General features: G+C 49.2%; 36 protein-coding genes and 1 pseudogene. 27 read left to right on the top strand and 10 right to left on the bottom strand.

What is annotated here, in order from left to right; all coding sequences use genetic code 11:
* Positions 1–248 precede the first annotated feature (248 nt).
* Both SOI44_RS06100 and SOI44_RS06095 read left to right on the top strand, forming a co-directional pair.
* Positions 249–407, top strand: a complete 159-nt coding sequence (locus SOI44_RS06100; protein ID WP_331348337.1) for a hypothetical protein — start codon at positions 249–251, stop codon at positions 405–407.
* Between the two features lie 117 nt (positions 408–524).
* Positions 525–3050, top strand: a complete 2526-nt coding sequence (locus SOI44_RS06095; protein WP_331348336.1) for an MBL fold metallo-hydrolase — start codon at positions 525–527, stop codon at positions 3048–3050.
* 83 nt (positions 3051–3133) lie between these two features.
* On the opposite strand, the pseudogene SOI44_RS10405 reads toward SOI44_RS06095, so the two are convergent.
* Positions 3134–3517 (bottom strand): annotated as a pseudogene (locus SOI44_RS10405) (M15 family metallopeptidase); the annotation flags it as partial.
* A 450-nt stretch (positions 3518–3967) separates the two neighbouring features.
* Between SOI44_RS10405 and tmk the strand changes: the two are divergent.
* From tmk to SOI44_RS06055, 7 genes are all read left to right on the top strand, one after another.
* Positions 3968–4594, top strand: coding sequence for a dTMP kinase (gene tmk, locus SOI44_RS06085; protein WP_331348334.1), 627 nt, complete (start codon positions 3968–3970; stop codon positions 4592–4594).
* Positions 4587–5576, top strand: a complete 990-nt coding sequence (locus tag SOI44_RS06080; RefSeq protein WP_331348333.1) for a DNA polymerase III subunit — start codon at positions 4587–4589, stop codon at positions 5574–5576. Before tmk ends, SOI44_RS06080 begins: the two co-directional genes overlap by 8 nt.
* Positions 5560–6765: a regulatory iron-sulfur-containing complex subunit RicT gene (gene ricT, locus SOI44_RS06075; RefSeq protein WP_331348332.1), complete on the top strand. Its 1206-nt coding sequence runs from the start codon at positions 5560–5562 to the stop codon at positions 6763–6765. The genes SOI44_RS06080 and ricT overlap by 17 nt, the downstream gene beginning before the upstream one ends.
* On the top strand, positions 6762–7613 hold the full coding sequence (rsmI, locus tag SOI44_RS06070; protein ID WP_331348331.1) for a 16S rRNA (cytidine(1402)-2'-O)-methyltransferase: 852 nt from the start codon (positions 6762–6764) through the stop codon (positions 7611–7613). Before ricT ends, rsmI begins: the two co-directional genes overlap by 4 nt.
* Before the next feature lie 76 nt (positions 7614–7689).
* A complete protein-coding gene (locus tag SOI44_RS06065) occupies positions 7690–8412 on the top strand; it encodes an FHA domain-containing protein (protein ID WP_331348330.1) in 723 nt (240 codons plus the stop codon).
* A 48-nt stretch (positions 8413–8460) separates the two neighbouring features.
* Positions 8461–9780, top strand: a complete 1320-nt coding sequence (locus SOI44_RS06060; RefSeq protein ID WP_331348329.1) for a zinc ribbon domain-containing protein — start codon at positions 8461–8463, stop codon at positions 9778–9780.
* Positions 9767–10336, top strand: coding sequence for a hypothetical protein (locus tag SOI44_RS06055; protein ID WP_331348328.1), 570 nt, complete (start codon positions 9767–9769; stop codon positions 10334–10336). Before SOI44_RS06060 ends, SOI44_RS06055 begins: the two co-directional genes overlap by 14 nt.
* Positions 10337–10350: 14 nt before the next feature.
* Here SOI44_RS06055 and SOI44_RS06050 read toward each other — a convergent pair whose 3' ends face one another.
* The 5 genes from SOI44_RS06050 to SOI44_RS06030 form a co-directional block, all read right to left on the bottom strand.
* Positions 10351–11715 carry an MATE family efflux transporter gene (locus tag SOI44_RS06050; protein ID WP_331348327.1) on the bottom strand — a complete coding sequence of 455 codons (1365 nt, stop codon included), beginning with the start codon at positions 11713–11715 and terminating at the stop codon, positions 10351–10353.
* 11 nt (positions 11716–11726) lie between these two features.
* Positions 11727–12602 carry a histidinol-phosphatase HisJ family protein gene (locus SOI44_RS06045; RefSeq protein WP_331348326.1) on the bottom strand — a complete coding sequence of 292 codons (876 nt, stop codon included), beginning with the start codon at positions 12600–12602 and terminating at the stop codon, positions 11727–11729.
* Entirely contained in the window at positions 12599–13579 is a 981-nt protein-coding gene (locus SOI44_RS06040; protein ID WP_331348325.1) for a hypothetical protein, read from the bottom strand. The genes SOI44_RS06045 and SOI44_RS06040 overlap by 4 nt, the downstream gene beginning before the upstream one ends.
* A 78-nt stretch (positions 13580–13657) precedes the next feature.
* Positions 13658–16789: a UvrD-helicase domain-containing protein gene (locus SOI44_RS06035; protein ID WP_331348324.1), complete on the bottom strand. Its 3132-nt coding sequence runs from the start codon at positions 16787–16789 to the stop codon at positions 13658–13660.
* A 2-nt stretch (positions 16790–16791) separates the two neighbouring features.
* Entirely contained in the window at positions 16792–19356 is a 2565-nt protein-coding gene (locus tag SOI44_RS06030) for a PD-(D/E)XK nuclease family protein (protein ID WP_331348323.1), read from the bottom strand.
* A 127-nt stretch (positions 19357–19483) separates the two neighbouring features.
* Between SOI44_RS06030 and SOI44_RS06025 the strand changes: the two genes are divergently transcribed.
* Together SOI44_RS06025 and SOI44_RS06020 are read left to right on the top strand one after the other, a co-directional pair.
* Complete coding sequence (locus tag SOI44_RS06025) at positions 19484–20485, top strand: hypothetical protein (RefSeq protein ID WP_331348322.1); 1002 nt, start codon at positions 19484–19486, stop codon at positions 20483–20485.
* An 8-nt stretch (positions 20486–20493) separates the two neighbouring features.
* The gene (locus SOI44_RS06020; protein WP_331348321.1) at positions 20494–22551 is read left to right on the top strand and encodes an AAA family ATPase; all 2058 of its coding nucleotides are present in this window, start codon (positions 20494–20496) and stop codon (positions 22549–22551) included.
* A 35-nt stretch (positions 22552–22586) separates the two neighbouring features.
* On the opposite strand, the gene SOI44_RS06015 is transcribed toward SOI44_RS06020, so the two are convergent.
* Positions 22587–23159, bottom strand: coding sequence for a TetR/AcrR family transcriptional regulator (locus SOI44_RS06015; RefSeq protein ID WP_331348320.1), 573 nt, complete (start codon positions 23157–23159; stop codon positions 22587–22589).
* Between the two features lie 139 nt (positions 23160–23298).
* Between SOI44_RS06015 and baiCD the strand changes: the two genes are divergently transcribed.
* The 6 genes from baiCD to SOI44_RS05985 all read left to right on the top strand — a co-directional run bounded on the left by baiCD (position 23299) and on the right by SOI44_RS05985 (position 30648).
* Positions 23299–25212 (top strand): bile acid Fe-S flavoenzyme BaiCD, encoded by a 1914-nt coding sequence (gene baiCD, locus SOI44_RS06010; protein WP_331348319.1) that lies wholly within the window; start codon positions 23299–23301, stop codon positions 25210–25212.
* 177 nt (positions 25213–25389) lie between these two features.
* Positions 25390–25854 carry a GyrI-like domain-containing protein gene (locus SOI44_RS06005; RefSeq protein ID WP_331348318.1) on the top strand — a complete coding sequence of 155 codons (465 nt, stop codon included), beginning with the start codon at positions 25390–25392 and terminating at the stop codon, positions 25852–25854.
* 142 nt (positions 25855–25996) lie between these two features.
* Positions 25997–26572 (top strand): ferritin family protein, encoded by a 576-nt coding sequence (locus tag SOI44_RS06000; protein WP_108774772.1) that lies wholly within the window; start codon positions 25997–25999, stop codon positions 26570–26572.
* A 107-nt stretch (positions 26573–26679) separates the two neighbouring features.
* Entirely contained in the window at positions 26680–28497 is a 1818-nt protein-coding gene (locus SOI44_RS05995) for a hypothetical protein (protein WP_331348317.1), read from the top strand.
* Positions 28498–28541: 44 nt separating this feature from the next.
* Positions 28542–29699 (top strand): toxic anion resistance protein, encoded by a 1158-nt coding sequence (locus SOI44_RS05990; RefSeq protein WP_331348316.1) that lies wholly within the window; start codon positions 28542–28544, stop codon positions 29697–29699.
* Positions 29700–29763: 64 nt separating this feature from the next.
* Positions 29764–30648 (top strand): glycoside hydrolase family 25 protein, encoded by an 885-nt coding sequence (locus tag SOI44_RS05985; RefSeq protein WP_331348315.1) that lies wholly within the window; start codon positions 29764–29766, stop codon positions 30646–30648.
* Here SOI44_RS05985 and SOI44_RS05980 read toward each other — a convergent pair whose 3' ends face one another.
* Entirely contained in the window at positions 30649–31269 is a 621-nt protein-coding gene (locus SOI44_RS05980) for a YigZ family protein (RefSeq protein WP_331348314.1), read from the bottom strand.
* Positions 31270–31336: 67 nt separating this feature from the next.
* On the opposite strand from SOI44_RS05980, the gene mutL reads away from it, so the two are divergent.
* The 6 genes from mutL to SOI44_RS05950 all read left to right on the top strand — a co-directional run bounded on the left by mutL (position 31337) and on the right by SOI44_RS05950 (position 36936).
* The gene (gene mutL, locus SOI44_RS05975; RefSeq protein WP_331348313.1) at positions 31337–33199 is read left to right on the top strand and encodes a DNA mismatch repair endonuclease MutL; all 1863 of its coding nucleotides are present in this window, start codon (positions 31337–31339) and stop codon (positions 33197–33199) included.
* The gene (gene miaA / locus SOI44_RS05970; RefSeq protein WP_331348312.1) at positions 33196–34101 is read left to right on the top strand and encodes a tRNA (adenosine(37)-N6)-dimethylallyltransferase MiaA; all 906 of its coding nucleotides are present in this window, start codon (positions 33196–33198) and stop codon (positions 34099–34101) included. The genes mutL and miaA overlap by 4 nt, the downstream gene beginning before the upstream one ends.
* A gap of 2 nt (positions 34102–34103) precedes the next feature.
* On the top strand, positions 34104–34679 hold the full coding sequence (locus SOI44_RS05965) for a hypothetical protein (protein ID WP_331348311.1): 576 nt from the start codon (positions 34104–34106) through the stop codon (positions 34677–34679).
* A 125-nt stretch (positions 34680–34804) separates the two neighbouring features.
* Complete coding sequence (locus tag SOI44_RS05960; protein ID WP_331348310.1) at positions 34805–35530, top strand: Bax inhibitor-1/YccA family protein; 726 nt, start codon at positions 34805–34807, stop codon at positions 35528–35530.
* Between the two features lie 63 nt (positions 35531–35593).
* A complete protein-coding gene (locus SOI44_RS05955) occupies positions 35594–36289 on the top strand; it encodes a hypothetical protein (protein ID WP_331348309.1) in 696 nt (231 codons plus the stop codon).
* Complete coding sequence (locus tag SOI44_RS05950; protein ID WP_331348308.1) at positions 36289–36936, top strand: CpXC domain-containing protein; 648 nt, start codon at positions 36289–36291, stop codon at positions 36934–36936. Before SOI44_RS05955 ends, SOI44_RS05950 begins: the two co-directional genes overlap by 1 nt.
* A gap of 35 nt (positions 36937–36971) precedes the next feature.
* Here the strand turns inward: SOI44_RS05950 and SOI44_RS10400 are convergent, their stop codons facing one another.
* Positions 36972–37109: a LytTR family transcriptional regulator DNA-binding domain-containing protein gene (locus SOI44_RS10400; RefSeq protein WP_442914580.1), complete on the bottom strand. Its 138-nt coding sequence runs from the start codon at positions 37107–37109 to the stop codon at positions 36972–36974.
* A 68-nt stretch (positions 37110–37177) separates the two neighbouring features.
* Positions 37178–38365 (bottom strand): hypothetical protein, encoded by a 1188-nt coding sequence (locus SOI44_RS05945; RefSeq protein WP_331348307.1) that lies wholly within the window; start codon positions 38363–38365, stop codon positions 37178–37180.
* Between the two features lie 270 nt (positions 38366–38635).
* Here SOI44_RS05945 and SOI44_RS05940 point away from each other — a divergent pair, with 270 nt between their 5' ends.
* The 4 genes from SOI44_RS05940 (at position 38636) to SOI44_RS05925 (ending at position 43339) form a co-directional block, all read left to right on the top strand.
* Positions 38636–39193, top strand: coding sequence for a uridine kinase family protein (locus SOI44_RS05940; protein WP_331348306.1), 558 nt, complete (start codon positions 38636–38638; stop codon positions 39191–39193).
* A gap of 100 nt (positions 39194–39293) precedes the next feature.
* Positions 39294–40658 (top strand): Trk system potassium transporter TrkA, encoded by a 1365-nt coding sequence (trkA, locus tag SOI44_RS05935; protein ID WP_331348305.1) that lies wholly within the window; start codon positions 39294–39296, stop codon positions 40656–40658.
* A gap of 6 nt (positions 40659–40664) precedes the next feature.
* The gene (locus tag SOI44_RS05930; RefSeq protein WP_331348304.1) at positions 40665–42122 is read left to right on the top strand and encodes a TrkH family potassium uptake protein; all 1458 of its coding nucleotides are present in this window, start codon (positions 40665–40667) and stop codon (positions 42120–42122) included.
* An 80-nt stretch (positions 42123–42202) separates the two neighbouring features.
* Complete coding sequence (locus SOI44_RS05925) at positions 42203–43339, top strand: amidohydrolase (RefSeq protein WP_331348303.1); 1137 nt, start codon at positions 42203–42205, stop codon at positions 43337–43339.
* Positions 43340–43685: the final 346 nt, after the last annotated feature.

Raw genomic sequence — 43685 nt, 5'->3', positions numbered from 1 at the left:
GGCACATCCTTTCAGATACTATTCTATCTGAAAATATTATACTGTAGTGTCATGTATTAAGCTACTCATTAATGCTCAATTTAATTCGTGCGTTATCCTTATCTTTCTTATAGTTTTTCATCTGGATGCCTCCAGATGATGCTGTATCACTAATAGATGCTTGATCTCAATGGGACATTTTCATTAAACGATCGTGGGACATTTTCATTTGCTTATGACACCATGAACCTTCTGTGCTGGAAGTACAGATGGAGATGAAACCAGAAGATCAGCTGGCTGTCCGGAAACTTATTCAGCGTCCTGATTATCATTTTTATCCGGAAGTCAGAGTCATGCATTTCTACAAAACAGAATATGGTGTCATCTGGGGACTGACCGGTGAGATTCTTTACCGCATGACACATTGAAACATCTTTGCTTACAGAACAAGTGAAACAGTATGCGGAACTGCTGCGGTGTTCTCTCTGGATTTGAAAAACAGCAGCACGTCATCATGGTAGAATGAAACGCAGTGGAGGAAACACATGAAATTCGTATTTGCCGGAGGTGCCAGAGAAGTTGGCGGCAGTTGTATTTTTGTCAAACTGAAAGAGAAGGGAATCCTGTTGGATGCAGGCATTCATCAGTCTGCTTCAAAGGATCCGCTGCCTGATTTTCAGGCTGTCCAGGAAGCTGGCAGTGTGGATGCCATTCTTGTCTCTCATGCCCACATGGACCATACCGGATCCCTTCCAGTCATTTCCAAGGCATATCCGCTGGCAAAGATCTATATGACACCGATGACCATGGATCTCACCCGGATCTTACTGGCAGACAGTCTGAAACTCATGAACCGGGAACAGGGCAGTGTGCCTTTATACAGCCAGGAAGATGTCGATGCCATGATGGCAAGAGTTGTACCGGTTCCGTTTGAAACACCATGTGAGATAGAAGAAGACATCACTTTCACCTTCTATCCTGCCGGCCACATTGCCGGGGCGGCCTGCATTTATCTGACGACACCGGAAGGCTCTATCTTCTATTCAGGTGATGTTTCCGGCTTTGCACAGGAGACCATTGAAGGCATCCGGATTCCCAGGCTCCGTCCGGATATCGGCCTGTTTGAGTCAACCTATGGCAATAGACTGCATGCCAACCGGCAGGGTGAGGAGCAGAAACTGATTGATACCGTCAGTGAAGCAGTGACAGCTGGTAAGAAAGTGCTCATTCCTTCCTTTGCTTTAGGACGCGCCCAGGAAGTGCTGCTGATTTTAAGCCGGGCTATGACAAAGAAACAGATTCCCAGGGTGCCGGTCTATGTGGATGGCATGGTCAGGGACATGACAGCTGCCTATCTTTCTCATCCAACCGATCTGCGCGCCATCATTGCCCGCAAGATCATGAAGGGAAACAATCCTTTTTATCATGATGAAATCCAGCCCGTGGATCAAAGCATCAACAGAGAGGAACTTGTACATCAGAAAGGGCCTGCTGTCTTTGTGGCAAGCTCAGGCATGTTAACGGGCGGGCCAAGTGTCACTTATGCAAAGAGTCTTGTACCGGATGAAAATGCTGTCATTATCATTACCGGCTATCAGGATGAAGAAGCTCCCGGCCGCACCCTGCTGAATATGATGCATCAGGAGGATGAGAAAGAGAAAACAGCGGTGATTGATGGCACGCTGCTGCCGGTGAAGTGCAAGGTAGTGCAGGTTGGCCTGTCTGCACACTCTGACAAATCGGAACTGATGGCACTGATTGAAAGGCTTGGCTGCCATCAGATCATTCTGGTTCATGGTGATGAAGATGCCATGCAGGCATTAGGCACAGAACTTTCCAGTGATCTGCGCAATCATGTCTATCAGCCTTCAACCGGCACATCACTGGAGTTTACCCTGCACCATCCCCGCCATCAGGTATCTTTCCATCTGGAAACCATGCATGGCACAGATATTACAGATCCAGCGCAGCAGAAAGCACTCTATGATTTCTGGCAGGATAAATATCCCTTCCGTACATTTACGATCCAGGATCTGTATACACTGTACACAGGAACTGTCGTTTCGATCGAAAAGAGTACAGCAGAACAGAAAGAAGCACTGGATCATTTTAAGAAAGAGATTGAATCTTCTGTTTATTTCAGCCGGGATGCCAGAAGAATGTTTCTGTTCCGGCGCAATAATGAAGCTGAGATTGCAGAAATAACAAAGAAGAAAGAGCCTGCCATGCAGGATGTGCAGGCAGAAATAGCGGGACTGCTGCCTCAGGGCAGTTATCGAAAGCTTGGCTATTACCAGGATGAAAAGGTGGTGAAGATCATCTGCGACTATCCGGATGCCTTTGACAGGAAACTGCTGCAGAAAACAGACGATACCATCTTCCATGATACCGGCTGGCATGTTTCTTTGAATGAGGCCATGAATCATCAGGCAGCGGATATTCTGCTACACAATCTGTTTGCCGGCAATGTGAAGAAGATTTCCTACTATGAAGATAAGAAGGAATATGTGGTGAATCTGCTGGATGAATCAAAGGCCGATCCATCTCTTTCTGCCTTGTTTACAAAGACAACCGGCTGGAAGCTGTCATTCGGGGCTTCTTCTGCAGAGCCTGTTTCAGCAGAAAACAGACCAGCAGTGCAGGATGACATGATGATTCTAAGTGAAGGCAGAAAGCCTCTGGAACAGAATGCAGCTATCACGTTGATCAATGCTATGTTTGCAAATGAAAAAGCAAAGCCGTACAAGATCGGCATCAAGACCATTGCCGGTGTGCGCTGCTTTGAAACTGCCTTCCTGTCTCCTCAGCTTGGTCTGACCCAGAAGAATCTTTTGCAGAAGTGTGCCAATGATACGGGCTGGAATATTCATATTGCTCCAGGTGTGAATCAGAATGCCATTGCCATCCTGCTGGCACAGCTTTGTGCACAGTATGGCATTTCCCTGCAGAAGAATCCTTCGTATCTGGCAGCTGAAAAGACGATGGAAATCAGGACGGGGCAGGATATTCCTGAGGAAATGAAAGACCGGTTCCATCAGGAAACCGGTCTGTATCTGAGAAAGAAAATTTAGCTGTTGTAGTCACCGCCGGAGATGCCGAAATATTCTTCAAAGGAAAGATCGGGATCAATGTTATGCATGGCAGTGGCGGTATCGACACCGACATAGCGGTAATGCCATGGCTCATAGTCATAGCCCGTGATGTCGGTTTTTCCTTTGGGATAACGCATGATAAACCCATACTGATAGGCATTGTTATACAGCCATTTGCCGGCATCGGTATTGATGAAGCTCTTGTCACAATAGGTACTCTCATCATCCCCGTTGAGATCCGCTGCCAGACCGGTCTGATGATCAGAATAGCCCGGCCGGGAAGAAATGGAATCCGCATAGGCCGTACCATCCGCATCAACATACTGATTGTACAGGGTGACCTGCAGATCATAGGAGCGGTATCCCGATCCAAGTGTCAAGGTAATGCCATCCTGTGATGCCGCCGCAAACATGTTCTCCATAGCGGTGGCAGCTTCATCCCGCATCACAGCATTGTTATAGATCTGGGCTACATTGACATAGCGCACATCTTCAGGTGCATAGCCCGAAGGCAGAGGATGTTTCTTATTGGCACAAAACAGGATACTGGTGGGATCTGTCAGCCGGGTATCATTTTCCGGATCGGTGGATGCCGGTGTAAAGACAGCGGCAGGACTGGATGATGCATCAGTGGATGCGGAAGCTTCTGGTGTTTCTGATGTTTCTGCACTGGAAACAGCAGAAGCAGCACTCTGTTTATGATGCATTGTATCCACAAGGGAAACAATGCTGGCCAGGATCAAAGCTATCACGGCTATTACGACAACCAGGCGCTGATAGCGCAGATGTCTTTTCTTTCTACGGTATTTCATGCCCCGACATGATAGCACAGAAATGTTTGTCAATGCAGGCAGACAGTACAAAGATTGAAAACGGCATGTGGTATAATTTCTGCGATGAAAAAGGGACTGTTTATTACATTGGAAGGACCGGATGGCTCCGGCAAGACAACGGTATCCACAAAAGTTGTGGAATCTTTGCAGAAAAAGGGTTATCAGGTCATGTATACAAGAGAGCCGGGAGGCAGTGAGATTGCAGAGAAAATCCGCAGTATCATTCTGGATCCGGCCAATACGAAGATGGATGCCCGTACGGAGGCACTGCTGTATGCAGCCAGCCGCCGCCAGCACCTTGTTGAGATTGTTTTACCGGCATTGGAACAGGGCATTACCGTGATCTCTGACCGTTTTGTGGACTCTTCCCTGGCATATCAGGGCTGCGGCAGACAGATTGGCATTCAGGAAGTCTATGATATCAACCTGTTTGCGACCGGCGGCAGAATGCCGGACCGCACCTACTTTCTCAATGTGCCGGCTGAGGTAGGTCTTGCCCGCATTGCCAGCCGGACCTATCTTGACCGTCTCGATCAGGAGAACCAGGCTTTTCATCAGCGTGTCTATGAAGGCTATCAGAAAGTGATTGCCATGTACCATGACCGCATTGAAGTGGTGGATGCCACCCGTGATGCGGATACTGTCGCAGCAGATGTGGAGGCCCGCATACTGGGACTGCTCAATGGTTAAAGAGCTTTTGCGCAAGATGGAGCCGGTTGTGTATGAGGCATTGAACAATGCCTGTACCAGCGGCAGAATCTCACATGCATGGCTGTTTGCAGGCCCGCCCGGCACTCCTAAGAAAGAAGCTGCCATTCTGCTGGCCCAGAGTCTGTTCTGTGAGAAAAGCAATGGCCTTGCCTGTGAGCAGTGTGAAGAATGCCAGCGGATTGCCAGTAACAGCCACATGGACTTTGCTCTGCTGGATGGTGCAAAGAAGGCCATCAGTAAGAATGATATTGATGAATTGCAGAGGCGCTTCTCTTTGACAAGTGCAGAAAAGGGAAACGGAAACCGCTGCTATGTGATCCTGAATGCGGAAAACAGTTCATCTGCTGCCATGAACAGCATGCTTAAATTCCTGGAGGAGCCAGGTGAGGGCTTAACAGCAATACTGACAACCGATAACATCGGCAGATTGTTACCAACGATCATCAGCCGCTGTACGGTGCTCTCCTTCCGGCTTCCCGGTGCTGACTATTACCGGCAGATCGGGGAAGAACATGGCATGCAAAAGGATGATATTGCCCTGCTTTCCCGGCTTGTCAAAAGCCCGGAAGAGATGCTGGCAGCACCAGCCTCTGCCCCCTGGCAGAATGCGGTATCCATGTTTCAGCAGTATCTTGGCAAGAACGGACCTTTTTCAGAACTGCTGGTGGATTATGACATCAGCTATCGTCAGAGTGAGAAAGAGGATGGCATTGCCATGGTGCAGTATTTCCTTGGCCTGCTGGATCTGTATGCCCATGATGTGATTCTGAAAAATCATGAGGGCCCGAAGTGGTATACAGATGCCCTGGCAGCTGCCCGTGGCAGGCAGGATGACTATGGCCGGCTGATCATCATCTGCAATCAGCAGAAAGAGCGCTGCAATAAGTTCAATGATGTGAACTTACTGATGGCGCAGACATATGAAAGACTGGAGGATTTTAAACGTGAGTCAGGAACTTAAGGAAACCAAAGAACCTGCAGAATCGGTGAGCTATACATACACGGTGCCGGTGCGCTTTGAAGCATCGGGCAGGCCGTACTCCTTTGGCACAGAGAATGCCGAGATTCACAAGGGAGACAATGTTGTGGTGGAAACACAGCAGGGCCTGGAGCTTGGCACTGTTGAGGCAGATGCCGTGGCGGTATCGAAGTATGGCCTGCGTATGCCGACCCGCCCCATTATCCGGGTAGCAACATCACGCGATCTGCGCATCAATGAAGAAAACAAGCGGGAAAATGACCGTGCCTTTGCCATCTGCAAGCAGGAAATTGAATATCTCAAGCTGGATATGAATCTGCTCAGTGCCCAGTACACCCTGGACAGATCCAAGGTGCTGTTTGTCTATCTGTCTGAGCAGCGGGTGGATTTCCGCGAACTGCTGAAGAAGCTTGGCAGCCGGCTGCACTGCAGGATTGAGCTGCGCCAGATCGGTGAGCGTGATAAGGCCCGCATGGTCGGCGGCATCGGCATGTGCGGCATGGAATGCTGCTGCAGAAGATTCAAGAGCAGATTCGATGTCATCTCCATCAATATGGCCAAGAACCAGCTGCTGGCCTTGAACATTGATAAGCTTTCCGGCATGTGCGGCAAGCTGATGTGCTGTCTGAAGTATGAAGACAATGATTACAAGGAAATGACCGCCGGCCTGCCCAAGATGGGATCCCAGGTGGAATATGAGGGTGAGATTTACCGTATTACCAATATGAATGTGATGTCCAATGAGGCAAAGCTGGAAAATCATGAAAATACGGTCTTTCTGACTCTGGATGAGCTGCGGGAAAAGGCCATCCCGCGCAAGGGTGTGGTCATGCAGCACAAAAAGGATGATCCCAACCATCCTGTCCACAAGAATATCATTCATGTCGGTCAGCATCCTGAGCATAAGGAAGCACTGCATACAGAAGCCGCACATGAAAGACCATCACGCAATGGTGATGGCAGGATGGCATCCCGCCGCCGTGAGACCAGTGGCAGTGAACCAAGCAGAAACAATAATCGTACAGAAGTACGTACGTTTGGCCGCCGCAATAAGAATGAACAGGCAGGCAGACCTGCCGCCAAGGCAGCACCAAAGAATACAGAAAGAAAACCTGCTAAGAATGTGACGGTACGTACGTTTGGCCGCCGCAAGAAAGAGGAGAACGCGTGAAACGCCAGAAGTCGTTTGAGGAGGATGGCCCAAAGCTCTATCTGGTGCCGACTCCCATTGGCAATCTGAATGAGATGACGCCAAGGGCATTGGAAGTGCTGTCAAAGGCAGATGTGATTGCCTGTGAGGATACCCGGACAAGCGGGCAGCTGCTGCACCATTTTGGCATTCCCAGCCGCCTGATTGCCTATCAGAACTTCAATGAGGATACCAGTGCCAAAGGCATCATCAAGCTGCTGCAGGAAGGCAATACCGTTGCTTTGATCTCTGATGCCGGCTATCCATTGATCAATGATCCTGGACAGAGACTTGTCAATGAGGCAGTCAATGCCGGCTTTCCCGTCATTCCTGTTTCCGGCTGCTCGGCCTTTCTGGATGCCCTTGTCGCATCGGGATTAAAGGCACAGCCATTCTTGTTTGTCGGCTTTCTGCCGCCATCCCACAATGATCGAATCAAAGCCCTGCAGATGTATCAGAACTATCCGATGACATTGATCTTTTATGAAGCACCCCATCGGATTGAACGGATGTTAACGGATGTTCTTGCTGTGCTGGGAAACCGGCAGGCCGTGCTGGCCAGGGAACTGACCAAAGTGCATGAGGAATTCCTGAGAGGCACCATTGAAGAACTGCTGGAAGTCTGCCCCACGTTAAAGGGTGAGATGGTTCTGATGGTGGAAGGTGCAAAGCAGGAAGAAGTCCAGGTCAGTGATGAGGATGTTCGAAAGTATGCCAATGCGCTTGTGGAACAGGGCATCAGCCGCTCGGATGCGGTGAAACAGACAGCAAAGAAATTCAATCTGGCCAAGAACCGTGTCTATGAGCTTGTGCATGGTGATCCGCAGTAGAAGTAAGCAGAATAGTGAAATTGCGCCTGTTTGATGTAAAATAAGGAAGAATTTAGCAAGCGAAAGGAATAGATCTATGAGTGCTATACTGTCTGATCCGACCCTGGTCAAAGCATTGCTTGTTGTGCTGATTGGCATGATTGTGGTGCTGAGTGTGGCGGTGGTTGTTCTGGCCGTCAAGAAGAACCAGATCGTTTATGTAGAGAAGGAGACGCCGGCGTCACCTTCATTATCATCGTCTTCATCATCTTCACGTACAGTACGGCCTGTGCATGCCGCCGCAGCTGCACCAACCGCCACGGCTGCTCAGCCGCTGGTGCTGAACAAGGCACAGCCGAAGGATGACCTGGATCTGATGCAGTTCAAGAACCCGCATGCGGATGAGGATGAGGCAATGGAGACAAACGTTGTGCCTTCCATGCACAACCAGCCTTCCAGCCGTATCCCTCAGCAGCAGGACGAGGACCAGCCCGTCAGCCAGGCCATCACGGGTGTATCTTTGACCATCATGATCGGTCAGGCCAAGACAGAAGTTTCGGTAAGAAATTTCCCATGTCTGCTTGGCAGAGAAGCAGATGTCTGTGATGTCATCATCTCAGAACCGGCGGTATCCCGCCGTCATGCCAAGCTGCTGCTCGAACATGGCGAAGTCTTTGTCGAGGATGTATCGGAACATAATGGTACATTCCTGAATGATATGAAACTGCCGCCGCTTGGCAGAGCAAGACTGCATACGGGCGATCTGATCACCCTTGGCAGAGCCCATATCCGGGTCAATGCCTGGCTGTATAACGAATAACCCGGAATTCCGGGCTTTTTTGGATCATTGGGGAAAAGGAGATTAACCATGAAGAAGTGTATCAAGTGTCAGGAAGAAATTGCCGATGATGCGGCTTTCTGCCCGTTCTGTGGAACCAAACAGCCAGAGAAGGCAGAACCATCTGAAACAAAAGCAGATACAGAAGAGGTAACAGCAGAAGAAACGACAGAAACAAAGCCGGCAGAACCTGAAAAGACAGAGACTGCCACACAGGAAAACACTGCAGCTGAAGAAACAGCAAAGACAGCAAAACCGGATAATACTGCTGCAGAAGAAACAGCAGAAACGAAGGAAACAGAAGCTCCGGAAAAAGCTGCTGAAGAAAAGAAAGAAATAGAAAAGACGCCTGCAGAAGAGCCGGCAGAGACAAAGCCGGCAGAGCCTGAGAAAGAAGAGGCAGCAGAGACAGCCGCACAGGAAAACACTGCTACAGAAGAGACAGCAGTACCAACAGGTACAGAAGAAACTGTGGAAGCAGCAGAGCCAAAAGAAACAGAAGCAGCTGCTGAAGAAAAAACAGAGCCAGAAAAAAAGCCGGCAGAAGAAACTGCTGAGACAAAGCCTGCTGAAGAAAAAAAGCAGGAAGAAAGCAAGGAAACTGCTGAGGCACAAAAGAAAGATACAGAGCCTGCCGCAGATGATAATCCACAGGAAGAAAAGAAAGAAGCTTCGGCACCAAAGGAAAAAATCGAAGAGAAAAAAGAACAGGCAGAAGAAAAGATCAAGGAAACGGTTGAAAAAGTGAAGAAAGAACGTCCGAAGGCGGATGTTGACTGGAAGTCGTATCTGATGCCGTTCTGGGAAGTAATCAAGGATCCGTTTGCGGCTGTCTCTCTGCCATGGGTGGATGCTGGCATTGCCATTCTGCTTTCTTTGATTGTCAATACATGGCTGACCAGATCCTTTGCCGTTAGTGCTCTTGAGTTTGTGCTGCAGGCAGTAGGAAGAACGGATATCAATGTGTCCATTGCCATGAACAACATGGGCTATACCTTCTCTTCCTTCTTTCAGTGCGGCATGGTCATGACCGTGATTGTGATTGCCTTCTTGTTTCTGGCGCGCTTTATCAGTGAGCGCAAGACAGCTAATGCAGGGGCCATTCTACAGGAAATCTGCGGTTCCGTGTTCTTTACAAGCCTGCTGGCTCTGTTAACAATCATCTTCTCTGCTATCACACCAGTGCTTGGCACCTTCGGCGTGCTGTGCCTGCTTGTTTATGAAGTGCTGATCCTGCATCAGGATATGAAGAATACCAACGGCTGGCTGCAGCTGATTATCCTGACACTCTTCCTGATCCTGCAGGTTCTGGCTGTTTATCACATGATGCCGACCAATGCCTGGTTTTAAGATGCAGGAAGGAACGGGAATCCCGGTTGTCTGGATCGGCAAAGATCCAGAAGAAATACCCGTTTCCAATCCAATCCTGTTTGTCTATGACTTTGACTGGGATGCCTGTTTATCCCCATGGCCGTCACCCAAAGTGTTTAAAAAAGGCAATGACTTTGCCGGCGGCGCAGATGCATTTCTGGATGTGATCAAACCACATCTGCCAGAAAAGAGCATCATTGCCGGCTATTCTCTGGCTGGTTTGTTTGCCCTGTACGCTGCCACGAAAGAAAACTGCTTTGCCGGTGCTCTTTGTGCTTCTGGCTCCTTGTGGTATCCGGGCTGGATTGACTGGCTCAAAGCACACCCCATCCAGGCAGAGGCAGTATATCTTTCGTTAGGAGATACAGAAAAAAACAGCCGCAATCCGGTTCTTGCGTCTGTTGAAGAGAAAACAGTGGAAACACAGAAGTATCTGTCTATGACACATACCTTTGTGAAGGAGCCTGGCAGCCACTTTGCGGATGATACACCGCGTGTGGTACATGGTATTCAATGGCTGAACAGCGTGCTTTAGCGGCACGCTTTTTCTTATGCTGTCTGTGTTCTGGTCAGGTTCTGCAGCCATTTGTAATGATAGAAGTGCACCATGACCCAGGGAATCTTGCCGACTTCATCCAGGCATGTGCAGGCATAGACTGCCAGAATGGGCCAGTGGAAAAGGAAAGCGCCTGCCAGTGCGGTTGGGATGGCAATGCACCACATGGTTACAATGAGTGAATGGATATCAAACTTTGTATCACCGCCGCCGTCAAAGATGCCGTTGATCATGATCGTGTTAACACATCTGCCGATCATGTAGAACGATGTGATTACCAGCATGCCGATGAGGTACTTTCTGGCCATGCCGGTGAGCTTGTAGAACTGCAGGACAGCTGGGATAACAGCCAGGATGAGAATGGCTGTCATAAAGCCGACCAGGAAGCTGATCTTCATGATTCTTGTGCCATAGTCTTTCGCTGTATCCATGTGATTCTGACCGAGTTCATTGCCAAGCACAACACCGGCTGCACCGGCAATACCGTTGCACATACAGCAGGCAAGATCTCTGACAACTGCCGCAACACTGTTAGCGGCAGCGGCATCCTGGCCAAGGTGCCCCATGATGGCGGTATAGGAAGTAAAGCCAATGCCCCAGAGCAGTGAGGCAAACAATACCGGCAGGGAAATGCGGGCAAAGTCTTTGGAGAGAAGCTTGTTTCTGTGAAACAGAGAATGCCAGCGGGGATGCAGATAGCCGTCTGATGAAGAAAGGGCGATGGACCAGATGAGCTCAATGATTCTGGAAATCAGGGTGGCAATGGCAGCGCCTCTTGCCCCAAGCACCGGGAAACCAAGCAGGCCAAAGATCAGGATCGTATTGAGACCGATGTTGATCAGAACGGTCACTGAGGAAATGGTGGCTGCGGCTCTGGCATGGTCACTGACTTTCATCATCATCTGGAAACTCTGCGAGATGGCCACAAGGAAATAAGACCAGCCGGCAATGCGCAGATACTGACAGCCGATTTCTTTCAGCGTCGGGTCGTTGGTAAAGAAATCCATGAGAATGCCTGGTGAAAAGACACAGGCAATTCCAAACAGCAGATCAATCAGCACGGACAGCCTGAGCATGATGTGGAAGATATCCGTCATGGCATCCATGTCCTGTTTACCCCAGTACTGGGCTGCCAGGATGGAACCGCCGGCAGTGATGGCTGAGATAAACATGGTCATGACAAACTGCACCTGGGTTGCCAGTGATACAGCAGACATGGAATTCTGGTCCAGACGGCCAAGCATGATGGCATCTGCTGCTGCCACTGCTGCTAACATCAGACTCTGTAAGGCCAGAGGCAGAGCCAGTGAGAACAGCTTATGATTGAAGACAGAATCCGAAAACAAGCCTTTTTTCATCCTCTGCTTCCTTAGTCCTCAATCTCATGGAAGATAGGTTTCATATGGTCAAAGGTGCAGAACTGTGTCAGGCCGATCTCTTCTTTGACAATCTTTCTGGCTTCTTTGAAATGATCACCAAGATACTTTGTGCTGTGGGCATCTGAGCCAAAGGTAAAGATCGTGCCGCCAAGATCTTTATAGAGTCTGAGAATCCTGCGGCAGGGCTGGGTATCTTTGAGGCCATAATGCCAGGAAGACGTGTTGATCTCAATGCCTTTGCCATCCGCAATGGCCTGTTTCAGAATCGCTGCAATGATATCCTCTTCCTTCTCAAACGGATATGGGCCGGCAGGATCATAGCGGGATAACAGGTCCAGATGGGCAAGAACACTGTAATGCTTGAAGTTCTGCTGCACATGCAGAATCTCTTCATAATAGGCATCATTGTATTCCTTCTGGCTCTTTCCCTGGAAATAGTCTCCATTCCAGAATTCTTTATCGTCTACCTGGTGCATGGACAGCATTACAAAGTCGAGATCATTCTCATACTTTGCATACAGCTTTTCGTAATCAGGTATGGTATGGGTCTGAATGCCAAACTCAAGGCCTGCTTTGACGGCAATCTTTCCCTGATATTTCTTCTGCAGATCATGCAGTTTTTTGAAATACCGGGGATAGTTCACATTGGCAAGAGGATCCTGCTCTTCTTTGGAAGAATTGATGCCATCCCCGCCCCGGTAAAGAATGCCTCTTGGATCATCCCAGTCACGCTTGATGCCGTAATCCACATGATCTGTAAAACACATCTCATCCAGGCCAATCGCAATGCCCTGTTCAATCTGGTTCTCCATCAATTCCCGGGAATCATCCGAGAACTCACAATGCAAATGATAATCCGCAATCATCTTTCCTCTCCCATCTTCCTGTTTTTCAGGATATCTCTTCCGATTTCATATAAGCCTGTCCATAACAGGCTGTCTTTGTCTTTGACGTGAACAAGCTGAATATGAGGATCCAGCTGCAGGCCAAAGGATGCCGACTGGATATCTTCTTTGATCAGATCACTTGTCCAGGCAATCAGATCCGGATCCAGCACCGCGGCAATCGCACCAATGCTTTCGGCTAACATACGGGCAGGATCCCTCTTTGTCGTCTCTTTCTTCTGATCCTCTGTTCCCCAGGGCAGATAGCGCATCTCACCAGCCTGATGGCTTGTGCCATTGTACAAACGGCCATGAATCACAATGCCGCAGCCAATCATCTCCGCAGCCGGCTGAAACACAAGGGCAGCTGTATCCACATCCGGAATCTTGTGCACCAGCCCGATGCACATTGCATTGGCATCATTCTCATTCACCCACTGCACACCTTCCAGTTCCGGGATGTCATGCAGATCCGTATTGGCAAGCAATGGCAGATCACAGACCCCGATCGTGCCATGCATACAGACACCTGGTACACTGATGGCAAGTACTGAAATCTGCTGATCTTTCTCTAGCAGTGTTGCAAGGGCATGTCTGAGATCCTGTACGCTGCCTGTTTTTGATGACAGTTTCTGCTGTAACACAAGCTTTCCATCCAGCTTTCTGCTCTCAATCTCAAAGCAGAAATCATCTCCATTCCGTATACATGCCAGCATGCCAATATGACAGTACTCCGGATTCAGCTGATACTGCTTGGCATGGCGGCCGGTGCGTGAAGGCACATCTGCCACATACAGGATCTGTCCGGACAAAAGCAATTCCTTGAGAATATTGGCCATGCCGCCAGTAGAAATCCCACACATGGCACACAATTCCATCCTGGTATGACATCTTCCATCAAAGAAGATTTTCCGTACAGTTTCGATATCATCCTGTTTCAGCTTCGTATTCCGATTCATTCGTCAACCTCTGACGAAATGATTATACGCTCTTTTTTTCCTCTTGCAACAAAAGAAAAGCACTGCCTGCACAGTGCTTCAGAATACGATGAAGTCTTCATTATGGAAGGAATAGCCATAGGTTTCAATGGCTCTGTCTGGATACAGGATTGCCAGTGCTCTTCGATACGTATCAATCTGTGCCTGGTATCTCTTCCTGATTTCCTCATTGGCGGCATCATCTGTCTTGAAATCAATCATGATGACCTTTTCACTGTTTTCTGCCACAAAGTCCATGGCACCGGTAATCGGCTGCCTGTCTGCCTCATCAATGACATAGAAGGAATATTCTTTGTGGATATTCATCTGCAGGCATTGCTTGTAAAGAGCAGTGTTGGCAAAGTGGACAAGTTTAAGCTTGTCAGCAGGCATCAGATCATCTTCATGGATGTCCTCAATCGTCCAGACTTTGTTTTCCAGTGAGGCAATGGTTTCATGCATGAGGGTGCCGTAGGCCTTGCCGGATTCATGGCTTGTGCGGGACAGCGGCGGAATGCTTGTATATTCCGTGTCACTTGGCCGCAGGGCAGCTGCCATCGTCTCTGTAACAGACATGTGCGGCAGCTCACTTGGGTATACCGTTTTCTTCTTTTTCAGCCTGGGAACGGCTGCCAGTGACTCATGATGCACTTCAAAGTAAGGCCCGTCCTTCATCGCTGCCAGAATCAAACCGCTCATGCCCCGTCTTGATGCAATGACGCCTCTAGTCAATGTGCGGCTGTAATCCCGCTTTGGCTCACTGTCCACAATGAACAGACGCTGCTGCGGCCTTGTCAAAGCAACATACAGCAGGCGGATAAACTCCTCCTGATCTTCCAGATTGCAGGCATGGGATACCGCCAGCTGCTGTACGGTTGGCCGTTTCAGACGGGTGTTGATATCCATCCAGCCAAGGCCCAGTTTCAGCTCATCATGAATGATGATGGGTGCTTTATCATCCTGGAAGCGGTTCTGCGAGTCGGACCACAGAAAGACGATCTTGTACTGCAGGCCTTTGGACTGATGAATCGTGCATACCCGAACGACATCATCATCCGTGCCATGAGACAGTGCTTCACTGGATTTCTCATCGGCGCCATTGCGCATCATCACCACAAAGTCATACAGACCCACCGGCTGTCTGGCATTGATCTTCTGACACAGGAAGTCAAAGTTGGCCTGATCTTTGTCAGAAAGAAGATTATAGAAATTGTTTGTCTTTGCAATCTGATCCATCATGGCGGGAATGCCATCTTTTTCTGCTGTCTGCCGCAGTCTGGCAAACAGATCAAACAGTTCAGGATGGGCTTCTTTGACACCCTGTACAAGCGTTTTATGCCCGGTTTTCATTCTGGCAAGCTCTTCATCGGAAAACTGACAGAAGGCACTTGTCAGCACCGTTGTCATACTGATCGCATCTTCCGGATTCAGCATCCACCATGCCATGGCCTGAATCAGCTGACAGAGATCGGACTTCCAGAAACCCTCCCGGGCATCAATGTCATAGGGAATCCCGGCATCATCAAAGGCATTGCGCAGGGGAATCTTGCTGGCATGGGAACGTACCAGCACGGCAAAGTCAGAAAACGGATGGCCTTCTTCATGCATAGAGGCAATATGGCTGGCAATCCAGGCAGCCTTTAACTGCTTGGCATCCTCATTCTCTTCATCAGAATCTTCATCTCCCTGTGCTTCCGGAGAAGACACAAAGGTAAAGATGACCGGTACCGGTTCTTCTTCCTGCTCTTTGCGGCCAATGGCGGCCTTATCATCTTCCGTATAGCGGTCATGCATGCCTTCCACATTCATCAACGATCCAAACAGGATGTTATTAAACGTGACAATGCTCTCCATGGAACGGAAGTTGTGACGCAGGGTAATATGCTTTTCTTCAGGGTCCTGCAGGCATGCCCGCATCAAAGCAGGTCTTGCACTGCGGAAACGATAAATCGACTGTTTGACATCGCCTACCCGGAACACATTGTCTTTTTTAGCCACGGCATTGATGATTGCATTCTGCAGGGTGCTTGTATCCTGAAACTCATCCACCATGATCTCATCATAGCTGTCCCGGATGCGGCCGGCTGTTTCACCATGATCTGCCTGCAGAATCGCCAGCACATAGCGCTCCATATCCGCAAAATCCATGCATGTATTGGCTGCTTTCATCCGGGCAAACGTATCAGCAGTATTCTCACACAGGTCCAGGAAATCACTGACAACGGGCACCATGTCATTGGCATCGGAAACAAGCGTGCTTTCATCAATGGCACCGGTTAAGAGATCCTTGATGCGGGCATTGAAGTCTTTGCGCAGCCCGTCATAGGGCAGATTCTTTGTGGAGGCACTTGTTTGCAGTAATGCCAGTGTTTCCAAAGAGGAAAGATACAGGCCCCAGCTGTGATGATGCAGGGCATCCAGGATATTCTGAATGCCATTGCGCACACCCTGCAGTGTCTTTGGATCTACTTTTTCATCCCCCTGGGCTGCGGTTTCCATCTGGTCCAGCAGATCATTGAGATTGGATACCGAAAGAATCATGCGGTCAAAGAACGCAGACAGAATATCAGGATCAAAGTCAGACAGGGAATTGACATGGCTGTATTTATCACGGCAGTCACGATAGAAAGCAGCGGGATCATAGGCAGACTGGGCATGGGTATTGACACTGTTTACTGCCTGTTCCAGGGCGCTGTAATCTTCACTGCGGGCTGAAAACATGGTGGCAAGACGGTATGCCTTGTCTTCCTCCATCGCACCAAGACACGTACAGAACGCTTCATGTGACATCACCTGTCGGCTGCCTTCATCCAGGACATTGGTACATACAGCCGGGTCAAGACCAATCACTGCTGCATATTTCTGAATGATGGCAAGACACCAGGAATCAATGGTAGTAATCTGGGCAGCAGATAAAGCTATGAGCTGATCACTGATCCAGTTTTTTTCTTCCGGTGTCTTCGCATCCGCAAGATGCTGGCTCAGTCCCCCGGCCAGACGGGATTTCATTTCCTGGGCAGCAGCCTTGGTAAAGGTCATGGCCAGGATTCTTTCCAGCGGCACATGGTCCACCAGGCACCGTTTCAAAAGGCGCTCTACAAGCACACTTGTCTTGCCGGCACCAGCCGATGCCGACACAATCACACTGATGCCGGTTGTATCACGGGCATCCATCTGCTGTTCATCCAGCATGCTCAGTCCTCCTCCTTGATCGGTTTGATCTTCTCATAGCGGCCATGAAAGCGGCAGATGCCGCGGTAATCGCAGAATGTGCAGGCCTCTTCCTTTGGTGAGAGCGAAATATTGCCTGCCTGGATCTGCTGATAGAAATAGCTGTAGAGATGTTCCATCAGTGCCTTTGCCTGTGAATAGTCACGGATGGTCGTCAATGAAGCAATATGTTTCTTATTGTCATCCAGCTCTGTTTCCCGCTTGACAAACGTCCACCCGGACAGCTTTCTTGCATTCAGGAAGGCATCTTCAATCTCTTCCTCACTCTGCTGGTTCCAGACAATCTCTTTTTTCTTGCCGCGGCCCTTGGCACTGGCTGCAGCCATGGTGAGATCCTTTGTCTTCAGGGAGTAATAGTAGGCACCAGCCGGTGTCAGCCCGGTGATTTCCTGGGCAATGACAAGATAGGTCAATAACTGCAGCTGCAGGCCGGCTTCCACCTTTGGCTTGGAAAGAGTGTGCTGGGATGATTTGTAGTCAATGATGCGCAGCAGCTCATCACCATAGACATCCATGCGGTCAATTGTGCCGCGCAGGAAGACATGATCTGTCATCGGATGATGTTCAAAGTGATATTCCGCTTTTGACGGCACAAAGGAAGTATGCTTTTCAAAGTCCTGCAGAAAGGCAAGGGCATCCAGCAGGGAAGCAGTCATGCGATGGCTGGATAAAGCAAGCAGATGGGTTTCATGAGGATGTGCTTTGGCCAGAATGTCATAGCAATCCTCTACAAAGGTCTGTACTTCTTCCTCTTTCATCTCGGCATACTGCTTGTGATATTTCCTGACAGCCGTTTCCATCAAAGCGTGCTGCATGGTGCCGATGGTAGCGGCATCCAGCATGGCTGCATCATTTTTGCGTACTTTCAGACCGGACTGGATAAACCAGCTGTAAGGACAGGCAAACCAACGCTCAATGGTAGAGATGGAACCCGTGATGTGATCCTCTTCCAGATACAGTTCCTTTGCCAGAGTAGCCGGAAGGACATGGTCTTTCTGTACAAATGGTGCAAGGCGCAACGGCCGCATTGGTGTCACGCATCTGCCAAACTGTTCCTGCAGCTCATAGGCTACCTGGATCTCACGCCCCTCATAGTCACTGACACTCCAGGAGTAGTGTAATGTCTCACCGCTTTGTTCTACCCACTGCAGGCAGTCCATCCAGGCATCATGGCGCTCACGCAGGCTGGGATATTCCTGTATGTTTTTGATGTAGGCTTCATCAAACAGGCCGGTGCAGGGCGCAAAGCCCGGCCAGCTGGTACCGTCGCATCCTGCCACATAGCTGACTTTGCGCTGAGAGACAGGATGCTTGAGATCTGTTACCAGACAGAACGTACTGGCAATCGTGTGATGAGAAACAGACGCATTCTTTAATCCTGCTGATACAAAGCGCAGATCATCGATGGTTTCTATCTGATCCAGCACATCATTGAGAACATTGCGCACGGCCATCAGTTCACCGGCCGCACTTTGATCCTGCAGATCAGGATGATGGCGCAGGATTTCAAAGGCATGGATGGAAAGATCCACCGGATCCAAAGAGGAAAACAGCGTATCCAGATACGGCTGGCAGGCATCAAACCATGCCTGTGCTTTTGTTTCAAGCTTTTTCCAGCCATCTGCCTGTGATGCAAAGACAGGATGTGCTGCAAAGATGTCTGAGACTTTTGCGGGCAGTTCATTGCCTGTCAGCATTTCCATAAAATAGTCCATCAAAGGTCCGTCTGCTTTGATCGGGAAGCAGTCAGCAGAAATGGCTTTGGCAAGCGAGGTGCCATCATTGTTCAAGGCCGCTTCTATTAGCAGCACAAACCGCATGGCCATCCGGTTGGGCTCATTTCCAGTCAGACTGGAAAAAGGGATGCCATAGCGGCCAAAGACTTCTTTGACAACCGGCAGCTGGGAGGCAGGATTCGTCAGAATCACAGTACATGGTACATTCTCTTTACAGATGCGCTGGGCAATGCACTCGATCTCCTGGCGTGGATTCAGGGCATGGGACAGGTCTGCTTTCACAGGCAGAATCTTTTCCTGCCAACGGGGCAGTACATCTTCCAGCTGCTTCATCAGCCGGTATTCAAAATCATTTCTGGCAAACCAGGGCAGAATGCAGGCATCCGGATGGTTCTTCAATGCGGCCATATCCTCATCCAGATGTGCCATGGTGTTTTTCTCACTCAGGGGCAAAGAGACAGCTGTTTCCACAAGCATGGCCAGCTCTTTGTCACGCTGGGTATCCTTTGGTAAAGAAGAAACAGGAATCTTCAGAAGAATGCAGGTTCTGGCAAAGGAAAGGATTTCCTGGAAGAAGGCAGGATAGTGGAACATCTTGGCAAAGATCGTAAAAGAGTCTGCCTCTGGCAGTACTTCTTTCTGCAATAGCAGAGCCAGACGCAAGGAATCATCCGGTGCACTATGGAGCTGGGTGGACAGAGGTTTGACCTGCAGTCCGCCTACACTTTTTTCTTTGCTTTGCAGGGCCATTTCCTGCAGGACAAGCTCACCGCGGTAAGCTTCACTAATCATCAGTTTCGTCATGTCATGATTATAGCATTGCCAGACGTCTTAAGATGGCGCTATACCGCAGGCAGGCAATGGCATAGGGCTTGGTGTACATGATATAATCAATGCGATTCACAACAAGGAGTTTTCAATGAGAAACTATAACAGAAATTATTGGTGGCTGTTTCTTCTGTTCTTTGTATTTATAGGCGGAGAGGGTATCTTTGATTCAATCGTTCCGCTTGTGATTATGATCATCGCCGTAGCTGCGATTGCCTTTGCGGCCGTTAACTCCAGTAAGAAGGCAGAGAATGCCGGTGGAAGCAGGCGTTCTTTCCGCTCTTCTTCCTCGCGTTCTCTTTCACCGGACCAGCGGGCCAGAATCAATGTGTTTCTGCGCAGATATTTCCAGCAGCGTCCTGCCCTGCGGGTGTCGGATAGTTTTACCCTCCGCCTGCATGGATCCCGCTATCAGTCTCTGACATCGCTGGATGTCTACCGGGGTGGATCCTATCTGTCAGACTTTGACAGCTTTGCCAGCCGCTATCCTGATACGTATGAACAGATGATAGGGACACTGCTGCAGATGGCACGGGGCCAGGAGGCTGTTCGTGATGATGTGGTGGATGTAGAAGCTACAGAGCATGTCGATCAGCCTGAACAGAAACAGGAAACAGAGCAGACAGAAACAAACACAAAGACGGTGCATGATGCCCAGTATTTCATTGATGAAATCAATCGTCTGAATGAGGATATTCCAGACAAGGAAATCTCGGATTCTCTGTATGAGACATGTGCCCTTTTGAAGCAGATCCAGCAATTGCAGAAGAAGTTTCCGGATTCTGCTTCCAAGCTGGAAAAGCTGTATGCCTACTATCTGCCGATTCTTCTGAAAATACTGAATCAGTATGATACGTTGCAGAGTGTGACCAGTGATCCTAACTTTGCACCAACAAAACAGAAACTGACCAAGACCATTGCCTTGATCAACCAGGCGATGAAGACCATCATTTCTTCCATGACAGACCAGGACTTTATCAATCTGTCTGCCGATATTTCTACATTGGAAGCGGTATTGCAGAAGGATGGCCTGGCTGGTGATGCCGGGATGGAAATGCCGTCGGGTGAGGATGACAGCAGCAGGAAAGTGTAAGGAATACTATGGGGAAAGACCGTCGGGATAAGGAAGAAGAGAAGCAGCGTCTGTGGAAAGAGGTGATGGGGAAGGACCGTTCTCTTTCTGCATCGGATCTGGAAGGATTGAAGAGTACTGCGGATGATCAGAATGTGCTGGTCAATGATGATGAGGCAATGTCACAGCTGAATGCGATTCTTGCCAGACAGCAGAAACAGCTGGAAAAGATGACCAGTGAGATTTCACCGGATCAGAAAAAGCTCAATCAGGATATGGATGATTTAAGCCGCAGCCTGAAAGAAGACTATCATGTCCAGGAACCAAAAGAAGAAACACCGGTGGATGACAAAACTGTCTTTTCAGAAATGGAAAAGACACTGAATGATGAGATCATTGGCCAGAAAGAGGCAGTGCATTCCTTCTGTGCAGCCCTGCGGCGTCCCTATGTGATGGGGTTTGAAAAAGGCCATGCCCGCAATGTGATTCTGATCATGGGCAAAGAGGGCGTTGGCCGGCATGCCTGTGTGGCAGCGGCTTCCCGCATCCTCTATCAGCATCAGATCTTTACTTCTTCTCAGGTCAATACCATTGATCTCTCCCGCTATACAAGTGCTTCCCAGGAACAGGTCTTTGTACAGGACCTCTACCAGGCACTGCACCAGAATGGCGGCATGATTGTGTTTGAAAACTTCAAACAGAGTTTTGCCCCATTCCTGCGCATGGTATCTTCCCTGGTGGAAAATGGCAGTGTGCTGCTGAACAAGCGGTATGTACTGCGTCAGGGCATCCTGGTAGAAAACCAGAGTGGCCTTGTCAAAGATGCTGTGGATTCCCTGTCTGCCCAGGATAAGTATCTGATCTTCATCACCCATGGCACACTGGGAGATGTGCAGGATGCCTTTGGGGCAGACTTCATGAAACATGTGCTGGATACCATTACGTTTTCAGCACTTGATGATGATGCCATCAAACAGATCATTTCCAAACAGACAGAACAATTGCAGCAGCGCTGCACAGAGCAGCTTCATCTGACAGTAAACATCGATCCTTCTCTCAATGACTGGGTGCTTTCCCACTATGACAAGGACCATGGTGCCGATGCTATCATTTCTTTATTCAAAGACTTCTACATCAGTCTGTCTGAGGCTGTGCTGAAAGACAATGCCAGTGGGATTTCATTGAAGGTGGATGGCGATGTGCCATATGCCTTCTATGGGGATCATAAGACACCTGTCTGCCGCAGTCAGAATGTACAGGCAGAGATGGATGCGGTAGAAACAGAGCTGAACAATGTGATCGGCCTGGACAATGTGAAAAGCTATATCCGCTCTCTGCAGGCACATGTGCTGATCAACCAGCGCCGCCGCCAGCAGGGCTTAAAGACAGCTGAGATTTCCAAACATATGATCTTTACTGGCAATCCTGGTACTGGCAAGACAACCATTGCCAGACTGTTTTCCCGCTATATGAAAGCCATTGGTGCCCTGTCACAGGGACAGCTTGTCGAAGTGACAAGAGCAGATCTTGTGGCAAAGTATGTCGGCCAGACAGCCCCATTGACGATGTCTGTGATCCGCAGTGCTTTGGGCGGTGTGTTATTCATTGATGAAGCCTATTCGTTATACAGAGGCAAAGATGACAGCTTTGGCTTAGAGGCCATTGATACACTTGTCAAAGCAATGGAAGACAACCGGGATGATCTGATTGTTATTCTGGCTGGCTATAAGAAGGAAATGTCTGCTTTTCTTGAGGCCAATTCCGGTCTGAAGAGCCGTTTTCCCAATATTATTGAATTCCCGGATTACACCGGGGAGCAGCTGATGGCTATTGCCGATCAGATTGCCAAAGGCAAAGGATACCGCATTGAGGATGGTGTCAAAGCACCATTGACTGCCTGGTTTGATCAGAAACAGGCAGAAAGTGCAGCCACATCCGGTAATGGCAGACTCTCCCGCAATGTGGTCGAGGAAGCCATTCTGAAACAGTCAGAAAGACTTCTCAAAGAAGAAAATGCAGATATGGATCTGTTAAAGAAGGAAGATTTCACTATTCTGGCACAACCAGAACAGACAAAGCAGGGATAAGAAAGACCAGGGCCAGCATACCGGCTCTGGTCTTTTCAGAAGATTGCTTCAAAGTACGTCTTCATTTCTTCTTTCTCATCAAAGGAGCCATCATGGCTGGCCCAGTCAAAGGCCATGGCCATGCAGGCACTGTGGAAGGTGTAAATCATCTTGTCAGGATCACCATGCCTGATTCTGCCGGCAGCCTGTCCTTTTTGAATAAGAGTACGCTCCAGTACTCTGATGTCACGATCTTTGTCTTTGGCCGGAATGCGCATCTTATATACACTGAACTGCTGCAGGCCTGTCTGCATCTCTGAGACAAAGAAGGCTTTCATCAGTCTTGGACCAAGTCTCATGGAGGTTGTGATGCCATATTCCATCACTTTCCACAATTGTTCTCTGGGATCACCCATCATCAGTAATTCCGGCATGATGGAATCTACTTCATCCTGCACCATATCATAGTAGGCCCCGCAGATATCATCCTTGGAATTAAAATAGTAATAGAACGTTCCCTTGGTGATGTGGCAGGCCTTGCATATGCTGGCAATGGTTGTGTTTTCATAGCCCTTTTTTTGAAACAATTCCATGGTCGTACGGACAATATTGGCTCTGGTATCTTTCATCATGACTCCTTGTTTGACTTTTTACCGGATTCGTTCAGATTCTTCTTCTGTCTGCGTGCAGCTGTATAAGAACAAACGCTTTAGACAATTCTAAACTGAATACGTAAAAGATTGTACTACAGTACAAAAGGAGAATGAAATGTTTGACAGACTTTTCGAACCGATGCAGATTGGCTCTCTGCAATTGAAGAACCGGATCATCATGACTGCCATGGGCACACGTTTCTGCAAGGACCGCTATGTCACTGACAGACTGATTGCCTATCATGTGGCAAGAGCTAAAGGCGGCGTGGCCTTGAACACAGTTGAAGTATCCTCTGTTGAGGCTTCCTCTGCGCCGAGTATGTTTCTGTCTTTGGATGATGATAAGTACATCGAAGGACATAAGAAGCTTGTACAGGCCATTCATGATGCCGGCGGCAAGGCATGCGTGCAGCTGTGGCAGGGCAGCATTGCCGTAGGCATGGATCCTAAGGCAAGAATCTTTGTCGTGCAGGATACACCGTTTACACCAACCTTTACGATGCCTGGCATCACGGTGGATGAGATTCATATGGTTGAAAAGGCATATGGTGCTGCTGCCAGACGGGCAGTGGAAGCTGGCTATGACTGTCTGGAATTCCATTGCGCCCATAACTATCTGCCGCATAGTTTCCTGTCCGGCGGATTGAATCACCGCACAGATGAATATGGCGGTGATCTTGCGCACAGGGCGAAGTTCCCGCTGGAATGCATCAAAGAGATCAGAAAGAACATGCCTGCAGATATGCCGCTATTTATGCGCATCGATGCCCAGGATGACTTCCTGCCGGGCGGTAATACGATCGAAGACCAGATTGCTTTTGCAAAGACGGCAAAGGAAGCCGGTGTCAATGTGCTGAATGTATCCCGCGGCAATGTTGTCACGCCGGCGATGATGTATGAAGTACCGCCGCTGGATCTTGCAAGAGGGTTCAATGTGGACAATGCGGCCAGAATCCGCAGGGAAACCGGCATGATCACCATGGCAGTCGGCAGAATTAACACACCTGATCTGGCAGAAAAAGTGCTGGAAGATGACAAGGCAGATCTGGTTGCTATGTCACGCTTTGTGCTGTGTGATCCGGATGCCCCTAATAAAGCAAAGGAAGGCAGAGCAGATGAAATCAAACGCTGCATTGGCTGTGATCAGGGCTGCCTGGATGGCTTTGCGGATCTTGCTGGTTTCCCGGAAGGCATCACCTGCATGCGCAATCCAATGGTCGGCCATGAAACTGACTGGGCTTTGAAAAAGGCAGAGAAGAACAAGAAGGTATTGATCATCGGCGGCGGTGTCGGCGGCATGGAAGCAGCGCTTGTCTTAAAGCAGCGCGGTATGACACCAGTACTCTATGAAGCATCGGATCATCTGGGCGGACAGTTCATTACGGCTGGCAAGGCACCTCACAAGGAAGAAATGGAAGCTGCGGCCAGAGATATGGCAAAGAGGGTAGAAAGAGCCAATATCGAAACGCATCTGAATCAGAAAGTGGATGAGACATTCGACTTTGCACCATACGATGATGTCATCATCGCAGCTGGTGCATCTCCAATTACATTAGGGCTTCCAGTTCCCAATGCCCATGAAGTACTCAATGGTAAAAAAGAAGTTTCTGGCAAGGTGGTTGTCATTGGCGGCGGCCTGGTAGGTCTTGAAGCTGCAGAATATATTGCCTCCAGAGGAAACAAAGTCACTGTCATTGAGATGCAGGAAAAGACAGGCAATGGCCTTGGTGCTGCCAGAGCTGCCTGCATGAACATCCGTCTGCAGCAGCTTGGCATTGAGCAGAGAACTTCCACAAAGTTTGTCAGACTGACAGACAAGGGACTGATCGTTGAACATGATGGCAGACAGGAAGAGATTGTGTGTGACAATGTGGTTGTTGCGATTGGTGCCAAGGCAAATGACACTTCTGCCATCGTTGATACGTGCAAGGCAGAGAACAAACCAGTACAGATCATTGGCGATGCTGTACGGGCAAGACGTGCATTGAATGCGATTCATGAAGGCTTTGCCACAGCCCGCACGCTGTAAAGCGGCGATGATCCGTTAAGGTTACAAGACCGTTTCTTTGGAAGCGGCCTTTTCTTTATGAAATATTTTGAAGCTGGATCAGAAAAGCAGTAGCAAAATCTGATGATTCTGGAAATGAATTGTATAGTGAAATGACTGCTGTCTGTGCTAGGATGCTGGAAGAAGGAGGAACGGGTGATGGAGTTCCACATTGAGGAAAAACTGACATTTACAGTGACTGGCATTTCCAGACATTTTGACTTGAAAGATTGCTATCAGAAGATTCCGGCGTTCTGGGACGATGTGATGGCTGCGGGAGAACAGCGGCGTATTCTTGGCATGTTCGGGGTATGTTATGATTCCGATGATCAGACAATGGAATATATGATCGGTGATCTGTATCAGCCCTGGGAGAATGTGCATGACGGTGATACGGTGCTGACGTTTGAAAAAGGACTGTGGGCGGTATTCCCATGCCATGGAGCTTTGCCGGATTCCTTACAGAAGGTAAATACAGAGGTATGGTCAAAGTGGGTGCCTGAGCATCAGTCTGAGTATGCCCTGCGTGCGAATTACAATATTGAAATGTATGCGCCGATGCCAAAAAAGCCGGAAGATATATACACGGAGATCTGGCTGCCGGTAAGGAAAGTAAATGGCTGATTGTAAGTATTCAATGATCATTTTGTAAAATCCGTACTAATCAGGTCAGCATGCTTGAAATCTGATTGGATATCAACATAATAGATATTGTTCACCGAGATGGTGAGAATGGATTGATTAGAAAACTGGAGGAAAATTGAAGATGAAGTACAGATGTGTTGTATGCGGTCACATTTATGATGAGGAGAAGGAAGGCGTCAAGTTCGCTGATCTGCCTGAGGATTGGGTATGCCCTGTCTGCAAGGCTCCGAAGTCCAAGTTTGAGCCGGTTGATGAGACCGAGGATCTGAAGTGGGATTCCGAACATGTTGTTGGTGTCGCTTCCAATGTTCCGGAAGAGATCAAGGCACAGCTGCGCAATGAGTTTGCCGGTGAGTGCTCTGAAGTTGGTATGTATCTGGCTATGAGCCGTGCTGCTATCCGTGAGGGTTATCCGGAAGTTGGTATGTTCTACAGACAGGTTGCTTTCGAAGAGGCTGATCACGCTTCCCGTTATGCTGAGATGCTGGGTGAAGTTGTCTCTGCTTCCACAAAGGAGAACCTGAAGGTCAGAGTTATGGCTGAAAATGGCGCTACCAATGGCAAGACAGCACTGGCTAAGAAGTGCAAGGAACTCAATCTCGATGCCCTGCATGATTCCATTCATGAAATGGCAAGAGATGAAGCACGCCATGGCAAGGGCTTCAAGGCTCTGCTCGACAGATACTTCAAGGACTGATCAAATTAGCTTCATCAGGCTCCGGAAATTTTCCGGGGTCTTTTTTAATCTTTAAGATTTCTTAAGGTTTCGTTTGCCGGGATGGAAATTTGCTACAATGATGGCATATGGGGAAAGTATTGAAAAAGGGGATTCTTTGTTTTCTGATCATCATTGGTATGTCTGTCTGTGCTCTGCCTGTCATAGCACAAAGCAGGTCTATCCGGATTGTATTTACCGCCGGTCTTGCCGGTCAGCTGGATCCGGTTCAGGAGATGAATGAAAACGGAGATACTGTGCAGACAGGCGGCTTTGCGGCTCTTGCAGGAACGATTGCATCACTGCGCAATGATGCCACCCTGGTTCTGGATGCCGGCGATTTCTCCTATGGCACAGCATCCTCCCTGCTGGCGTCTCAGGGTACCATTCTTTCCCTGATGAAACAGGCAGGCTATGATGCCATACTGCCAGGCGAAAAAGACTTCTCTTATGACCAGGATACACTGGTATCCATGTGGAATGCCCAGGTGGACAAACCTGGTATCATTCTCAGCAATGTTTCCATCTCTGACACAGATGTCTTCCAGCCATCACTTCTGCTTGCCTGCGGTGATGTGCAGGTTGGCATCTTCGGTGTTTTTTCTGATGCCCTGTCAGGCAATGACATCTCTTACCAGGAACCAATCGAAGCGGCACGCACCTGTGTCAAACAGCTGCAGGCACAGGGTGCTGATTATATCATTGGTTTATGCCATGACAGTGCCCTTGAGGATACATCACGTCTGTGTGATATCCTGTCTGACAAGATCGACGGTATCGACCTGATTATCAATGGCCACCAGATGGAAATGACGCCTTCTGCTTCAAAGGAAAAGAACACCTGGATTGTCAATGCGGACAGCCAGGGCAGGAATGTGGGCGTACTGGATGTCAATGTGGATGATAACAATGCCGGGATCTGCCAGTATGTCAGAATTGATTCTGCCTTGGCGGATGAAGGCATGTCTGCCTCTGTCTCCTCAGCCAAAGATGCACTCCGCCAGGCCTTCCGTGATCAGGGCATCGATCCTGATGCGGCTATTGGTGTCAGTGATCATGTTTATACAGATCCCAATGAAGAGCGCAGTGACACCCGTGATTTCATCATGGATGCTTTGAGTGATGCCTGGAGCCATCAGTCAGTACTGCCGGGACGTTTTGCAGTATCTCTTGCCGGGGCGGATGAGCTTGTGTCCGCTTTGCCTGATGGTGAGATATCTGCAATGCGTCTGGTCAATACAGGTCTTGTGTCATCTAAGAGTGGACAGCTGACCCAGCCATTATATGGTGCTTATATAAAAGGATCAGATTTGAGAAAAATCTGTGAGATTGATTATCTACAGGGAAATCGTAATGCACTGTCTCAGCTTGCCATGGGCAGGATGAAATATACCGTTCTGGACAAACGTCTGCCAATGAACCAGGTGGTGGATGTCTATGTGCGTGAAACGGATCGTTATTGGGCGAAGGTTTCCGATGATGTATATTATCCGCTTGTATATACAGAACGCGTGAAACAGATTCTGGAAGATGCGGCTGCAGAGAGCCATTCGTTCCTGCAGGTGGCATTGTATGGCGATAACCAGGGAACCCTGGCCGCGAGCAATGCACCGTTGAAAGCCGTGGATGGAAGTACGATGAGTGCACTGTGGGCAGAAACGGAATATATCGCGTCTTTCCCACGTGGTGAGGATGCCGTGCATTCATTGGCAGGAAGATATACCGATTCCATTGTGAAAGTGACATCTGTCAAGATGAACGTACATAACTACTTTGTGCATACATCCCGCTTTGGCTGGATGGTATATCTTGGCATCCTGCTTGCCCTGGTGATTCTGATCATCATCCTGCGTATCTTTGCCTGGATCTGGGGACACATGCATCCATCGCAGGCAGGGGATGATTGAGAAACGATGACATGCTATAATTCTTGCAAAAGTGAGGGATGACCATGAGTGAAAATAATAAGGAAGCACAGGCTGAACCAGAGATTGAACTGACACTTGCCGGGGCGGATGAAACACCTGCTGTTAAGCCAGAAGAGCCCAAGGCAGAAGAACAGCCGGCTGCGGATGCCTATGATGAAAGCAAGCTGAGTCCGAAGGAACAGGCAACGGTGGATAATTTTGCCAAGCAGATTGACATTACCCAGTCCAACATTGTGCTGCAGTATGGTTCCCAGGCCCAGAAGAAGATCACCGATTTCTCTGATACGGCCTTGAATAATGTACGTACCAAGGATCTTGGTGAGGTTGGCAAGCTGCTGAGTGATCTGGTTGTGGAGCTCAAAGGCACAGCCGAGGATAAAGAGGACAAGGGTCTGTTTGGCATGTTCCGTAAGAGCGGGACAAAGATTGAGGCCATGAAGGCAAAGTATGCCAAGACTGAGGCCAATGTCGATAAGATTGCGGATGTGCTGGAAGATCATCAGATCCAGCTGTTAAAGGATATTGCCCTGCTGGATCAGCTGTATGAGCGCAACCAGCAGAATACCAAGGAGCTGACCATGTATATCATTGCCGGCAAGAAGAGACTGGCGGAGGTACGTGAGAAAGAACTGCCTGCCTTGCAGGCAAAGGCCAAGGCATCTGGTCTGCCGGAAGATGCCCAGGCTGCCAATGATCTGCAGAATGCCTGTGACCGCTTCGAGAAGAAGCTCCATGATCTGATGCTGACCCGTACGGTGTCCATCCAGATGGCACCGCAGATCCGTCTTGTGCAGAACAATGATACGATCATGACGGAAAAGATCCAGTCTACGCTTGTCAATACGATTCCGCTGTGGAAGAACCAGATGGTTCTTGCCCTGGGTGTGGAACATTCCCGCAAGGCAATGGAGGCAGAGCGTGCTGTCAATGATATGACCAATGATCTGCTCAAGAAAAATGCCGAGACACTGCATCAGGCAACCGTGGATACCGCCAAGGAATCTGAGCGCGGCATTGTGGATATGGAAACATTACAGCATACCAACCAGGAACTGATTGCGACACTGGATGAAGTGCTGCAGATCCAGAAAGAAGGCCACCAGAAGCGAATGGAAGCCGAGAAGGAGCTGACCCGCATTGAAGGTGAGCTGCATCAGAAGATGCTGCAGGTAAACCAGTAAGCATCAAAACAAACAGAAACAAAAAGACAGCTGCCATCGGCAGCTGCTTTCATGAAAGGAAGCTATGGCCGCAAAAAGAAAGTACACAAGAAGAAAGCGCAGAACAAGAAGAACATACCGCCGGAACAAGTCCAACAGAATGCCTTTGTTTCTGGCTGGCATCTTTGTGCTGATTGTGTGTGCTGCCATCACTTCCTGTATCAACCGGCAGGATGATTATGAGTATGATCCGGTGACAGATGTGCAGATGAATACTGAAAACCGTGAATACAACATGTATGACATGAATAACCTGATTTCCAATAATGGCATCTACAGCTATGAGGATGATAACTATACATCCCAGTTTGGTGTGGATGTCTCAGAACACAATGGCACCATTGACTGGGCTGCCCTGAAGGCAGATGGCGTACAGTTTGCCATGATCCGCATTGGCTACCGGGGCTATGACCAGGGTGCGATCAGTGAGGATGCGGCTTTTGAGAGAAACATCAAGGGTGCCCATGATGCCGGTATGCAGGTTGGTGTCTATTTCTTTTCACAGGCGGTCTCTGAGGATGAAGCAGCTGAAGAGGCCAAGTGGGTCATTGAACGCCTGCATTCTGAGACCATTGATCTGCCGGTTGTGTATGACATGGAAATGTATTCGGATGAGACCAATGCCCGCGGCAATACAACCACCAGAGAACAGCGCACCACTGATGCGGCTGTTTTCCTCGATAATATTGCCAATGCCGGCTATACACCGATGCTGTATGCCAGCACCGGCACCTATGAAACGGTCTTTGATCCCCAGTATCTGACTGGCTATCAATTCTGGGTGGCAGAATATGATACCGTATGCAGCTATCCTTATACCTATGCCATGTGGCAGTATTCAGAAAGCGGCTCTTTGAATGGCGTTTCGACAAATATCGATCTGGATCTCAGGCTGCTTCCAAAGCAGTAATTATTGATCCTTGTCTTCCATCTCTTTCAGCACCGTCATGGTGCGCAGATATTTCGGTATTACCGTTCCCCGGGACAGGTCTTTGACCTTCTCAGGGAACGTTTTGTTTTCGGTTTCCACAAGCACGGTAATCTCTTCATCATACATCGTATCTTTGATGGTCCCCTGCTGGCGCAGCCATGATTCAAGGGTGCCCTGCATGGCATAGGGGTAGCGCACCTCATACACATCCACCGGTACTTCCTTGACTTTCGAGGCACTGGCAAGTGCATCTGCGGTAATACCGCCATAGGCACGGATCAATCCCCCTGCACCAAGCTTGATGCCGCCAAACCAGCGCACCACACAGGCACATACATCCTGGATGCCGCTTTTCTTCAAAGCTTCCAGCATCGGGACGCCGGCCGTACCGGCGGGCTCACCATTATCATTGGAACGCTGCAATTGATTATTCTCTCCCATCACCCAGGCGGTGCATACATGACTGGCATCATGGTATTCCTTCTGCACTTCGTGAATGAAGGAACGTGCTTCTTCTTCACTGTGTACCGGCCGTAAGATACATAAGAAGCGGGACTTGCGGATGATGGTTTCCTGATGGTATTCTTCTTTGATCTGCATGAAAGTATTATACACATCCCAAAGGAAAGAGGGCAGAAGATGGGCGATCGATGATAAGATAGATGCGATGAGCAGAATACAGCAGCTTGATGCACAGATTGCCAATATGATTGCGGCCGGTGAGGTCGTGGAACGGCCCATGGGGGTTGTCAAGGAACTGGTGGAGAATGCCATTGATGCCGGCAGTACCAGAATCGTAGTGTCCATTACAGATGGCGGTATTGAAAAGGTACAGGTAGAGGACAATGGCTGCGGCATGGATCACATCGATGCCAGAATGGCTTTCTTACGTCATGCAACAAGCAAAATCCGTGTCCAGAATGATCTCTGGAACATTCATACATTAGGTTTCCGCGGGGAGGCACTGCCTTCCATTGCGTCTGTATCCAAACTGACCATGAATACAAGTGATGGCAATGATGCCACCCACCTGGTCATGGAATATGGCAAAGAGACAGCCTATGAGGCAATGGCATGTCCGGCCGGCACTTCCATCACGGTAGAAGGACTGTTTTACCATACACCGGCAAGACTCAAGCATCTGCGCTCCGCCAGCTATGAGGCATCTTTGATCCAGAACCTGCTTGTGTCCTTTGCCTTAAGCCATCCGGAGATTGCGTTCCGCCTGTTTTCTCAGGACAAGGAAGTATTCCGCACCTCCGGCAATGGCAATCTGCTGGAAGTGCTGTTCCAGGCAGCCGGCAGGCCGGCTGCCGAAAATGCTGTCAAGATCGATCTGAATGACTTTGATTATCATGTGACGGGCTATATTGTCAAACCGGTGATGACACGTGCTTCCCGCACCATGGAACATGTGTTCATGAATCATCGGATTGTACGGGATTTCAAGCTGTATAAGGCTATCCAGGATGGCTATGGCAATGCCCTGCCTTCCGGCAGATATCCATTGACGGTATTGAATATTGATATGGATCCGCATCTGCTGGATGTCAATGTACATCCTTCCAAATGGGAAGTGCGTCTTTCCAAGGAAACACAGCTGGAATATCTGATCCGTGACGGCATTCATGATGCTTTGAATCAGGCCGTGCCGGTACCGGAAAGCAGGCCGGTGGTGCGCACACCGTACTATCATCCTCAGTCCTTTGATGCCGAAGATCTGCGGCCGGTGCAGACAGAAGAAACAATAGAAACACACAATACAGAAAAGTCTGGTGAACCAGTCAGAAGTGGCATAGAACAGTCACACAAAGAGATAAAACAAGAGATACAGCCGGAAAAACAAACCGAAGAAAGGTCAGTGCAGTCTGCAGAACCAACCGAACCAACTGAAGTGCAGCAGGACAATGCTCTGCTGTCTCATTACAGTGTCAGGGAAGAAAAGAAGTATGAGCCAAAGAAGAAGGTCTTCCCGCAGATGTCACTGATCGGCCAGTACAAGGAAAAGTGGATTCTGTGTGCCTGTGAGAAGGGAATTGCGGTGGTGGATCAGAAGCGGGCGATGGCAGTGGTGAAGTTTCAGCAGGTTCTCGATGGCCTGCACAAGGAACCGGTGATGTCCAGCCTGCTTGTGCCATATACCATTCATGCAGGTGCAGATCTGGTATTGCGCCTTGGTGTGATCAATGATCAGGTTTCCTGCCTGCATATCCACTTTGAGCCATTTGGCAATGATACCCTGATGGTACGTGAAATACCTTCCTGGCTGCAGGATATGGACCCATCTGCTTTCCTTGAGGATCTTGTGGATGCGTTCCGCCATGATGAGAAAGTAGATGCGATGCGGATTCTGAAGCAACAGATGACAAAGACCGTTGTTTCCCGCAATCAGAATGCAGTGCTTGGCAAAGAGGAGATGCAGGCATTGCTGGATCAGCTGTCAGGGTGTGAAGATCCCTTTGTGACAACAGATGGAAAGCCGGTCTTTGTGATTGTGGATGAAAAGACACTGGCCAGAGGTTTTCGATGATGAAGAAGGTACTTGTGATTGCCGGACCAACAGCGGCGGGCAAATCTGAGTTTGCGGTGGAAATGGCAAAGAAGCTGGATGGCATCATCATCTCCGGAGATTCGATTCAGGTATACCGGGGCTTTGATATTGGCTCGGGTAAGATCACAAAGGATGAGATGCAGGGAGTTGATCATGAATTGATTGATATTCTTGGACCGCGGGATCATTACAGTGCTGCTGACTTCCAGAAGATGGCCCGTGCCATCATTGCACAAACAGATCAGTTTCCCATCATCTGCGGCGGCACCGGCCTGTATCTGAAAGCATGCCTGTATGACTATGACTTCCCAGAAGAAAATCATGAGGAAACGGTTGATCCCGCATGGGAGCAGATGGATAACGATGCCTTATATGCCCTTCTCTTACAAAAAGATCCTGTCCAGGCGGAAAAGATTCATCCCCATAACAGAAGAAGAGTATTGCGGGCATTGACGATTCTTGCCCATCAGGGCCAGACAATGTCTTCTCTTGAGGCGGCGCAGAGCCATGAACCGGTGTATGATATCTGGATTGCCGGCTGCACCATGGACAGAGAAAAGCTGTATGCGCGCATCAATGCCCGTGTAGAGAAGATGTTTGCGATGGGTCTGGAACAGGAAGTGAAAGACTTGCTGCAAAGTGGAAGCACCTTTTGTGATCAGGCGATGCAGGGTATCGGCTATCGGGAGTTTGAGCCATATATCAAAGGAGAATGTACGCTGGATGAAGTAAAGACACAGATCCAGACACATTCCCGTCAGTTTGCCAAACGCCAGTATACATGGCTGCGCCATCAGCTGCCGGTACACTGGTTTGATATTACCGATCCCAAAGAAAAACAGAAGATGGTGGAAGAAATCATCGATTGGAGCAGATCATGAATATGTACGAGAAAATCAAACACTTTATACGCCGCAATGCCTGGTATGACTTTGGTATCTGGGCTGGTATTTCCATTGTGCTGGCAGGGTTGATCCTGCTGTGGCTGCATGAGAGATGGTCCCTTGATGCTTTTGTGCTTGTGGCCATGATGGTATTGATCCCCGGTGCGGTAATCATTCTGTGCGTCTGCCAGCATCGTCTTTCCAGGCTGCGCAGCCTGATCCAAAGCGGCGGTACGGTGGATGCCTTTAAGAATGAATCGTGGATTTCACTTGAGAAAGGTCTAATCCTAGGCAGAAACTGGCTGGTGCAGCAGAATGGCGGCCATGTGTTTCTGGCTGCACAAAAGCAGATTCAGGATCTGCATGTGGAAAGACGGCTGGATGGCAATGGCATTCTGCAGGTTTGTGCAAATGGCAGAAAGATGAACTGCCTGTTGGATCTGCAGAACCATCCAGAGCTGGAAAACATCCTTGTATCATGGCAGCAGGGCAGTAGCATCTGTCCTGCCTGTCTTGGCATCAATGATCCTGAGAATCATTTCTGCATGCACTGCGGCACGCCATTGCAGAACTAGTGTGAACATTCGATGAAAGATGAAACGTTTGGGGCTGGTTGTATAGTACCTGGATTGACAAACGTTTTGAAACACGTACACTGATAAATACCCCGATGGGGGACAGCGAAAGGAGCTGAAAATTCATGGAATTCAATCGTGAAAACGTCTATTCCGCGGGCGGAACCCTGCAGTCGTATCTGTCCCGTGTATTTGTGACCATGGGTGCAGGCCTGGGCATTACTGCTCTGGTGGCCGCCCTTGGCTATTTCAATATCATGTCCGGAGGCTGGATGTACAAGATGCTTGCCAATGGCTCAATGAGCATTGCCTTCCTGGTGGCATTCATCGTACAGATTGGTCTTTGCATTTCAATGGGCAGAAAGCTGACAACCATGACAAACGGCACAGCCAGAGCCATGTTCTATGTCTATGCCGGTGTGACAGGCTTTACGTTCTCCATTCTGCCGCTTGAATTTGGGGTCGGCACTGTCTTTACAGCCTTTGCCTTTGCGGCAGTCATGTTCTTTGCCTGCGCCATCATCGGCCACTATACAAACGTGGATCTTTCCCGTTTCTCCGGCATCATGATCGGCGGCCTGTTTGCTTTGATCCTGGCATCCGTACTGGCGATGTTCATTCCTTCACTGCGTGACAGCCTGGTGATTTCCTACATCGGTGTCATCCTGTTTGGTGCATTGACGGCATGGGATATGCAGAGAGTCAAGGCCATTTACTATCAGACCCAGGGCAATGAAATGCTCAGCGGCAATCTGGCCGTCTATGGCGCATTTGAGCTGTATCTGGATTTCATCAATATGTTCCTGTACATCCTGCAGATTGTGGGATCCCGCAGCAGTTCCCGGAACTGATTGTGTTTACACAAGGCAGGGCTTCCTGCCTTTTTTCGTCTTTGATATATAATCTTGGTGGATATGAAGATAGAAGAATACAGACTGAATGAATACCGGCATCAGTTCCTGACGATTGAAGCGGATGATCTGACCGAAACCCTGAAGGATCACATCAAGATTCATGAGGATGACTGCTTTGCTTTATGCTCGTGCTATTGCAGCGATGATGGCGAAGTGATGTTCAATGTGCTTTCCGTCGGTCCGGGCTGGGAGGACTGTACACGCGGACTGGATGATCCTGAAATGCTTGGTTTCTGGTCCATGCAGGATGTCTTTGGCCGTACGGCAAGGCTGGTGGAACCGGATGAGGATCTGCAGAAAAAGAATGCGCCGTTTCTGGCATCGGTGGAAAAAGATGTGGATGAGGATCTGCTGTTTCTGCGCAATGATGCCAGGCTGGATGATCTGCGCAATGCGGCCTATGCTGATATTGTGCTGACCGGCTTTCTGGAAGGCAATGAAATTCATGAATATGAGGCGTGCCTGTCTGGTACAGATGGTCCGTTTATTACCGGCTATACAGCCGAGGATGTGCCAGGTCTTTCCCAGCATACGCCATTCAAGGCAATGCCGTATGCCGTGGATGATCAGGTCAGGCTGATCGCATTGTTTGTGGGTGATAAGCTGAGTGTGACTGATGAAGAGGCGATGGAGAAGATCCGGAAGCTGTCTGATCAGATGGGAATATCGTATGAAGGGAGAGTGTACCGCAGCTGATGAGTAAGAATCATGATGTGAAATACAAATGTCCGTACTGCGGATATGGGTTTGATATGACGGTGTATGATGCCGTCAATGTCCAGCAGGATCTGGATCTGCGGGACCGGTGTGTCTATGGTGAGATCTTCCAGCAGGAATGCCCGCACTGCCACAAACAGTTTCTGGTCCAGAATGATCTTCTCTATGAAGATCCCATTCATAAGTTTGCCATCTGGGTCTGTGCCCATGACTTTAGCAAGATGGATATCAAAGCCTTCACAAAGCCGCTTGTACAAAAAGGCTATGTGCTGCGCCGCTGCGCCACTGTCAAGGAATTTACGGAAAAGATCCAGATTCTGGAAGATGGTGTCAATGATGTCATGGTGGAACTTGCCAAGTATGACTGTTTCATTGAGTTTGTGGATAACAAGAAAGGCAAGCCGGAGGATATCACTTCTATTGAATACCAGCGCACTGAGAATGATGTCATGCATATCAATGTCAAAACCGGTGATAAGGGCATGGCTTTCATGATTCCAACCGCAATGCTGGAAGAAGAGATGAACCAGAAACCAGAACGCTACAAGGTGGATGATGCTGAAATGCCATTGGTCAATGCGGACTGGATGGTTTCACTGTTTATGTCGCCGGCTGGCAAAGCATAACAGCAATACCGTTTCCTGAAGAAGGAGACGGTTTTTTAATGCAGAATCGCTGTTTTGACTGCCGTATATTTCTTTTCAGGTACGGGCAGATGGCTGCCATCTGACATTATCCTGAATCGCTCAATTCTGACAACATGAGCAGGATTGATCAGATAGCTGGCATGAATCCGCAGAAAAAGACTGGAAACTGATCATCATAAAAACCACTGGAGATTATCTGCAGTGGTTTTCAATTTCCTTCTTATCTGTATTGCTCTTTCTTGACGCCAACTGCCTCTGACAGGAAGTCATTTCCCATCTGGGCGGCAATCTCATCCACAATCACTTTGCGGTCTGCTGGGTATTCCTTATACCAGCCGCCGATCCAGCCAGCTTCAATCAGTGGCAGAAAGTCATTCTCAAGCTGCCTCATTTCTGAAAGGATATGATTCTTCTCTGCTCTGGATCTGGAAGAGTCCATGGAAGCACGCAGGTGTTTCTGGTCCGTCAGGGAGTCAAAGATGAGCTTGGAACGGATGGTTCCATATAAATATAACTGGTACGGTGTGACGGCATTGGGATTCAGGCCTGCCTGTGTGCATGTGTCTGCCAGCAGACTGTGCAGTGCCCGGTAGGAATACGCCTGTTTCCGGCTGGTCAGGAAGAAAGGCCTGGCTTCCTTCTGCGTACCAAGGCCAGGATGGTATGCATTCAGCTTCCTGGCATAATCTCCAAAGAACCGCCAGACAGCAGTTACCTGCCAGGTTGTACTCCCACTTGTACTTCTGCTTTCCAGCTTCATGCGGTCTGATGGCATCGTTCTTCTGCCGGTTGTCTTCTTCTCCAGGTAGGTGCCATCCTCAAATGCCATCAGCAGTTCTTTTTCATTGCGTGGATTATAGATAAAGCTGTTAACATGAATGCTTTCCATCTGCTTTGGCTTGAGACCGATATGCATCATGAATTCCAGCAGAATCTGTTTCTTTTCCGGCAGCTTTGGCAATATGTGGATCAAAGCCCGGATATCGCCAGGATCCGCAAACATATCACGAGAATAAGCAGTGCGGGATCTGATTTCGTTGTGCATGATGCCGGCAAAAGGATTCTGATAACCAGGAAAGACAGAGGGACAGGCGGCCATGCGGCTGCCGGCTGCCCGCAGTGTTGCCTTGTAGCGGTGGACGGTATTGGCACTCAGCGTACCATCTTTTGCTTTCTCATCCAGTTGGGTAAAGTAATCCCTTGCGGCCTGAGGAGTGATGGTCAGAATGGAATACTGGCCATCATGCCAGGCATACAGAAGGTTGATCACTTTGCGGTAATCATTCATGGTGGCCGGATGGTCCTGCAGGGTGCGCATCATTGCAGACCACTGCTGATCGTTCAGCCCGGCCGGTAAAGATTGTGTCATCGTGGTTTCCCCGCTTTCTATGGTTCTTTCTGTCTGCATGATAGTGTACCCTGCCGTATGGTTTCAAGCCGCAGTTTCAAAAATCACATAAAGTCACATATTTAAGACATAATTCTGCGGGACGTATTTGCTATCTTATAACTGCACAAGGAAAGTGCACTTTGGATCAAAAAGAATTGCTCCCCCTTTAGCAATTCGCCAAAGATTCTATCCCCTTAAATAAAAAAAGAGAGAAGGCCCGGTGTGAGGGCCTTTTCTCGTGGTTTGACACTGTAAAAAAGCCATGGTACAAAGGAAACCATGTGGGAAATGGAACGTGAAATCCTGAAAGATAAGATCAATGGTCTGAAAAAGCCATGCATTGTGGCCATTGATGGCAGATGCGGCTCTGGCAAGACAACACTGGGGACACTGCTTGCCAGTGATCTTGATGCAGACTTGCTGCACATGGATGATTTCTATCTGCAGACATTTCAGCGTACCCCGTCAAGATATGCAATGCCAGGTGAAAACGTGGACCATGAACGGGTGGAAGAAGTTCTGAAGGCATGGCGTATTCATCAGCCCTTTACCTATCAGAAATTCAACTGTGCAAAGATGGCATTGGATGAGACGGTTTCTGTACATCCGAAAGATATCCTTGTGGTGGAAGGATCCTACAGCTTTCATCCTTCTTTGCAGCCATATTATGACCTATGTGTGTTTGTGACCATTGATTCTGCCCTGCAGCAGACCCGCCTTCTTGCAAGGGAAGGACAGGAAAAGCTTGCCGTATTCAATGCCCGCTGGATTCCATTGGAGGAGGCATATTTTTCTGCTTTTGAGGTGGAAAAACAGGCGGATGTCGTGCTGCATTCTCATGAATAACAGCCACTTGCGGCCATCTGTCTGGCCGTATTGGTGATTTGATTGCTTTAAATCTTTGTAGTGCTACAATATTCCTGCCTCTGGGAGGGTTTTTTTAAGCATGAAGATATTAATCGTTGGCGCAGGCAAGGTGGGATATACCTGTACGGCGCAGCTGTCCAGGGAAGGACATGACATTACACTGGTGGATGTGCGTCCTGATGTGCTGGAGAAGGCACAGGGTGCCTATGATGTCATCACAGTGACAGGAAATGGTGCTTCTTTGACAACTTTGCAGGCAGCCGGCATTGCGGATATGGATGTGCTGATTGCGGTATCCAATGCGGATGAAGTCAATCTGCTGGCATGCATTACAGCCAAGCATCTCAACCCGCATATCAACTGTATTGCCCGGATCCGTGATCCTGAATATGTGGATCAGGCATATCAGATGCGCAATGAATTCGGTCTGTATCTGGTTGTCAATCCGGAACGTCAGGCAGCCCATGAGATTTTCCAGCTGCTGAAACTGCCGGGATCTTTGACCCGTGAGACATTTGCCAAGGCCCGCATCGAGATGATTGAACTGCGTGTGGCTGATGGATCACCGATTTGTGGCAAGCGGTTAAGTGAACTGGAGAATGCCGTACACACACGGGTGCTTGTATGTGCTGTTGAGCGCCAGGGACATGTCATCATCCCGAATGGCGATGTCATGATTATGGCCGGTGACAAGATCTCGGTGACGGGTTCCAGTGACAATCTGCACCGCCTGCTGTCTGAAATGGGCATGATCAAGAAGAATATCCGCCATGTGCTGATTGCCGGCGGCGGCCGGATCAGCTATTATCTGGCATCTGAACTTGCCAGATCCGGCATGACAGCCAACATCATTGAATCGGATGCGGGCCGCTGTGAAGAGCTGGCAGATTTACTGCCGGATGCGACGATTGTCCATGGCGATGCGTCCAGCCAGTCATTCCTGGAAACAGAAGATCTGACCGATTATGATGCGGTGGTCAGCTGCACCGGTATTGATGAGCTGAACATTGTCATTTCCATGTATGCGTCCATGTGCCATGTACCGCTGACCATTACCAAGCTTGGCCGTGGTGACAGCAGCCGGATTCTGGACAGCCTGCCGGTAGGACCGACGGTATGTCCGAAGGATCTCTGCACAACACATATTGTCCGTTATGTCAGAGCAATGGAACACAGTTCCGGACTTTCTGCATTGTCTGTGCATAAGATTGCGTCTGGCAATGCCGAGGTGCTGGAGTTTGTCGTGGATGAGAATACAAAGCATATTGGTGAGAAGGTCAAGGATATGCCGATTCAGAAGAATGTGCTGATTGCGTCCATCAGCAGCGGCAGAAAGACGGAGATTGCCCATGGTGATATGACGTTCCATGCCGGCGATACGGTTGTCATTGTCGCGGCAAGTGATCATGTCATCGGTACATTGAATGATATTTTTGAGGGGTAAGCTGGCATGAATTGGAAAATGATATGGCGCATCATTGCCTGGATTCTCGTTGTGGAGGCAGGACTGATGCTGCCGGCATTGTTCATCTCGATTGGCTATCATGAACCTGCTGCCATCTATGGCTATTGCCTTACACTGCCGATTATCCTGGCCTGTGCCGGCATTCTGTTCCTGTTGACAAAGAATGCCAGAAGAGGCTTCTATCAGCGGGAAGGCTTTGTCACAACCGGCCTGAGCTGGGTCGCGATGTCTGCCCTTGGCTGTCTGCCTTTCTTCTTTTCCCGGGAAATTCCCAACTACATCGACTGCATGTTTGAAATGGTATCCGGCTTTACCACAACCGGATCCTCCATTCTGACCAATGTCGAGGCCATGGATAAAGGCCTGCTCTGGTGGCGTTCTTTCTCCCACTGGGTCGGCGGCATGGGCGTGCTCGTCTTCCTGATGGCGATTGTTCCCCTTGGCGGCAAGAACCAGGGTTTCACCCTGCATATTCTGCGTGCGGAATCCCCGGGACCTGCGGTAGGCAAGATGGCCCCGCGCATGAAGGAAACAGCTCTGATTCTCTACCGGCTGTATCTTGCCTTGACCATTCTGAACATCATCTTCCTGCTGGCTGGCGGCATGGACTGGTTCTCTGCCTGCTGTATTGCCTTTGGCACAGCCGGTACCGGCGGCTTCTCAGTTCTCAACAGTTCCTGTGCATCGTATTCCCCGTACATCCAGTGGGTGACAACGATCTTCATGTTTCTGTTTGCCGTCAACTTCTCAATCTACTATCTGTTATGGCTGCGTGATTTCAAATCCGTCTGGAAGGATGAAGAGCTGCGCGGCTATCTGATCATCATTGCTGTGACGATCACAGCTCTGGTATTGAATGTACGTCCGCTGTACAGCACACTGTCCGAGACGATCCGGCATTGTTCCTTCACGGTGGCGACGATCATGTCAACAACTGGTTATGCCACAACAGACTTCAATCTGTGGCCGGCCTTCTCGAAAGCAATCATTCTGTTCCTGATGTTTGTAGGTGCCTGTGCCGGCAGTACCGGCGGCGGCATCAAGGTCATCCGTGTCATTCTGCTTGGTAAGATCCTGCGCCGCAACGTGCATGAAAACCAGCATCCGGATGAAGTCAGTGCCATTCGTATCAATGGCCGCAAGGTCGATGAACAGGTCATCCGCAACTGCGAAGCCTATCTGATTGCCTACACTGCCATTGTCATCCTCAGTTTCCTGATTGTTTCTCTGGATGGCTTCTCCGTCGAGACAAACATCTCTGCTGTCATGGCAACCTTCAATAACATCGGACCTGGTCTGGATGCCGTCGGCCCGACCGCCAACTTCTCTGCCTACAGTGCACTGTCAAAGATTGTCATGACCTTTGACATGCTGGCCGGTCGTCTGGAAATCTATCCGATCATCATGCTGTTCTCCCGCCGTACATGGCGCAAGAGAAGATAAGCAGTACTTTCACACTGTCAGACATTCCTGGCAGTGTTTTTCTTTCGTGCTATACTGGCTGCTAACAGGAGGATAGAAGAATGATTATTCATAATGGACTGATTCATGATGCCATTCACAGAGATCCGTATCGTGCAGATATTCTTGTGCAGGATGGTAAGATTGCGGCAGTTGGCAGTGATCTTTCATCAGATGAAGAAGTGGTGGATGTGCAGGGTGCCAATGTGTATCCGGGTTTTGTAGAGGCACACTGCCATCTTGGCCTGGATGGCTATGGCATCGGTTTTGAGGGCAGAGACTATAATGAGCGCAATGATATCTGTACGCCGCAGTTACGTGCGATTGACAGCTTCAATCCGCAGGATCCTGCCATTGCCATGGCGGCAAAGGCAGGTGTGACATGTGCTGCCACGGGTCAGGGAAGTTCCAATGCGATCGGCGGCTTATGGACGTGTGTCAAGACAACGGGCATCTGTGTGGATGACATGGTTGTCAAAGATAACATTGCCATGAAGTGTGCTCTTGGTGAAAATCCGAAGCGCTGCTATCAGGACAAGGGCAATTGTGCAAGGATGTCTACAGCGGCAGTGATCCGCAATATGCTGTTTCTTACGAAGGATTACATGGCACGCAAAGCGGCGGCCAATGGTGATCCGTTGAAGATGCCGGCGTTTGATATGAAGTGTGAGGCCATGATTCCGGTAATTGAAAAGAAGATTCCGCTGAAGATTCATGCCCATCAGGCCAATGATATTCTCACAGCCATTCGGATTGCCAGGGAGTTTGATGTGAAGCTGACTCTGGAACATGTGACGGAAGGCCATCTGATTGTGGATATTCTCAAACGGCATCCTGATCTGCCTCTGGCGGTTGGCCCGACATTAACCAATGCGTCCAAGTTTGAACTGCAGAACAAGTCCTGGACAACACCTGGCATTCTGGCTAAGGCAGGCTGCCATGTCTCGATCATTACTGATGCACCGGTCATCCCGCTGCAGTATCTGCCGCTTTGTGCAGGATATGCCATCAAGGCAGGCATGGATCCTTTTGATGCCCTCCAGGCCATTACGATTCACCCGGCCGAGCATATCGGTGTATCAGACAGAGTCGGCTCGATTGAAGCAGGCAAGGATGCGGATCTTGTGATCATTGATGGCTCTCCGTTTGAAGTATCTTCCACTGTAAAACGGGTGTACATCGCCGGCGTAAGACAGTAAAAAATTCACCTATTGTTCACATTGAGGACATATTTGTATCACATTTTCCTTTTAGTATTACAACTGTCAGATGGGAAAACATCTGATGATAATCTCCCAAAGATTAGGAAGTTCTCCAGACCCCCCCATCCTGGAGAAATACTTCCCCCCCAAAGAAACCGAGCGTTGTCGAAAACTCTTAGGAGTACAGGCAACGCTCTTTTCTCTGTGCTCCTCATTTCATAATCCCCCCACTTTTTCGCTGTCAACTCTTGACAAAATTTCAAGCGTGCCATGCTCGCTTCGCTCGCTTTTCTTGAAAAGGTGGGAGGTGAGTGAAATGCTCAAACATATCTCTTCGTCCCTG

Origin of the sequence: Lactimicrobium sp., from assembly GCF_036453465.1 — a bacterium.
GTDB lineage: Bacteria > Bacillota_I > Bacilli_A > Erysipelotrichales > Erysipelotrichaceae > Bulleidia.
This window is presented reverse-complemented; position numbering and strand designations above follow the sequence as displayed.

Bases quoted from the DNA above. Each gene is read 5' to 3' on its own strand.
- baiCD (WP_331348319.1), top strand. From the start codon at position 23,299: ATGTTTGACAGACTTTTCGAACCGATGCAGATTGGCTCTCTGCAATTG.
- SOI44_RS05945 (WP_331348307.1), bottom strand. From the start codon at position 38,365: ATGCAGACAGAAAGAACCATAGAAAGCGGGGAAACCACGATGACACAA.
- SOI44_RS05990 (WP_331348316.1), top strand. From the start codon at position 28,542: ATGAGTGAAAATAATAAGGAAGCACAGGCTGAACCAGAGATTGAACTG.
- SOI44_RS06030 (WP_331348323.1), bottom strand. From the start codon at position 19,356: ATGATTAGTGAAGCTTACCGCGGTGAGCTTGTCCTGCAGGAAATGGCC.
- SOI44_RS06020 (WP_331348321.1), top strand. From the start codon at position 20,494: ATGGGGAAAGACCGTCGGGATAAGGAAGAAGAGAAGCAGCGTCTGTGG.
- tmk (WP_331348334.1), top strand. From the start codon at position 3,968: ATGAAAAAGGGACTGTTTATTACATTGGAAGGACCGGATGGCTCCGGC.
- SOI44_RS06100 (WP_331348337.1), top strand. From the start codon at position 249: ATGGAGATGAAACCAGAAGATCAGCTGGCTGTCCGGAAACTTATTCAG.
- trkA (WP_331348305.1), top strand. From the start codon at position 39,294: ATGAAGATATTAATCGTTGGCGCAGGCAAGGTGGGATATACCTGTACG.
- SOI44_RS06025 (WP_331348322.1), top strand. From the start codon at position 19,484: ATGAGAAACTATAACAGAAATTATTGGTGGCTGTTTCTTCTGTTCTTT.
- SOI44_RS06000 (WP_108774772.1), top strand. From the start codon at position 25,997: ATGAAGTACAGATGTGTTGTATGCGGTCACATTTATGATGAGGAGAAG.
- SOI44_RS06015 (WP_331348320.1), bottom strand. From the start codon at position 23,159: ATGAAAGATACCAGAGCCAATATTGTCCGTACGACCATGGAATTGTTT.
- SOI44_RS05925 (WP_331348303.1), top strand. From the start codon at position 42,203: ATGATTATTCATAATGGACTGATTCATGATGCCATTCACAGAGATCCG.
- SOI44_RS06035 (WP_331348324.1), bottom strand. From the start codon at position 16,789: ATGCTGGATGAACAGCAGATGGATGCCCGTGATACAACCGGCATCAGT.
- SOI44_RS06095 (WP_331348336.1), top strand. From the start codon at position 525: ATGAAATTCGTATTTGCCGGAGGTGCCAGAGAAGTTGGCGGCAGTTGT.
- SOI44_RS06060 (WP_331348329.1), top strand. From the start codon at position 8,461: ATGAAGAAGTGTATCAAGTGTCAGGAAGAAATTGCCGATGATGCGGCT.
- mutL (WP_331348313.1), top strand. From the start codon at position 31,337: ATGAGCAGAATACAGCAGCTTGATGCACAGATTGCCAATATGATTGCG.
- SOI44_RS05980 (WP_331348314.1), bottom strand. From the start codon at position 31,269: ATGCAGATCAAAGAAGAATACCATCAGGAAACCATCATCCGCAAGTCC.
- SOI44_RS06005 (WP_331348318.1), top strand. From the start codon at position 25,390: ATGGAGTTCCACATTGAGGAAAAACTGACATTTACAGTGACTGGCATT.
- SOI44_RS05985 (WP_331348315.1), top strand. From the start codon at position 29,764: ATGGCCGCAAAAAGAAAGTACACAAGAAGAAAGCGCAGAACAAGAAGA.
- SOI44_RS05930 (WP_331348304.1), top strand. From the start codon at position 40,665: ATGAATTGGAAAATGATATGGCGCATCATTGCCTGGATTCTCGTTGTG.
- SOI44_RS06055 (WP_331348328.1), top strand. From the start codon at position 9,767: ATGCCTGGTTTTAAGATGCAGGAAGGAACGGGAATCCCGGTTGTCTGG.
- SOI44_RS06080 (WP_331348333.1), top strand. From the start codon at position 4,587: ATGGTTAAAGAGCTTTTGCGCAAGATGGAGCCGGTTGTGTATGAGGCA.
- SOI44_RS05960 (WP_331348310.1), top strand. From the start codon at position 34,805: ATGGAATTCAATCGTGAAAACGTCTATTCCGCGGGCGGAACCCTGCAG.
- miaA (WP_331348312.1), top strand. From the start codon at position 33,196: ATGATGAAGAAGGTACTTGTGATTGCCGGACCAACAGCGGCGGGCAAA.
- SOI44_RS05995 (WP_331348317.1), top strand. From the start codon at position 26,680: ATGGGGAAAGTATTGAAAAAGGGGATTCTTTGTTTTCTGATCATCATT.
- SOI44_RS06050 (WP_331348327.1), bottom strand. From the start codon at position 11,715: ATGAAAAAAGGCTTGTTTTCGGATTCTGTCTTCAATCATAAGCTGTTC.
- SOI44_RS06045 (WP_331348326.1), bottom strand. From the start codon at position 12,602: ATGATTGCGGATTATCATTTGCATTGTGAGTTCTCGGATGATTCCCGG.
- SOI44_RS06040 (WP_331348325.1), bottom strand. From the start codon at position 13,579: ATGAATCGGAATACGAAGCTGAAACAGGATGATATCGAAACTGTACGG.
- SOI44_RS06065 (WP_331348330.1), top strand. From the start codon at position 7,690: ATGAGTGCTATACTGTCTGATCCGACCCTGGTCAAAGCATTGCTTGTT.
- SOI44_RS05965 (WP_331348311.1), top strand. From the start codon at position 34,104: ATGTACGAGAAAATCAAACACTTTATACGCCGCAATGCCTGGTATGAC.
- SOI44_RS05940 (WP_331348306.1), top strand. From the start codon at position 38,636: ATGGAACGTGAAATCCTGAAAGATAAGATCAATGGTCTGAAAAAGCCA.
- SOI44_RS05950 (WP_331348308.1), top strand. From the start codon at position 36,289: ATGAGTAAGAATCATGATGTGAAATACAAATGTCCGTACTGCGGATAT.
- SOI44_RS05955 (WP_331348309.1), top strand. From the start codon at position 35,594: ATGAAGATAGAAGAATACAGACTGAATGAATACCGGCATCAGTTCCTG.